Origin of the sequence: Thermoanaerobacter wiegelii Rt8.B1, assembly GCF_000147695.2 — a bacterium.
GTDB lineage: Bacteria > Bacillota > Thermoanaerobacteria > Thermoanaerobacterales > Thermoanaerobacteraceae > Thermoanaerobacter > Thermoanaerobacter ethanolicus.
In genome coordinates this window covers 794,558-852,228 of the sequence record NC_015958.1, presented here as the reverse complement: position 1 = coordinate 852,228, position 57,671 = coordinate 794,558, and the positions used below count along the sequence as shown (strand labels likewise).

The 57,671-nt window shown below is 32.1% G+C and carries 50 protein-coding genes and 5 pseudogenes (1 of these 55 cut by a window edge); 6 read left to right on the top strand and 49 right to left on the bottom strand.

Features of this window, described 5'->3' with window-relative positions:
* Positions 1 to 393: 393 nt before the first annotated feature.
* The 18 genes and pseudogenes from THEWI_RS04025 to THEWI_RS15425 form a co-directional block, all read right to left on the bottom strand.
* Positions 394 to 1,499 (bottom strand): annotated as a pseudogene (locus THEWI_RS04025) (IS110 family RNA-guided transposase).
* 609 nt (positions 1,500 to 2,108) lie between these two features.
* Positions 2,109 to 3,221: a hypothetical protein gene (locus THEWI_RS04020; protein ID WP_014062542.1), complete on the bottom strand. Its 1,113-nt coding sequence runs from the start codon at positions 3,219 to 3,221 to the stop codon at positions 2,109 to 2,111.
* Positions 3,222 to 3,406: 185 nt separating this feature from the next.
* Complete coding sequence (locus tag THEWI_RS04015) at positions 3,407 to 4,345, bottom strand: hypothetical protein (protein WP_014062541.1); 939 nt, start codon at positions 4,343 to 4,345, stop codon at positions 3,407 to 3,409.
* Positions 4,346 to 4,589: 244 nt separating this feature from the next.
* The gene (locus THEWI_RS15550; protein WP_483027927.1) at positions 4,590 to 4,748 is read right to left on the bottom strand and encodes an HTH-like domain-containing protein; all 159 of its coding nucleotides are present in this window, start codon (positions 4,746 to 4,748) and stop codon (positions 4,590 to 4,592) included.
* 378 nt (positions 4,749 to 5,126) lie between these two features.
* The gene (locus THEWI_RS14745; protein WP_244262320.1) at positions 5,127 to 5,693 is read right to left on the bottom strand and encodes a DEAD/DEAH box helicase; all 567 of its coding nucleotides are present in this window, start codon (positions 5,691 to 5,693) and stop codon (positions 5,127 to 5,129) included.
* Between the two features lie 149 nt (positions 5,694 to 5,842).
* Positions 5,843 to 7,921, bottom strand: coding sequence for a DEAD/DEAH box helicase (locus tag THEWI_RS04010; RefSeq protein WP_244262319.1), 2,079 nt, complete (start codon positions 7,919 to 7,921; stop codon positions 5,843 to 5,845).
* Complete coding sequence (locus THEWI_RS04005; protein WP_014062539.1) at positions 7,918 to 9,096, bottom strand: hypothetical protein; 1,179 nt, start codon at positions 9,094 to 9,096, stop codon at positions 7,918 to 7,920. Before THEWI_RS04005 ends, THEWI_RS04010 begins: the two co-directional genes overlap by 4 nt.
* Entirely contained in the window at positions 9,093 to 9,785 is a 693-nt protein-coding gene (locus THEWI_RS04000; protein ID WP_014062538.1) for an OmpA family protein, read from the bottom strand. The genes THEWI_RS04005 and THEWI_RS04000 overlap by 4 nt, the downstream gene beginning before the upstream one ends.
* Entirely contained in the window at positions 9,775 to 11,397 is a 1,623-nt protein-coding gene (locus THEWI_RS03995; RefSeq protein WP_014062537.1) for a MotA/TolQ/ExbB proton channel family protein, read from the bottom strand. Before THEWI_RS03995 ends, THEWI_RS04000 begins: the two co-directional genes overlap by 11 nt.
* Positions 11,398 to 11,705: 308 nt before the next feature.
* Positions 11,706 to 11,873: pseudogene (locus tag THEWI_RS15545) on the bottom strand (transposase); the annotation flags it as partial.
* An 83-nt stretch (positions 11,874 to 11,956) separates the two neighbouring features.
* A complete protein-coding gene (locus THEWI_RS13635) occupies positions 11,957 to 12,304 on the bottom strand; it encodes a TM2 domain-containing protein (RefSeq protein WP_014062536.1) in 348 nt (115 codons plus the stop codon).
* A gap of 1,778 nt (positions 12,305 to 14,082) precedes the next feature.
* Positions 14,083 to 15,939: a flagellin gene (locus THEWI_RS15230; RefSeq protein ID WP_014062535.1), complete on the bottom strand. Its 1,857-nt coding sequence runs from the start codon at positions 15,937 to 15,939 to the stop codon at positions 14,083 to 14,085.
* A 292-nt stretch (positions 15,940 to 16,231) separates the two neighbouring features.
* On the bottom strand, positions 16,232 to 17,092 hold the full coding sequence (locus THEWI_RS03980) for a Swt1 family HEPN domain-containing protein (RefSeq protein WP_014062534.1): 861 nt from the start codon (positions 17,090 to 17,092) through the stop codon (positions 16,232 to 16,234).
* A 292-nt stretch (positions 17,093 to 17,384) separates the two neighbouring features.
* Positions 17,385 to 18,614, bottom strand: coding sequence for a UPF0236 family transposase-like protein (locus THEWI_RS03975; protein ID WP_014062533.1), 1,230 nt, complete (start codon positions 18,612 to 18,614; stop codon positions 17,385 to 17,387).
* Positions 18,615 to 18,799: 185 nt separating this feature from the next.
* Positions 18,800 to 19,093 (bottom strand): WYL domain-containing protein, encoded by a 294-nt coding sequence (locus THEWI_RS03970; protein ID WP_014062532.1) that lies wholly within the window; start codon positions 19,091 to 19,093, stop codon positions 18,800 to 18,802.
* A 194-nt stretch (positions 19,094 to 19,287) separates the two neighbouring features.
* The gene (locus THEWI_RS03965; protein WP_483027930.1) at positions 19,288 to 20,523 is read right to left on the bottom strand and encodes an ATP-dependent nuclease; all 1,236 of its coding nucleotides are present in this window, start codon (positions 20,521 to 20,523) and stop codon (positions 19,288 to 19,290) included.
* Between the two features lie 140 nt (positions 20,524 to 20,663).
* On the bottom strand, positions 20,664 to 21,032 hold the full coding sequence (locus THEWI_RS03960; RefSeq protein WP_041589197.1) for an AAA family ATPase: 369 nt from the start codon (positions 21,030 to 21,032) through the stop codon (positions 20,664 to 20,666).
* Between the two features lie 221 nt (positions 21,033 to 21,253).
* Positions 21,254 to 21,559, bottom strand: a pseudogene (locus tag THEWI_RS15425) (mannose-1-phosphate guanylyltransferase); the annotation flags it as partial.
* A gap of 24 nt (positions 21,560 to 21,583) precedes the next feature.
* On the opposite strand from THEWI_RS15425, the gene THEWI_RS13845 reads away from it, so the two are divergent.
* Together THEWI_RS13845 and THEWI_RS03955 are read left to right on the top strand one after the other, a co-directional pair.
* A complete protein-coding gene (locus THEWI_RS13845; RefSeq protein ID WP_083820891.1) occupies positions 21,584 to 21,805 on the top strand; it encodes a transposase in 222 nt (73 codons plus the stop codon).
* 206 nt (positions 21,806 to 22,011) lie between these two features.
* Positions 22,012 to 22,323: a hypothetical protein gene (locus THEWI_RS03955; protein ID WP_014062530.1), complete on the top strand. Its 312-nt coding sequence runs from the start codon at positions 22,012 to 22,014 to the stop codon at positions 22,321 to 22,323.
* 634 nt (positions 22,324 to 22,957) lie between these two features.
* On the opposite strand, the gene THEWI_RS03950 is transcribed toward THEWI_RS03955, so the two are convergent.
* From THEWI_RS03950 to THEWI_RS03810, 30 genes and pseudogenes are all read right to left on the bottom strand, one after another.
* Entirely contained in the window at positions 22,958 to 24,109 is a 1,152-nt protein-coding gene (locus THEWI_RS03950) for a plasmid pRiA4b ORF-3 family protein (protein WP_014062529.1), read from the bottom strand.
* Between the two features lie 122 nt (positions 24,110 to 24,231).
* A complete protein-coding gene (locus THEWI_RS03945; protein ID WP_014062528.1) occupies positions 24,232 to 24,894 on the bottom strand; it encodes an SdpI family protein in 663 nt (220 codons plus the stop codon).
* Between the two features lie 366 nt (positions 24,895 to 25,260).
* Positions 25,261 to 25,824 (bottom strand): annotated as a pseudogene (locus tag THEWI_RS03940) (DUF4351 domain-containing protein); the annotation flags it as partial.
* A 53-nt stretch (positions 25,825 to 25,877) separates the two neighbouring features.
* On the bottom strand, positions 25,878 to 26,567 hold the full coding sequence (locus tag THEWI_RS03935; RefSeq protein ID WP_014062527.1) for a hypothetical protein: 690 nt from the start codon (positions 26,565 to 26,567) through the stop codon (positions 25,878 to 25,880).
* Between the two features lie 11 nt (positions 26,568 to 26,578).
* Complete coding sequence (locus THEWI_RS03930) at positions 26,579 to 26,989, bottom strand: protein-export chaperone SecB (RefSeq protein WP_014062526.1); 411 nt, start codon at positions 26,987 to 26,989, stop codon at positions 26,579 to 26,581.
* Positions 26,990 to 27,002: 13 nt separating this feature from the next.
* Positions 27,003 to 27,650 carry a hypothetical protein gene (locus THEWI_RS03925; RefSeq protein WP_014062525.1) on the bottom strand — a complete coding sequence of 216 codons (648 nt, stop codon included), beginning with the start codon at positions 27,648 to 27,650 and terminating at the stop codon, positions 27,003 to 27,005.
* A gap of 189 nt (positions 27,651 to 27,839) precedes the next feature.
* Positions 27,840 to 28,913: a mannose-1-phosphate guanylyltransferase gene (locus THEWI_RS03920; protein WP_014062524.1), complete on the bottom strand. Its 1,074-nt coding sequence runs from the start codon at positions 28,911 to 28,913 to the stop codon at positions 27,840 to 27,842.
* A gap of 36 nt (positions 28,914 to 28,949) precedes the next feature.
* A complete protein-coding gene (rfbC, locus tag THEWI_RS03915) occupies positions 28,950 to 29,507 on the bottom strand; it encodes a dTDP-4-dehydrorhamnose 3,5-epimerase (RefSeq protein WP_014062523.1) in 558 nt (185 codons plus the stop codon).
* Between the two features lies 1 nt (position 29,508).
* Positions 29,509 to 30,405, bottom strand: a complete 897-nt coding sequence (gene rfbD / locus THEWI_RS03910) for a dTDP-4-dehydrorhamnose reductase (protein ID WP_014062522.1) — start codon at positions 30,403 to 30,405, stop codon at positions 29,509 to 29,511.
* Between the two features lie 19 nt (positions 30,406 to 30,424).
* Positions 30,425 to 31,342, bottom strand: a complete 918-nt coding sequence (rfbA, locus tag THEWI_RS03905; protein ID WP_014062521.1) for a glucose-1-phosphate thymidylyltransferase RfbA — start codon at positions 31,340 to 31,342, stop codon at positions 30,425 to 30,427.
* A gap of 13 nt (positions 31,343 to 31,355) precedes the next feature.
* Positions 31,356 to 32,408, bottom strand: coding sequence for a dTDP-glucose 4,6-dehydratase (rfbB, locus tag THEWI_RS03900; RefSeq protein WP_014062520.1), 1,053 nt, complete (start codon positions 32,406 to 32,408; stop codon positions 31,356 to 31,358).
* Positions 32,409 to 32,450: 42 nt separating this feature from the next.
* On the bottom strand, positions 32,451 to 33,386 hold the full coding sequence (locus THEWI_RS03895) for an SDR family oxidoreductase (RefSeq protein WP_014062519.1): 936 nt from the start codon (positions 33,384 to 33,386) through the stop codon (positions 32,451 to 32,453).
* Positions 33,387 to 33,399: 13 nt separating this feature from the next.
* Positions 33,400 to 34,212, bottom strand: coding sequence for a sugar transferase (locus tag THEWI_RS15765; RefSeq protein WP_341853093.1), 813 nt, complete (start codon positions 34,210 to 34,212; stop codon positions 33,400 to 33,402).
* Positions 34,181 to 34,660 carry a hypothetical protein gene (locus THEWI_RS15760; protein ID WP_341853092.1) on the bottom strand — a complete coding sequence of 160 codons (480 nt, stop codon included), beginning with the start codon at positions 34,658 to 34,660 and terminating at the stop codon, positions 34,181 to 34,183. Before THEWI_RS15760 ends, THEWI_RS15765 begins: the two co-directional genes overlap by 32 nt.
* 174 nt (positions 34,661 to 34,834) lie before the next feature.
* Positions 34,835 to 35,092, bottom strand: coding sequence for a glycosyltransferase (locus tag THEWI_RS03885; RefSeq protein WP_341853100.1), 258 nt, complete (start codon positions 35,090 to 35,092; stop codon positions 34,835 to 34,837).
* Between the two features lie 411 nt (positions 35,093 to 35,503).
* Entirely contained in the window at positions 35,504 to 36,787 is a 1,284-nt protein-coding gene (locus THEWI_RS03880; RefSeq protein ID WP_014062518.1) for an IS110 family RNA-guided transposase, read from the bottom strand.
* A gap of 265 nt (positions 36,788 to 37,052) precedes the next feature.
* Positions 37,053 to 38,234, bottom strand: a complete 1,182-nt coding sequence (locus tag THEWI_RS03875) for an ISL3 family transposase (protein ID WP_014062517.1) — start codon at positions 38,232 to 38,234, stop codon at positions 37,053 to 37,055.
* Positions 38,235 to 38,479: 245 nt separating this feature from the next.
* On the bottom strand, positions 38,480 to 38,713 hold the full coding sequence (locus THEWI_RS15225; protein WP_483027929.1) for a sugar phosphate nucleotidyltransferase: 234 nt from the start codon (positions 38,711 to 38,713) through the stop codon (positions 38,480 to 38,482).
* 124 nt (positions 38,714 to 38,837) lie between these two features.
* Positions 38,838 to 39,680, bottom strand: a complete 843-nt coding sequence (locus THEWI_RS03870; protein ID WP_014062516.1) for a glycosyltransferase family 2 protein — start codon at positions 39,678 to 39,680, stop codon at positions 38,838 to 38,840.
* Positions 39,667 to 40,551 (bottom strand): glycosyltransferase family 2 protein, encoded by an 885-nt coding sequence (locus THEWI_RS03865; protein ID WP_014062515.1) that lies wholly within the window; start codon positions 40,549 to 40,551, stop codon positions 39,667 to 39,669. Before THEWI_RS03865 ends, THEWI_RS03870 begins: the two co-directional genes overlap by 14 nt.
* Before the next feature lie 22 nt (positions 40,552 to 40,573).
* Positions 40,574 to 41,602, bottom strand: a complete 1,029-nt coding sequence (locus THEWI_RS03860) for an EpsG family protein (protein ID WP_014062514.1) — start codon at positions 41,600 to 41,602, stop codon at positions 40,574 to 40,576.
* Between the two features lie 735 nt (positions 41,603 to 42,337).
* The gene (locus tag THEWI_RS13630) at positions 42,338 to 42,532 is read right to left on the bottom strand and encodes a hypothetical protein (protein WP_052877852.1); all 195 of its coding nucleotides are present in this window, start codon (positions 42,530 to 42,532) and stop codon (positions 42,338 to 42,340) included.
* A gap of 534 nt (positions 42,533 to 43,066) precedes the next feature.
* Positions 43,067 to 44,293, bottom strand: a complete 1,227-nt coding sequence (locus tag THEWI_RS03845; RefSeq protein ID WP_014062513.1) for a glycosyltransferase — start codon at positions 44,291 to 44,293, stop codon at positions 43,067 to 43,069.
* Between the two features lie 41 nt (positions 44,294 to 44,334).
* Complete coding sequence (locus tag THEWI_RS03840; protein WP_014062512.1) at positions 44,335 to 44,955, bottom strand: class I SAM-dependent methyltransferase; 621 nt, start codon at positions 44,953 to 44,955, stop codon at positions 44,335 to 44,337.
* Positions 44,956 to 45,137: 182 nt separating this feature from the next.
* Positions 45,138 to 45,497: a GDP-mannose 4,6-dehydratase gene (locus tag THEWI_RS03835; protein WP_014062511.1), complete on the bottom strand. Its 360-nt coding sequence runs from the start codon at positions 45,495 to 45,497 to the stop codon at positions 45,138 to 45,140.
* Complete coding sequence (locus THEWI_RS03830) at positions 45,494 to 46,879, bottom strand: UDP-glucose dehydrogenase family protein (RefSeq protein WP_014062510.1); 1,386 nt, start codon at positions 46,877 to 46,879, stop codon at positions 45,494 to 45,496. Before THEWI_RS03830 ends, THEWI_RS03835 begins: the two co-directional genes overlap by 4 nt.
* 142 nt (positions 46,880 to 47,021) lie before the next feature.
* Positions 47,022 to 48,074 carry an Rpn family recombination-promoting nuclease/putative transposase gene (locus tag THEWI_RS03825; protein WP_014062509.1) on the bottom strand — a complete coding sequence of 351 codons (1,053 nt, stop codon included), beginning with the start codon at positions 48,072 to 48,074 and terminating at the stop codon, positions 47,022 to 47,024.
* 340 nt (positions 48,075 to 48,414) lie between these two features.
* Complete coding sequence (locus THEWI_RS03820; RefSeq protein WP_014062508.1) at positions 48,415 to 50,118, bottom strand: ATP-binding protein; 1,704 nt, start codon at positions 50,116 to 50,118, stop codon at positions 48,415 to 48,417.
* Positions 50,119 to 50,380: 262 nt separating this feature from the next.
* Positions 50,381 to 50,620 (bottom strand): type II toxin-antitoxin system MqsA family antitoxin, encoded by a 240-nt coding sequence (locus THEWI_RS03815; RefSeq protein ID WP_041589194.1) that lies wholly within the window; start codon positions 50,618 to 50,620, stop codon positions 50,381 to 50,383.
* Positions 50,607 to 50,930: a DUF4258 domain-containing protein gene (locus THEWI_RS03810; RefSeq protein WP_014062506.1), complete on the bottom strand. Its 324-nt coding sequence runs from the start codon at positions 50,928 to 50,930 to the stop codon at positions 50,607 to 50,609. The genes THEWI_RS03815 and THEWI_RS03810 overlap by 14 nt, the downstream gene beginning before the upstream one ends.
* A 380-nt stretch (positions 50,931 to 51,310) precedes the next feature.
* On the opposite strand from THEWI_RS03810, the gene THEWI_RS03805 reads away from it, so the two are divergent.
* The 3 genes from THEWI_RS03805 to THEWI_RS03795 all read left to right on the top strand — a co-directional run bounded on the left by THEWI_RS03805 (position 51,311) and on the right by THEWI_RS03795 (position 54,160).
* Positions 51,311 to 51,892 carry a DUF6431 domain-containing protein gene (locus tag THEWI_RS03805; RefSeq protein ID WP_014062373.1) on the top strand — a complete coding sequence of 194 codons (582 nt, stop codon included), beginning with the start codon at positions 51,311 to 51,313 and terminating at the stop codon, positions 51,890 to 51,892.
* Positions 51,893 to 52,028: 136 nt separating this feature from the next.
* Positions 52,029 to 53,342, top strand: coding sequence for a DDE-type integrase/transposase/recombinase (locus THEWI_RS03800; protein WP_014062505.1), 1,314 nt, complete (start codon positions 52,029 to 52,031; stop codon positions 53,340 to 53,342).
* Positions 53,343 to 53,359: 17 nt separating this feature from the next.
* Positions 53,360 to 54,160 carry an ExeA family protein gene (locus tag THEWI_RS03795; RefSeq protein WP_014062504.1) on the top strand — a complete coding sequence of 267 codons (801 nt, stop codon included), beginning with the start codon at positions 53,360 to 53,362 and terminating at the stop codon, positions 54,158 to 54,160.
* 194 nt (positions 54,161 to 54,354) lie between these two features.
* Here the strand turns inward: THEWI_RS03795 and THEWI_RS03790 are convergent, their stop codons facing one another.
* On the bottom strand, positions 54,355 to 56,043 hold the full coding sequence (locus tag THEWI_RS03790) for an ATP-binding protein (protein ID WP_014062503.1): 1,689 nt from the start codon (positions 56,041 to 56,043) through the stop codon (positions 54,355 to 54,357).
* A 451-nt stretch (positions 56,044 to 56,494) separates the two neighbouring features.
* Between THEWI_RS03790 and THEWI_RS03785 the strand changes: the two are divergent.
* A pseudogene (locus THEWI_RS03785) lies at positions 56,495 to 57,671 on the top strand (IS110 family RNA-guided transposase); it runs 64 nt beyond the window's last position.

Sequence of the window (57,671 nt, the reverse complement as noted above, 5' to 3'; positions counted from 1 at the left end):
TTCAAAAACATATTCTACAAATTTATTAAAAATCCTCTTTTAAATTTGTCTCCCGTCTATAATTCCAGGAGAAGTAAGACGAATTAAAAGTTCCTAAAATTTTAAATGAATACTCATTGTCGATAATCTTCCATAAAAAATAAAGGCACCAGCTCAGGCAAGGATTCATAGTGCCATAGTTATATTTCACCTTAAAGAATATTACCAAAAAGTTATGAGGGAACCGCCAAAAATAGGTAGTAAACTTTAATATATAATAAATTGAAGATATAATACTATCCTGAAAATAATGATCCTCAAAAAGGCAATAAAAAACTAAGCCCATACTTAATGTAAAAATATGGGATAAATATGAAGCTATATAAATATAACTATATAAATAAATATAAAAAGTTACGACGCTACTTCTTCAACCGTGACCTTTAGTCCTAAAGACTCCAGCTTTTTCAAAGACTGCCGGATGACCATGTTGCGCCTTTTCTCTTCATAATAAGTAGGGCCTAGTTCAATATAAGGTTGCTTTCGCTTGAGAATATGATAAACTATAGTTAAGATGCTGTGTGCCACTGCAACTGCTGCTCGGTTTGCTCCTCTTCGAGCAGCGATGCGGTGGTATTGACTTGAAAGATAGGTGTCTTTTGCTCTAGAGGCGGCCCGGGCAGCTTCTACAAGAGAGCTTCGCAATTTTTGGTTACCTTTTCGAGTCCTGGCAGACTTTTTCTTACCAGCACTTTGGTTTTGACCTGGACACAGTCCTGCCCAAGAACACAAATGAGCAGCAGATGGGAACTGCTCCATATTCGTGCCGATTTCGGCAATTATCTGTTCTGCAGTTCTTCTACCTACTCCGGGAATTGTATCCAACAGTGCCAGGTCTTTTTCAAAAGGGAGCATACGATTTTTAATTTCTTCATCCAATTTTGCTATTTCTTCATCGAGGTAATCAATATGTCTGAGCTGTATTTCCAGGAGCATCCTCTGGTGATCATTGATCAACCCTTTTAAAGCACGCTTTAGTTCTTCCTTTTTACTTTTTAACTTACCCTGAGAAAGTTCTGCGAGGGACTCAGGATTGTCTTCACCATTTATCATAGCCTTAAGTATGGAACGACTGGATGAACCGTTTATGTCAGAGACAACAGAAGACAGTTTGATATTAGCTCCTTCTAAAACCTTTTGTATGCGGTTAAGCTCTCTTGATTTTTCTTCAATGAGGCTTTTTCTATAACGAACAAGTTCGCGAAGCTCCCTTTGTTCACGGTCGGGCCTTGTAAGAGGCCGTATTGCAAAAGACTTGCTATCCATTCAGCATCTTTAACATCGGTTTTTCTACCTGGTACATTCTTAATATGCTTTGCATTGACAAGTAGAATCTTCAGATTCTCAAGCTCCAGCAGGTTGTAGATAGGTTTCCAGTAAGAACCGGTGCTTTCCATAGCAACAACAGTACAACCTTTGGTTTTAATAAACTCTTTTAATGCAATAAGGTCATCGGTCATGGTTGAAAAAGTGCGGATTTCTTTACCTTATGGTGTTATTATACACGCCACGACGGTCTTTTTATGGACATCTAATCCGCAAACGTGAGAATAAACTAAATCCATAAAAGAACCAACTCCTTTTTAATATTTGTACGATAGCGACTTTAATATTGAAGGGCTGGTGCAACAACCATAAAGGGTTATTCTATCCTGCGTGCTTCCCGCAAAGGGAGCAACAATCTGTGGTGCACCTGGTCGTTGGGGTCTGTCTATGAGTCGGGCTCGAAGCACCAAGGTAAAAACGACCTCCCTTCGCCAGCCGCTATACTGATTATATCATAAAAGCGCATTTTCATCCTCTGCTGGTGCCGCATTTGCGGCATGGGAGTCTATGATAAAAAAATGAATTAGCAAGTTTTTATTCAAAATTAAGGGGTTAATTCAAAAATATTTTTCATTCCATCTTAATCTTTTCATGATTTTTATCAAATATTTATAAACTACATATAATTATATCCAAATATAAAACATTCCCTCTTTTTATATATGTAAAAAGTGGTAGTCTTCAATCTGAAGCATGATATTAGATGCTGATTTTTTGTCAAAATAAAAAAATCCATAGAATTATTATACATCCCAACATTCTTCTTTATCTGAGATAAATTCAAATCCATCTTTACATTGATCTCTTATTATGGCAGAATAAAGCATAACGTTCTTCTCTCTTGATGCTTTAGTCCCGCTCAAGAACTCAGCAGTCACATAAGTATAGAGATCATCATTAGCTTGATTTAGATCTTTATAATACCCATCATATATTTTCTTAAGATATTTTGCACAAAGAGATATATTGAATTCTGTATTAACTAACTTTTTTACAAATTTAAACGGACTTTGTCTGAGAACATCCTTAGCCGTTGAAATTTTTATTTGAGCTAATCCTGCTGAGATATCTTTTCTTATAGCAATGCTTGGAAAATATTTGCACAATATAGTTTCCATCAAACGATTATACCACTGACCTCGGTTAATATATTCTAGCGTCAATATAGTTGTTAATAAATCTACATTTATGTTATTCTCCTTTGCAGCTTCACTAATCTCATAATAATAAGCATTAATAGTAGGATATTCTAACTCTAATTGATATTTTACTATTTTCAAATCTTCATGAAACGTATCGATATCCTTATAAATAGACGTAACAATGTTTTTTGAAACTAACCCTTCAAAAGTAACTGGAAATGCATATGACATTAAAGTATATAGAATTGCAATTCCATCATTTGATACTAATACGAATTCTTCTCCATCAAAAATCATGGGGCATAGATATCTAATAGTCATATGTGCTATTATAACCGAAAATATAATAAAAACAAGATATCCCGCTAAATATGCAGTTTTAAGACGATTTTTATAAAACGAAAGCAATTTATATTGAACTAAAGCAGGCCAGACAATTAAAAAACTTCCAATAAAAATTCCTGTTTTAATCTGTTTTTCACTGTAACCCAAAACATGATAAAAAACTATACTTAAAACCACTATTATAAGAATTCTTGTTGCCGAGCTATTTACTGTTTTCTTAACGTCACCCTCATATATAAGCTCTTGAATAGAAAAATACTTGCGAGGTATTAAAACTCTATGAAATTTTATAAAAACTATATATATTAAAGCAACTATTAGAATATAGTTCCAATCTGATCGATATATAGTGGGCAATATAGTGGACACTACTAACACCATCCTTTGAGAGTTAATATTCCTTATTTAAACAAAGCCTTAGGCCAACTTAACTAGAGCTAATATGATAGCAGCTATTATGTATTTTTACACAAGGAAAAACAAATTAAATCATTTTCAGGCTAAATAAAGAATTGATAAATCTATGACCGTGATTAGTGCAACAACACCATCTACTAAATAAAATACAATAAGGGAGATAGCGCTTGGCCTACAATTTGAAAAAAAGATTTTCTCTTTGATGAAATTAAACAATCAAATTTTTTACGTTTTCTATATCTAAAAGTTTTTAAAAAGGTTTTTAATTCCTTTTTATTATCTAAGCATGTCAAGTTCGTTATATTTTTAGTTACAAATTTCCTCAAATCATATAGTTTAAAGTTAAATTTACAAAATAGCTTTTTCATAATATATGTTCTAAGTTCTTTGTCGATATATTTTTTCATCTTTAGCCTACTATATACCTGTTCATATACTAAATACAGTACGAAAAGATAAACAAAAGGCAAATACAAGACTGTCAAAATGACCGGCAATAAAAAGGATTTTAAAGTTTCTATACATACAAAGGACTTTAAATCCTTAATTACCAGGCATGTTGCATTCAATAATATAAAGATGCCAGATACACCTAATATAAATGATGTTACTTTTTCAACGGAACTGTACTTTTCTTCTCTACTAGCTATTACTAGAACCATTCCTAACAATGCTATTATGGGAACAATTATTAATTCACATATTAAACTAAATGTATATCTATTTATAATAAATTCTAAAACCATGTTAAAACTAAAATTTTCTTTAATTTTCTTTTTAAAATATTCTTCTTTCATTGCTTTGTCAGTTGAATCAAACAACATTGGAACAGGAATAAAAATAATCCAAATAATAGTATCTTTGATTAAACTAAATTCCCAAAATCCGACTTTGTATAAGATGTAGATAATAAATGATATCCATATGAACATTGAAAAAAATAATACTATAAAAGTTTTTGAAGCGAAAGTTCTAAGTACATCTAAAAAACTGTTACGAACTTTTTTGTCCTTCAGCATAAAAATAAGAAAACCCGCAGACCATAACAAAATAGCAATTTCTCTATTATTAAGCAATTAATCCCTCCCAAAAAGGTCTTATTCACTGTATTTATAAGCATAAAATTCAAATATAAAAGGGTCTTATTCACAGAAAGAATATAAAAAATTCCTTTTATATAAAGACTTTGATAATAATGTAAAAAACTCCATTTAAACGAAATTCACAAGGAACTTAAACCAGTAAACTCACTTTGAAAAGTGCCTTAATTCTGTTTTCTTTTAGTTCGGTATAACATATCTAGACAGCTTAATACCTTTGCTAACTTCTGTTGCATATTATTGATTTATATTGATTTAACCCAGAAGCGCGAATAATATCCATCACCTTAAAATCATTTTCAGTTATAATTGATGCATATTTGATTCCAAACAAATGAATATTTGCCACTTTATAACCGGCGGGTGCATTGTCATACATTGATCATAATATTGAACCTAATTCGTTTTCAGTCATTTCCTTCGCCCCTATCCATAGTTTAAGTTATGTCAGATAAGCCCCTAATTTTAAGGGTTATCAAATCTTACAATCGTTGATACAAAAAGATTTGAGAAAAAAGAAGGTTTTTTATTAAATTTTTGCTTAAAAATTTTTCTTTTTGCTTCAAAGCATTTTAAAGTCGATATTAAACCTTATACTGATAAGCCTTCAGGTTATAAAACTTTGTCTCTTCTCAAAGACCCTATATCCGTGCCATCGAGAAAAGAGGGATTATAACCAGTAAGAAACATAGAAGCTAAACTACTCCGAATTTCAATGTACTTCCCATACCTATTTTTGATATTTTGTACACTTTTTTCATGCGGACCAATCGGAAAAATCCTGCAATAAATAGTCATAATTTTCTTCTGTTATGCTCAAACATCTCGATGGTACAATCACTTCGTTAAGAAGCTGAAGCTTTTTCTGTAATACCTCATTTAAACGCTCTTCCACTGTTTTTCCTCTGCTGCTTATGCATATAGGGTAATATATATTTACTTCGCGGGTCTGTCCTATTCGATAAACCCTATCTGTAGCCTGCTTTTCAACAGCTGGATTCCAATCCCTTGTATAATGAATCACATTATTGGCTTCAGTTATGGTAACACCCACGCCAGCAGCTCTTGTAGAGAGAATAATAACGCCAAAGCCGGAAGATTCTTTGAACCTGTCAATAATGCTCATCCTGTCGCCTTTAATGTTGCCATTTATCACAGGACAATTTATGCCAAAAACATCCATGATGACTTTTCTCAATATCGCCTGCATTTTTATATAATGGGTAAATATAACCGCCTTTTCACCTCTACGCTTTATCTCATTTAAAAGTTCTATAAGGCGTTGAAGTTTCCCTGACTCACTTAAAAGTTGAAAGGTATTCACTTCACCTTCATCTCGTACAAGGCGTGGATGGGCGCACAATTCCATCAACTTTTGCAATACACCAAGGGGTGATTCACTTTTCCCCTTATTTTTATAATCTTCTATCAATTGACAATAGACTTTTTCTTGCAATGCTGTAAGTTCTACTTCTAAAAAAACTCGTTCTTTGCAGGAAGTGATAAAATGCCATCTTTTACTCTCCTCAGGTACACAGGTCTTATCGTGTTCAATAGTTTGTTCTTTACTTCTACGTATGCTTCACTTCTATTGCTTATAGCATCCTCTATAGGTATTTGATACGTCTTTCTAAACTCATGATAACTAGATAAAAGACCAGGTTGCACATAATCTATTATACACCATAGCTCACCTAGATTGTTTTCCACAGGAGTCCCGGTCATAGCTATCTTGATTCTGGCTTTTAAGGCCTTAACAGCCGATGTAGTCAAAGTTGTGCTGTTTTTTATTTTCTGTGCCTCATCGCAAACAACTGCCTGCCAATCTATTTGCCCTAACAGCAATTGATCTCTAACAAGCGTCTCGTAAGTGGTCAACGTGATTTCATAATTTTTAAGAAGCTCGGGTGTTTTATACCTTTTGTAACCTGTATGCCTATATACAGAAGTAATTTCAGAGAACTTACGTATTTCGCTCTCCCATACATCTAACAAAGTATATGGAGCTATGATTAGCGTAGGTTTAATTTCATTACATTCTTTTAGATAACACAAGAAACTAATTATCTGTAAAGTTTTTCCCAAACCCATATCATCAGCGAGCAGCCCACCCATGTGATTTTCGTACAGGCCCTTAAACCATAAAAATCCTTCCTTTTGATGCTCGTACAGCTGGCAATTTTTTAAATACATAGGATATCTAAAGTCGCTTATGCTAAAATTACCTGTAAGCTGTTTTTTCAAGCTTAACGCCGTTTCGTTATACTCCAGATTCTCTATGTTTTCATATATTTTCAAAACATAAGGCAATCGTGTAATATCTATCCTCTGTGTTTTCCTGAATTGCTCATTATCAACTATATTTAAAAATCTGCTAGCCTGCTCTCTATCAATTTTTATCCAGTTGCCTTTATAATTTACATAATCTTCTCCGCTCTCAACAGCTTTTTGAACCAGGTGCCTATACTCCTCCACATCGATCTTAGCATTATCTTTCAGTTCGTTTTTCCGTGTATAATCACCATCTTCATCAAGACCAAAACCGGTATCTTCATGTATGATCCCACCTATCTCAAAATCAAACCACCCGGAATTTTTATCTCTTTTTATATTAATATACGGATTAGCCCTATAGACCTTAAGTCCGAGTTCTTTTACCCTTTTACTGAAATTAGACAAATCTATATTTTCAGGTAAAATAGAATATGGGTCGGTCAAAAACCTGGGTATCTGAGTCCCTTTAAGATGCCCCTGTCTAAGAATTTTATTATAATTTTGTACGACTCTATCTTCCAAAAAAATTCTTTTCCTCTTTATACCTTCACCATACAAAGTATTATGCTGTTTTAAGACCTTATCTTTGCTATCTTTTAATAAACTATCAATTTCATTGCCTAAAACCGGTACAATTTGGATATGATCGTCGCTGTGCTTAACTATATCCACATCCAGTTTTTCAGAATAGTACACTTCTTCGCTTTCCAAAAATTTATCAAAAGTCACATTAGCCGACTTAGCTTTATATTTAACTTTTGCGATAATCTTCGCCTGCAATAGAGGGTCAGCAGTGGGCTTATACGCATCTATTTCATTTAAAAGGCTGTAAAGATTTAATGGTATTAAATAAAGGCTGCCGTTGTGGGACACTACATTTTTAATTCTTCTATCCAGAGGCCCCATCTTCTCATCTTTTATGTATATGTCAGGTATCAACGCAAAATCACTACTGCCAAGGATTCCTTTCGCTTTTATATGGACTTTTATCGAATTATCTTCAACAGGAAGGCAAAGTATACACCTCTGATCTTCAGCGATATTGTATAAAAATTCATAAGGTATCACATAAAAATTGTTTTCTTCCTGCAAAATACCTTCCTGCCACAAGCCTTCAAGTACATTTAATGCCTCCATTTCATCAGGCAAGATATCCTTTAGCCATTCTACTGGGTTTAAAAAAAGCGGTATTTTTATTTCAACAGGCTTTCTCTTTTTTAAAACATGACAAGCAATTTTAATACCCCTATCTGATAAGTCTTTTGAAATCTTTATCAATTCCAATCACCCTTCAGCAGCTGTCGTACAGTATTATAAGCTCTGAATTCCCATCTTCCTCCGTGTATTATCCTAGTAATAGCAATGCTCTCATCTTTAAAAAAGCTATCACTTTTAGAACTGTCTTCACTGGCAAACGCGCCAAATCGGCGCTTAAATACGTCTGTTTTATATATATAGGCGGCACCAATGGGTTCGAATTCAACTACTACAAATTTATCGAAATATATAAAATAAATTATTTGATTGCGGTTATTCTTTTTAACCACAACAAAGTTCTTAATATAATCAATATATTTTGTCCAGAAATTATACCTTCGCCTATCAAGATGCTTTTTCATCAAATTATCTAAAAACCATTTTCTGCACTTGCTCCATACCGGCTCAGAGACATCTTTCCAGAAGAAGTCTTTTTCCCTACTTTCAGGTATGTTTTTGCTTTCTAATATATATTCCATTATATCATAGTTAAGCTCAGAAAATGGTATATTACCCACATAATTTTCAATAAACCTCAACAATTCATTCTGATTGTACATTTTTACCGCATTTAAAATTACTTTCGGATCGCTGCTCATATAAGTTTCTTTATCGCAATAAAGATAAAAATATTTTTTTATGTTCATTCCCAATTTTGATTTTTCACTAATTTTTAAGGTATTAAAAAATTTATCTATATTTAGTTTAGTTTTACTTATGTGAACACAAATAGACTTAATTACGTCATCATTAACTATCATTACTTTAATAAACTGCAATATTTTTTCATCTTTAAACAGCTCTACAAAAACTTCTTTAAATTCATTGCAAAATTTCGTAAAATAATACACATACATCTTATTGTAATAATTATTCTGATACTGTTCCCAGAGCAAAGCGGCGAATTTCTTTTTAAACCTCAATCTTATAATTTCATAAATCTTGTTGGGATCGATGTTAAAATCAGCAGCAGCAAAATAATGAATCAACAGGTACAATTCACTATTTTTTAGCGAAAACGCCAGATCGCGAATATCTTTAAATGGCGTCTTAACTATTTTTTGCAGCAACATGAGCCTTTCTTCTTCATCATTATTTTTTTCAAAAGTTATTGCCTTATTTGAACTATTCGATATTATACGATTTTTAATTTCAAGCAATTTATGAGGAATATATACGAATTCACGTGTGCTCACTTTACAGATCCCTTCCTGAGGATTTTTTGCATCTCCATTATCATTTCCTCTTCTTTTAAGCGAAATTTAAATTCTACCCTTCTGGATTTCTGCCTGTTTACTTTCCCGTTTTCAATGATCAGCTGGCTGTACGAACGGCCATTGGCCGTTATATATGACATCAAATCTGCTTTTGTTTTAGAATCAATGCCTTTTATATTAGATTGCAATATATATCTGACAACCTCAAACGCCCTCTTCTGAGAGAGCTCCAGATTGTACATATAATCACCAGTATCATCGGTATGGCCCTCTACAATTATCTGTGATATGTACTTTTTAAACCGAGGATCCATGAGTATCGATAAGTACCTGGGGATAAATTCATTTAAATACCTTTTGCCTTCCTCTTTTAACTCAAACTTATCCTTATCAAAGAATACACCTTCGCTAAAGCTTATAGCTCCCGTTTGAGGATCTATGTTAAGCGTCATATCTGAATTGCTAAACTCCTTTAAAAGCTGATCTATTATACGAGCCCTCACGCCAATTAAGTCATCAACCTTTGCCTTCTGCAAACTGAGTTCAGCAGCAATGGCGGCATATTTATAAATCATAATGACAATTAAAAGGGCAAACATCAAAAGCAATGCAGCCATCAAATCTGAATAAGACTGCCAGTAATCGTGTACTTTGTTCTCATCCTTCAATGGTCTGCATCTCCTTCTCTTCGCTTCTCAAGGTATTCTTAAATTCAATAATCACCTTCGGTAATTCATCTACAGCTTCTTCAATTTCGCTTAATGTCGAATTTAGATAGCTTGTTATGCTGGCAAGCTCTTCATCAAATAAAGATAAGCTCCGCTTAAGCCCTTCATGAGTTTTATTAGCAAACTCTTCCATAGATTGTTTGAGGCTGTTGTTTAAGATATCAATATCCTTACTTATATTGGCATAACTCTTTTCAAGCAAGCTGAATTTTTCGTTGATCTCCAATATGTATCTAGATATTATTTGAATATGTTCTGTCTTATCTTTTAACAATAAATCCTTTTGCTCGTTGATATCTTTTATCATTTTTGACATGTCTTCAATAAGTCCATTTATGTTTAAAGAGACGGATTCTAACTTTGATATATTCTCAACCAGATGGTTATTAGCCGCATTGACATTATCAAAGTAATCAGAGAAATTTATAATTGTGTTTTCAATAGCTTTATTAACATCCTGTAAATTCAGTATGTTATTCGACAATTTTTCTATAAGTTCATTCATACCTTCTTTAACCATTTGCTGCCACTTTATCATCTCGCCAATGGACTCGCCCAAATCCGCAAATTTCCCTTTTAATGACAGATCCATACTTTCTATAAACTTATTAACAATTCTTTGAACTCCTTCTAACTGGTTATCGTATGCCAGATTAGCAAATCTCTCAATCATCTGTTTTGAGCTCTCAGTGGACTGCCTAATCTCTCCAATCGTATTGTCAAAGGATTCCACGATCTTAGATGTAACCTGTTGATTTATAATATTGGCGAACTCAGGGAATATCCTTTGTTCCAGTATATTCGACAACATATTGCTAAGCTCCAGGGATAAATCGGATACAAATTTTTGCATATATGTCTTTTGCTCTTCCTGAATCTCTCTTATGTCTTTGAGATAATCGTCTATTTCCTCTTGTGCAAACACTTTTTTGTACGAGGAATGAAAAGAATGGATCTTTTCTCTATAATTATGAAGCCGTTTCCTGTCAAAATAAGACCATCCCAAAGAAGAAACAAGGCCTGCTATTGATGTAAGAAAAGCCAGATACATTCCTGATATTAAGTTGTTTATCCCTTGCTCCAATGCCTGAGTACTACCCGAAAAGTTAAGATCACTTAAACCCAAAACAAGTCCAGCAAAAGTACCTAAAATACCAAGACCTGTAAATACACCTGGCATCATGTCAAATACCTTTCGCTTACCAGGAATTTCAACCAAAGCCGTATAATCCAAAACATCCACAGCATTTTTTATATTGCCACTATAGCACCTGTTTTTAAACTTTTCAAGTAATCCAGTTATGTATTTGTCATTTTTCTCTTTTTCTATTATTTCATCTGTCAGCTCAATCAGTTCCCTTAGTAAGATATCTTTATCTGGTATGTTGTGGATTTTTTCTATATATAAATCGACAAGTCTAGTATATTGTTTAGGTTTTCGGTGGGCTAAAAAGAAAACAAATACAGCTAAGAGAATAATACCGAAGCAAAAAATATCATTAAAATCTGGGATTAATCTTATTATAAAAAGTGTAATTTCTTTAAAAATCAAAAAATTACACCCCTTTCATATTTTGATTTGGATTTATGTCAATATAGTAGACACAAAAACTCGAAATTTTTATGCTGACTTTTTAATTAAATCCTCAAATTGTTGCGGAGTCATATATCCTATACTACATGAAGATACTTATAATAGGAGCTCCTTGAAACTTTTAAAACTTTACACATTAATTTAATTTTTATTTTCCTCAATAAGCTCAAATATAGAGCTTACTCCTTTGCGAATATGGCCATGGCTTTTTTTAATATTTCATTCTCCTCTTCAAGCCTTGCCATCTTCTTTAACATAGCTTGATATTATGCTGCTGTAATTGTTGTGCCTTTGTTGTCTATATTTATTGGTTTTGCTTTCTTCAACCAGCCTGATATTGTGGATTTTGAGATGCCATATTCGCTTGAAAGCTCTGCTAGACTTTTGCAAGAGTTATACAACTCTACTATAGTATTCTTGAATTCATCATTGTATTTTCTTTGTCCTCTTGGCTTTTATAGGCACTTCCTCTCTTTTATTTTTATTTTATCCTGTTCGAGTTAAAGTGTCTATAATATTATACTAACACCAGTGGAAAGATATTTCGATAACCGGTCTGTAATAAAACTGATTTTTCAGATTCGACTTTTTTGGGTTCAGTTTTCTCCACTCGTGAGGTGATTGATTGAAGTGGATTTTCCTGCAAAGATTCTGAAGAGATCTCTTGACTTTCTAGATATTGCTGATGCCATTTATGAATGAAGAACATGTCTATCCATCCCAATAATATAGGAATACCTGTCCAACTAAACGCTAAATAAAGGATGCCTCTTAAATACTTACCGTAATAAAAAAGATGAGCACCTAAACCACCAAAAAAGAGCGCTAAAATATAACCAACTGTTTTTGATTTGCCACGTTTCACAAAATTGTTCCTCCTTTTTAACGAGTACTATCTTATTTTATTTAGATGTAAACTAAAACTAAAACACACTCCCTCGAAGTAAGCTATTGATTTTTATGAATTGTTAAAAAACTTTTATATTAGTTAACTAAAATTTTTCATCCTGCTTTCATTTTACCATTTCATTTCCTAAAAATCCAACATAAACATTAAAAATATTTCGACATATATCGACAAAAATAAAAACAAGAATAATCCTGTTTGCTAAAATACCTTTAAAACCTTACAAATACTCACTCTTTTTCTCTTTCAATTTCTTTCACTTTTACTGTAATACAATTTTCTTATATACTTAATCTGACTCATTGTTAACATTCCTTTCTATCCCAATAGTCTTTGTAGCTAAAGAGTAATATATTTTTGGTATTTTTTCAGGATTTTTAACTTCCGAAATCTCTCCATTTTATTTTACCACTTACAGCATAGAAACAAAGTCACAAAAACCAGAAATATAACCAATGTAAAACAAGGACAATAAACACGTTGGTTATGTGCAATAACGTGGTTTGAATCAACTCCTTGGATCAATTTTTGATAGATGGCATGAATGTCCGTAAGCATTATCCCGCAAGATTTGAGCTTTTGAAACATGAATCGCAAAACCATTAGCACCAAAAACCAAAAAATTAAGAAAGCAACCTACACCAGCTATTAAAAGTTGTATGTTTCTAAGGTTGAACCAGACTAATAAAAAGAAAGTCATATAATATCATGTAAGCATATAAGGTAAAATTACCTTATAAAAAAATAGATTTGTTTTAGAAAATTCTAAAACAAAATTTGGAATGAGAGCAATATAAATCAGCCAAAGCTTGCGGAGCTCTAGAATTCCATCATACTCTTGCTAACACTTTTTAATTATCTACAAAGTGAATCATAAGGTTCCTTATCTTTGTTTTTAATCGCATCCAACGCTAAATTTACAATTCTTTAAGCATTAGATACAAAATCGTGATGATACAACATCGTGTTTAGATTTTGAAGATGTGAATCAGCATCAGCAAATTTTTGAATCTCTATCATTGTTTCAGGTGAATCAAAAGGTATATTTAGTTTTTCCCCAAGATCGTATACTTGATCTTCGGAATTCCAAGTAAGATTCGAGAAATTTCCTAAGAAAATTAAGAACAAGTAAAATGACCATAGTAATAAACAGAGATTTCGCATCTAATTTTCAGTAAAAATTTTATTTTCATTAAAAATTATTATTTTTTGCGCTTACTGTAAGGTCTAGTATAATCGAAGTTTTAAGAAATGAAATGCTCTTAATTCACAATTGGATGAATCTCATCTTTGAAAACACTTAAATTTTCAAGATTAAATGGAAATCCATTTTTCAAATTCATTGGGGAGGTGGGATTATAATTATTTTTCTATTGGAGTATCCGTTTCTTCCTAAATCCTCTAATGCACCTAAAAAAGTATTAATTTCATTAGATTGAATGCTATTAACACAAAGATAGATTTATAAACTTAATTTTCATTCCTGATTATGCTTTGTTAAGCATGGACGGTTAACACAAAAAATAGACTATTTAAAAAGAAAATTTTGAACATTGGCAATAACATATACTTAACCTTCCAGCCAGAAAAAAGCAATAAAAACTATACAAGTGCTATCTGTCCCTATTTCAGCAATTATCACAGCAACTGCTGTTATATTTATATATATATGTATATCAGATATGCTATCCGGTGTCTAAGAAATTATAGCAAAATAGGCACCTTATCACAAACACCTATTTCAATAATTGAATAACTGTTTCTGGAGTTTGATTTGCTTGTGCTAAAACCACCTGTGATGTATGATGTAATATATTACCCTTTACAAAATTCATTATTTCTTTTGCTATATCAGCATCTCTAATTCTACTTTCCGATGCCATAAGATTTTCTTCGTAGTTTAGTAGGTTATTGTATACATGTTCTAAAGCATTCTGATATGCTCCAAGTTTTGAACGTTCTGATGTAACTTTTTCTATGGCCGAATCAATTGCTAAAATAGCATTTTCTATATCTCTAGTTGTTACATTAATTTCTTTTATTCCTAACCCACGAGTACTACAATTTTCAATAGTTATGTTCAAATTTTCGTTCGAATTTGGACCTATTTGAAGAAAAATACCATTCTTTGTGATTGGATTCTCAGGCGCAAACTTTATTATGCTATAATCATTTTCTACTACGACAAACCCACCATCATCTATTTGAGCAATCCCCTTGATTTCAGGCATTGATATAGGTAAATTCAAGCTCCATATTTCGTCTCCATTATTGTTAATTTTGTATACTTTAGAGTTTGAACATACAACATAATTGTTATTATCTAATTTTAAAAATATATTATTTGCGTTTTTAATACCAGTGTTAGTATTCCAATACTTTATCATATCATTAAGTATATTAATGTTTCCCCATGAATCTATCTTATACAAACCATTTTCACCTAAGACTAGATAATTTTCATTATCTAATTGCACTACTGAAGATAATTCCTCATCCTGAATTTTTTGTTCCCATTCCATATTTAAATTAATATCGAACTTTGCTATGAATCCCCTTCGTCCACCATCTTCTAATGCTTCCAATCCTACTATTACAAATCCACCATCTTTTGTTGGCTTTATGTCATAACCTCCTTTAAAGTGACAATCAGCTGGGTTAGGAAACTGCCAAAATCTATTTTCGATAAAGTTTAAATTTTGATCAAATTTCATAATTAGTAATTCGTTAGCTGAACCTGTTGCAATTATGTTACCATTAATTGTTTGTGTAATAGCTAATAAATATGAATTTGTTCCTGCAAATGTATATTGTTTTATTATATTCCCAGATGAATCAAATTTAAATACAATGGGCTGGTTTTCTCCATATTCACCATTTATATATTTATTACTTCGAGCAGTTGCAACGAAATTTCCATCACTGATTTTTTCTATATCATAAATATAGTTATAATTATTTTGTTTAGGCAGTTCTATTTCCCATTCAATATTACCTTCTGAGTCAATTTTAGAAATCCAAAATCGGCTTTCCTCAGGTTCCCATTTATGACTAGCACCACCAACTATGAAACCACCATCATTAGTAGCAATAATTGAATTTATTAGTTTATCGGTAGAGAAAGATTTTTCCCACTCTATCGATAATGGTATTTGGGGTATTACTGATCTTAAATTACCATTAAGCAATTTTATGCCATTAAATTCAGTATTATTTGCAATATCATCAATAGCACTTTTCATCTGCTCTATTTCAAGCTGAATTTTTTGGCGATCTTCATCTGTTAATGTGTCGTTCATTGCTTGTATTGCTAATTCCCTCATCCTTTGAAGTGGTGGTTCCAATATACTACTAAGACCTGCATCTGCTGTTTGTATTAAAGAAATACCGTCTTGTACGTTTCTTTCTGCCTGTCTTAGCCCTCTAATTTGAGCTCTCATTTTTTCAGAAATACTTAAGCCAGCTGCATCATCGGCAGCTTTATTTATTCTAAGACCGGATGAAAGTTTTTCTATAGATTTTAAAGTAATTTTGTTATTTTTTCTGATATTCTCTAATGTATTTAATACCATCAAATTATGAGAAACCCTCATTAATATTGCACCCCTGTTAGAATAGTTACCATATTTATTATCGTCATTTATTTAATTTTTTTAATGCTATTTTAAAAAATTCATGGTATTGCAATATTGATCAAGTATGTGTTTCTTTAAACAGCGAATATAACATATCATAATCAATAATACCTAGCTGGCTGAAAAATTAAGATCAATTTACACACACTCACATCTAAGGTTCATTTAAAAAAGCAAACTTCATTTCTGGATATGAACATGGCTACAGGTTTTTACAATAATTAACAAATCGGTAACATCCACAAAGTATCTACAGTTGACCTATCTGTTCAAGTATCATTTCATAATATAACTTAAGCATAGTACGTTCTTTACTGCCTATATAACTATTATGAGCTATAAGATTTCTTACGTCAGCAATTTCCTTGATCTTAGGAAGAATAAAATCTTGATTTGGAAAATGAGATTTAAAATCATCCCAGTTTTCTCTTATAATATCTCCTAATTCCTTAAAATCCAAATAAAATATGTCTGAATTCTCATTAAAGCTTAACCATTTCTTTGATTCTATATCTTTTTTACGTTGCTCCACCTTATCAATGATAGCTTTTGTTTTTTTGATGAAGTTAAAAAAGTTCTCCCCATATTTATCAATACATATTTTTTCAATAAAAAGTCGTAAGGTGTTTTCTATAACGTACATATAAATATAAGCCTCGGACATCTCTAATGCCTTATTTATAAGTTCCGGAGGAAGTATTTCTATTATTCCTTTTGCTAAACTCTTTGAAGTCTTAACTAAGTCTTCTACTAAATCTTCTTTTAACTCATGCTCTATTGAATAATCTGGATAAAAACTAACATCCTTAATATCATAACCAACGTTAGCTGGAATAACATAATCACATATAGATTTTATTTCATTTTTTATTGTTTCTTTATTTAAAATTTCAATGTTATCAGGACTTACATAGATTTGTATATAAGCAGCAAGTGCATTCCATCTCCCACCACCAATATAATATGAAAAAGTACCAGGAACTTTAACAAAAACTTTGGCATTTTTTAGAAAACGGGCGATCTCATGCTTTCCTCTACGTTTTAGCTCATTAATTATTCTTTTTAGAAATTCACTTTCACTAAATGGCAATTCATATGTTAAATCCCTCATTTGTACCTACCCCCCTTTAATCCAATATCATTTATGTTTTAAAACAATTTATATTTGCCAGAATTCTATATTCAAAGCTATCGTTAAAAACTTCTCGTCCGTGTCAAGTTTTCGTAGGTAAATTTTTTAAAAATTTTTTTGCCTAACTTACCTCACCACCAACACGTAATTCACTTTACTAAATATGAAACATGTTCTATTTATGTTAAATTATTACTCCGGAAGAAAACAACAAACATCTTAATTTTTTATTACTTTTTAAATGATAAATACTGGCTATTAATTTTCTGCTTTAAACACTTACTGCTAAACCATTAGCTCGTGTTATCTCTTTTAAAACATATTTTATCCATGGTCTTCCTGCAAATGGACCTTCTAAAATCGGCAGAGACACCTTTAACCATTTCTCTATGTCTTCAGCTTTATAATCCTTCCCTGTTTTTGATTGTACTACTTCTTTTAATTTCTCCTGCTTTAAAGGCCAACGCATTGTATAGTTTTCTAATTCTCCATTTGCCTTTTCCGCTAATACGCGAGACATTCTGTCTCCACCTTCTATTGTCCATCTACAACCAAGCCGCTTCATTCTTCTAGCTATATTGTGCTGTATTTGCCCTTCTATGGCTCCTAATCGTTCTGTTCCAGGAGAATTTACTATACCTCCCCAGTTATCCAGCAAATACTTTAAAAGCTTAGTAAGTTTTTTCTTACGTTCTCCTTTGGCTCTCTTTATCGCCTCCCTTAATGTTCCCTCAGTTTTTTGTAAGTCGCCTTGATAAATAGCTTCACGTACTTTGTCATAAGTTTCTTCGTCATACCAAAGTGCTTCTGTTAATTGTCTATTAAGATGATATGGATCTAGTCTATACTCTGCAGCAGGAAAATATTCTAAACCCTCTTTTGGCCATTCTGCTCCGTCTCCCCCTATGTATACTTTCTCTACACCTTCTATATACAGTCTCTTTGTAACCTTCTCTCCTTTAGGAACCTCTCCATATTCAAAAACTTCTTTCCTTCTTTCTTCACTATCTTGTTTTAAAATTTCCCCTAATTCCTGTACTGCTTTCCAAATTGTCATTGGGCTAATGCCAGGAAAAAGATAACTTAATATCTCTGCTGCGCGCCTAAACGGCATTTCTGTACTTAGTTTTACAGCTATCTCTCTTAACCTTGGCGTTATTTGGGAATGGGATGGCCAACCCAATAACTCATCTAGCAAAAACTTTGTCTCTCCTGTCTGTTTATTTCTGTAAAGACGCCTCCTGTATATAAATTCTCCAAATGTACTAACAACCTGTTTCGCCCTAAATCCTACTACTTCCCATATGTTACGATCACGTTCCTTCATAAGACGAGTATCTATTTCTTCTAAAGCCCATGCAAAAATTTGATTGGAAATTCTCTGCGTAAGCTCGTGTATACCTTCTTCAAGTTCATAAAAGTCTTTGCTTTCTTTTATTATTTTTATTAAACCATTAGCAAAAAGCAGGATTGCACCCACTATGTGTCGAATATCTAACATATCAGACCTCACCTTCCTTTTCATTTTTGTTTTTGATTGTGTTTTGGTGGTGAGGTCTTTTTTCTACATTTGACCCCCTTTTTCCTGCTTCATTTCACCTACTTAAATTTTACACTGCCAAACTTCTCGCGCTTATTTTATTCACATATCCAAAAACATATTTAAGGGAAAAGGACAAGTTAAATTTAAACATTACATATTATTCTAACCATACCTCTATCATTAGGATTATAATCAGGTCTTAAGCCACTAAATTTACGGCCGGTTAAAGAAATATTATGCATGTTATCTACTATGAACAACTTCCAACCTATAGGATTTCCAGATGAACTATAACCATCTACTTGATATCCTCTTAAGACAAGATTTCCCTTTGTGCTCTCTCCATAGCAAAATGGTTCTACTATTCTTATTCCGCCTTCATAATAAAATTGAATAACTTCTCTATTTTTAATGGCACTACAAATGTCAAAACTCATTTTGAAACCTCCTTATATTTTTGCCCTTTTCCCTTTTTATGTAAAACCATATTTTATAGTTTTAAAAATCTGTTGTAGTTTGTACTTATATCCTACATTTATATTTTATAAATCCAAATAAATTTAAAAACAATTCATATAACTTACATTCCCTCTTTTCATCAAATAGATCTGTTTATGTGTAATCCAACATATTAATTTTTTAATTTGTATAATAATTCTCTTAAATTTATATCTAACTCGTCTTCTTCACAATATTCTCCTAAAGCAATACCTAAACTAATCTTATTCAACCTAATTGTGCAACCTTTATTTAACTCTCTAATTTTTTTGCTAAATTTTTCTCCGTTTAAAATGCATTCATATTTTAATTTTTCTATATTTTTTTCATCCCACATATTTCCCGTCTTTTTATCTCTTTCTTCAACGTATTTTTTCCAACATCTATATATTGTACTGGCTTGAAAAGAATCCTCAAATTCCTTATTTCCAATTTTAAATATATGTTCCTCATCCAAGTCCAATTGCGTTATCAAGTTACTAGTTGTCTCTTGAATGTCATTATCAACTAACATATAAATATTATCTTTATTGATTAACTCTAAAAGTGCTCGTGCAAATCCTGGAACATTTTTTATACCAATTACATTAATTATTTTTATTAAATTACTATACAAGTTCGAATTAAATAATCTTTCAAATATAATTGGGATAAATTTTTCTTCAGTCTCACCCTCCACTATAAGAATTTTTTTTGCGAAAAAGAGATATGTATTTTCGATCCCAATATTTCTTAATAACCTGTCTATTTCTTTATCTTTTTTTATAAATTTTACAGTACTTGTATTATTTGTATTAGTTAATAACCTTATTTGTTGAGGTTTACAGGAATTTATTATAAATGGTGAATGAGTAGTAATTATTACTTGTTTACCTGTTTTACTAAATTTTTGAATTATGTTCATTAGATCTTTTTGAGCCCTAACATGTAAATGAGTATCTGGTTCATCGAATAAATATATGCTATTTCCCATCTCGTTCTCAGATTCTATCTCGTTTTTATAATCCAGTAGTGCCATTGTTATTCTACGTTTAGTACCATCTCCTTTTTTATCGACTAAAATCTCTTTATCATTTTCAAGGAATTTCACTTTTACATCAATATTAATATCTTGTAGCTTAAATTCAGAATTAATAACTATCTCTGTTAAAGAAGGGAGAAATTCTTTAATTTTTTTAGTTATATTACCTTCGTTTACGTTTTTATTTATTTCAATTTCATAAGCATTTAATTGCTTTTCTATAAGCGATTCAATTGTTTCATTTTCATTAAGAGGTTCATGCCAAATTTCTTTTTTCTTCTTTTCAAAAAATAGCTTTTTTATAAAAGAAGATATTTCTTGGAAATCTTTACCGTCGAGAGGATAGATATTTGAATCCGGATTACTCCTAGTATTTACTAAAATTGGATTATCCGCATTTGATAAATATTCATCTATTTTGTTAACTAAATTATTTTTGAGCGTATCAAAACGTGTATTAGATCTATATGCTACACCTAATAAATCAGCTATTTTTTTAATTCTTCAAAATAATTATCATCTAAAAATTCTTTTTCAATCTTTCCTTTATATTCGTTAAGTCTATCTTTAGAAAAAGACAAAAACCTTTCTGAACTTATTTGGTTATTTTCTTCTAATGTATGTTTTATAATATATTTAAAATCATCTATTTCCAGTTCTATTTCAATTTCATCAGTTCCATAGCTAAAATCCTCTGGTTCAACTTCCTTTTGCTGCAACGCTACTTTAATAGCATCAACTAATGAAGTTTTACCAGAATCATTTTCTCCTACTATTACAGTTAGATCTTCCTCGAATATTATTTCTAAATTATTTTGCAAACATCTAAAATTATTGATTTTTATTCTTTTTAACATTTTCATCCCCTCCTACCGTTGTTAATAAAACAGTCTTTTTAATTTCCCAAGTTTTTTACACATAATTTACTTCCTTATCTAACCATATATCTTGTTTTTTATCCATCTATATTCTACCATTTTATTTCCCAAAAACCAACACAAACATTAAAAATATTTCGACACATTTTGACAAAAATAAAAACAAGAATAATCCTGTTTGCTAAAATACCTTTAAAACCTTACAAATACTCACTCTTTTTCTCTTTCAATTCTTTCAATATCTCTTTCACATTCTGTGCCTTATCTTTTGAGCAAATTAGAAGTGCATTTTCGGTGTCAACTATAATTACATCTTCTATACCCAATATCGCAATAAGCCTTTCGTTACCGGTTATTATGCATTTCTTTGTATCTACACTTACTACATTGCCTTTTATGACGTTGCCATTATCATCTTTTTCATAAAGCCTCTTTATAGATGTCCAACTTACTACATCGTCCCAACGAAAATCTCCTGGAACAACATATACACTTTTTTGCTTTTTCCATTATGGTTTTAATTTTTCCACATTACATTAAAAATTCCAAGTCTTTGCAATGGCAAGCTCACTACTGCCATGCCGTTACCAGAAAAGCGAGCAGGCTTTTTACTCACATTAATAGAAATGGTGGTTAACGGCGTATCTACACGCAAAATTGAAGAAATCACTTATGAGCTTTGCAGTACAGAGTTTTCAAAATTTACAATTTCCGAGTTCTGTAAAAACCTTAACTCTATTGTTACAGCGTAGAATTCAAGGTCTGTTGAAGAAAAAAGCTTTCTTTTTATAGTGAACACTATAGTCATAATGGCTAAAGAAGAAGTCCGGGCCTGTCAGCGTAGTGCATTTACCTACTTTTATCCAGAGGTATTTTTACACAAAGATTTGGACTTGACCCATATGTGAAGCACATATTATATATTGATGCATAATATGTATATAGGGGGATATCTATAATGTGTTTTGGTAAATTAGCAAACATCATAAAAGGTATTTGGAAAAATAAAAATGAGGGCAGTGATAAAATAACACTGAGCCTTTATGGTCTTAATATAAGTGTAGAGAGAAAGACAAATATCAATATTCCACATGAAGTAACAGTAGTAGTCCCAAGGGTTGAATGTAGAAAAAAGATAAAAGATAATGAGGAAGAGATAGAGATAATAATGAATAGTATAACTGTTGTGCACTCTCCACACCATGAATTAGCAGGTTCCCCCTCTTCTCCGGTAATTCCTAAACAGTATTCCCAATACAACAAAAATTAATTAAAAATAATTGTTATAATATATTGGCTATTAAAAATGCTACAGCCCCTATAAAAAAGAAGCGTATACCGGATATAAGCTATTTGGGTCCATAAATTTTTAACAGTGTTTTTTGCGTTGACCTCTTTTTATAATTATTTACCAAAGTGGCAAAGCTCTTACATCCAAAAAATACCTAGAGTAAATTCTGCTTCAATATCTTTTTAAGGTATCTCATTTCCATTTTAACATTTATTACTCAAAAACCAACACAAACATTAAAAATATTTCGACATATATTGACAAAAATGAAAATGTGTAACGCAGCAAAGCCCTGCGGATAATATTAATAACTTAGCTTCACCTAACATCTTTACTAATTTTTTAAGCTTTAAGAATAATAAAAAAACCACACATTCTTATCTTTCTTATCCTGTCTTATTTCGCTTATTGTATAATTTTGGTTTTTATACTCCTCCTCAGATATATTTTCTCCTTTTAACGCCTCCACGCATAAGCAACATTTGCAATAAGATCTAAAAACTAAACAAGGAAGATGTATTCAACTATTGAAGTGATTCTTTTCTGGCACACTTTTTCTATAGAGCTTTAATAGTTCATTACTATCATAGAGTTAGTAATAACATTAAACCTTTCATAGTAAAAAAGAATCATACACAAATTTAATATTTTTGTTTACTTCGCTAATATTAAAATCCTTATATCCTTGATATTCGCCCCAAACCAGCGTACCCTCATATTCTGGATTATTTTTATCAGGAATTATCTCCAAAAATTTATCATAACCAAATTCCCCTCCTACATCTTCTGGCGGGGCATTCCCTTCTCCATCAATGCAAATAGCATAATTTTTATCATAATCATCTATGACCTTCTCAACTTCAATATAATGTTTCCAATTGTCTCCAAAGTCGTAAACATATAATAACCTTTTATACTTCGGAATATATTCTGATAACTTTATTCCCTTTTCAAATCTCATTTCTATACCAGTATCGTTTGGGTAATCAAATGCTTCTTCGTTGCTTACCAAATTTACAATTGGCTTATACCTAGCTTTAATATAAGAAGAATGGTTAATAAGCGATACATCCTGTAGTTCATCCCCGTAAATGAAAAATTCGTGAAGATGATAATCTAGCCAGCCAAAAGCAGCCTGAAGTACCATGTGAAGCTGTGTAAATGTACTATTTATGGGAACAACAAGCCTGCGCCAAATATTATGATTTTCCATCTCAAGTGTTACTTTTAACTCTACTGCCTTGCATTTAAAAATGGGTCTACCTGCAAAAGCCTCTAAATCTTTAAACATTTCTTTACTTGGAGATATATATCCTTCTTCCTGTTTGCCTACCCAATAACGGCTTGCCACTTTGCTTACAAAAGTTTGATAAACTGTATTATCCAAAAGCAAATCTTCATATAAGTACGCCACATTACAAGCCGCATTCATTTTCCCTACATAACTACTATTTTTTGTTTTACCATATAAAATTTCTCCCGATTGTCTTACATACTCTTCCACAATTTCTTCATCAATACATTCATCCAATAACGTCAGGCGAATAGCATTTAAAATAGCCTCATCAAGCCTTTTAAAGTCCTTTGCTTTAAGTCCATATAAAACAACCACATACCTGTTTTTGTCATTTACAAGGACTATCGTTTTCCTTCGATTTAAGGTAATCAAATTCGCATGCCAACAAAATAACAAATTTTCTTCTTCATATGAAACGGGTTTTCTCTCTATCACATCCAACAACTTCTTTGTACATTGTATTAACACAGCCTATCACACCTATCTACATAAAAATTTTATTTATCTCAACTTCTTAAGACAAGGCCCTGTGTCCCACTACACTTATAAACCATATCATAAAAAACTTTACTGTTAATCTCATCCATCCTCTACTTTCCTTTGTTTTTAAAAATTATATAAGAATATACAATCGGTACCATAACAGCAGTAATTAGCAGCACAAACATGAAAACAGTCACCCATGTACCTTTGAAAAAGAAAACGAATAGTCCAATGATACCCGCAGTAATCCAAACTTTTCCGCCAAACTTATGAGTCTTATCCCATACTTCCTCATCTGCCAGTGTCCAAGGCACCCTTATACCTACAAAATAATTATGATAAAACTTACCCATAACACTCCCAAAACCAATCAACATGAAAGGAATAACAAGATTGCCTACCATATTCATATCAATTTTATATCCTAATGCAGAATACGTAGAAGCAAAATATACTGCCATGAAAATAATTACCACAGCCGCTCTTATTATCCTATACGCTCCAGCAAATTTGCCGTAATTAGCCCTTTTAGGGTCAATAAGCGGTATAAACAGCATTATAAGGTATATTACTGTAATAATGACAGGCAAAATAAATATCTCAATTTTTGAACCAAACCTATCTACTTGACCATAAATATTCCAATGCATTGGAATTTTAGCCGGTAAACGTCCAAAAATGGCAAATGTAAAAATCCATATTAATATGATAATGCCAATTAGCCACCAATCCTTTTTTATTTCATATTTGACATTGTAATCTTTAACCATACAAAAACACTCTCCTCAATCCCCGACCAAACTACTTTTTCATTTTCTACTCTGAACATATTGATACTTACTGGGTAGTTCCGTCTGAAGAGCTTGTTCAACTTGCTTATAGAAATAGAACGGGGAAAAATGCGGGGCGGTACGCAATAAACTTTTGTAAAGTAAAAAAAGACGGTACAGTAATACCCGAACCAGAGTTTAATCGGTACAGAAATAATTTTAGTTTGCTTGAATAGGACAGAGACAACCCCAAAGATACAGGGATATAAAAACAAATTCTAAAATCGGTATTTTGTTTGACAATAGGTAGTCTTTCTTTTAAAAGCTCTACATCGTTTTTTATGTTCTTTTCTACCGTATAGTCTGTTATGAGTTGGTCAGAAACCTCTCCAAATCTTCTATTTTATCTATTTCAAATATTTTATCGACAATCTTAAGCAACGTTTCCTTACCTGCTCCCTCTATTTTCTTCACATATTCTTCAGGAACACTTCCAAACTTTTTCTCTAACAATTTAAGAACAGTCACCCCTATACCCTTCTCCATACCTTTCTCCATACCCTTCTCCATAACTTTTTTCATACCTTTCTTCATACCTATCTTTTCTCGTTCTTTCATCTCTTGCAATATAGTCTTCTCAAGATTTGATATCATCTCTTCCACCTCCTCATTTTCATCTATTATTCTTTCTATATTTTTTCTCTCTTCTTCTGGCATCCTTGCCATTAATATCTTTTTAAACCATGCTTTAAATAACAAAATCTCATCTTCATCCAATTTCTTTAACGTGTTTGACAATTCTCTAAGTCTTGTCATCATTTCTTCGAATTCTGCCTTCTGTTCTAATAAAAATACAGACGCTACTAAATTCTCCAGCCTCAATAACTCCTCTTTCGTATACCTATTTACATCTATCAAGATATATTTAAACTTATTTTATTTTTACAAAAAATATCAGAACAATAACACAAGTAATTCTCTCACTAAACTTTGTTTAATAGCTCCTTCCCACTAATTATTGATATAAATTCATAATTATTTTTCTTTAAAATATCTTCGTAAATAGCAACATTTTTTCTAAACGTAGCAATAAAAAACAAACATTTCGGATTTGCTTTAAGAGATTGATATACACTTTTAATAAAATTTAACTTTTTTTGACTTGTATGAGATAATTCTTCACTTATAAAAGTCCTAACATCCGTTTTACATTCAATAAATTCACCCTCATCTTCCTTTATATAAATGCAATCCTTATAATACTCCGCAGATTCTCTATTAAAAAATATCAAGTCAAAATCAGCATTTCCTATCTGTTTTTCATCATAAATGAAATTACTCCTGCACGAATAGTCACAGTTTCTCCCTTCTAAACCAAAAGGTCCTAATTTCTGAGCTATGTATTCCAGCAAATTCCCTTTCTCTTCATAATGCTGAAAATCAAAGTATAATTTTAAAAAAATATCAGCCTCTTCCTCTTTTATAACCTTTGCAATTACAAATCTATCGACTAAAATTTTTACATTTGTTTCCATTAAACTCTTTTTCTCATCGATTATAATCTTTATAAATAAATCGAAAAATTCCTTATTTTTTAATAAAAAATCACCAAGCTTTTTAATTATATGACCAGCTTGGTAATTTATCTTTCTCCTCTGGATCTTATATCCCATAATAACTTCACCTAAACTATCTTATATGTATTCAAAATAAGCGGCGGCAATCCCATCCTTATTGTCATAGAAGAAATCAATTCACGAGCATAAGGCCAAATATTCAAAGGCAAATTAACTTTAACGAATTTCTCTATTAATTCTTTATCAATTTCTAACGCAGCCTTTAACCCATATAGAACTCTAAATTCAGCATATATTTCTAATACATTTACATTTTCTGTGATACCAATTATCTTAAAAATTGCTTTACTATTAAAGCCTTTTTCTTTTATTTCCTCCACTTCAAAAGAATAATTAAAATTTATATTTATACCTTTTTGGAATTTAGTATTGTCATTGGAACGTTTACAATTCAACTCAGATAAATATATACTGAGTAATTCTACATTTTTTATAAATTCTTTATATTTATCTTCCATCAAAACACCCCTTTTACGCAGCAAAATTATACTCATCACTGTATCGCTGTATTTCCAATGCATCCTTTATTATATAAGCGTTTAAATAATCCTCAAATTGCTTAGTATACAAATTTTTAATAAACTTAATTAAATCTTCAGGTATATCTTCATACCAAGTTAACAAGTCGTTGTAAAAAACAATATCTTTTTGATAATTTTGGAAAAGTGAGTATTCCTCTTTATAACTAAAAAGTATTTTCCTTAATCTTTGTAATGAATCATAATTTAGCAAATTTAAATAATCATAGTTAACTATATAATCACACTTATCTTTCAATAATTTTTCTACTCTGTCATATCCCTCATACAAACATTCATAATTGTTTTCCTTTATTGTTTGCCTATCATTTTTCAAATTATTCAGTAGCCAATCAAAAAACTCTTTAATATCATCAACAAGACCTTGTTGTCCATATTCAATATAAAATCCACGAATCATTGATTTTAAACTTTCTCCACTAATATATTTTTTATTACCTGCATCAATACCAATATGATCGAGAGATTCATATCCCTTAAAATCACTAATAAACCCAAAAATAAAATTAACTGTTAACCCCTTATCAAACATGTTTTCACCTTCTTTTATAACAAAACATACTTGTCTCTTTATTAACATATTATCATACTTCCCTTCCTATGTCTATAACCTCCATGATAATTATTTCCCATATATCGTATTCACATACCTAAAAATTTATGAAAGGGAAGTATTTATAATTTTTTTTGCCTTTTTATTGTCTCTTTAAATTTATTTTTTTCAAATTCTCATTCTGTAACTGTTACCCTTAGAAGAGTCACAATAATATTACAAATACTCACTCTTTTTCTCTTTCAACTCCTTCAATATCTCCTTCACATTCTGTACCTTATCTTTTGAGCAAATTAAAAGTGCATCTTCTGTATCAACTATAACTACATCTTCTATACCTAAGGTTGCAATGAGTTTTTCACCACCTGTTATAATACATTTCTTTGTATCTACACTTACTACATTGCCTCTTATTACATTCCCATTTTCATCTTTTTCGTATAATCTCTCTATAGATGTCCAGCTCCCCACATCATCCCACCCAAAATCTCCTGGCACTACGTATACATTTTTGGCCTTTTCCATTACGCCGTAATCTATTGATATACTTTCAAGCTTTGAATATTCTTCGTATAATACCCTTTCTATATCCTCTGAATCAAGATTTTCCCTTATATTCTCCAACGCTTTATGTAACTCAGGCATGTACTTTTCTATAGCTCTTAATATTGAGGATGTCTTCCATATAAACATGCCGCTATTCCAAAGATAATCTCCGCTCTCTACATATTTTATTGCTAGCTCATAACCAGGTTTTTCTACAAATTTCTCTACCTTATGTACGGGATTCCCATTTACTATCTCTTTCGTCATCTTCCTAAATTTTATATAACCATATCCTGTTTCAGGACGCGTAGGTTTTATACCTATTGTCACAAGATTATCCCCTGCTTTTGCTTTTTCTATCGCTGTTTTTAATATTTCAATATATGTTTCTTCGTCTTTTATGACATGATCAGAAGGAACAACAACCATTATAGACTCTTTATCAAGCCTTTCTGTATGTAGTGCTGCAAGGCCTATACAAGCCGCAGTATTTTTAGCCATAGGCTCTATTAATATATTTTCTGTTGGTAAATCAGGAATTTGTTCACTAATTATTCCTGCATAATCCATATTAGTAACAACAAAAATATTTTCCACAGGCATAATTCTCCTTAGCCTGTCCACTGTTTGCTGAATCATAGTTTTGTCCCCGTAAAGATTCAAAAACTGCTTAGGCATTTTTATCCTGCTTTTGGGCCAAAACCTTTCGCCTTTTCCTCCTGCCATAATAACACCTGTTATCATTTGCATCATCCTTTACCTAATATTTTTTATACACTTCTATGTCCATTCCTCCAAATCTCTTAATCTTGGCCACTTTTTATCCTTTTCAGATAAAATTATTTCTTCAATACCCTCCAATGGCCACTGTATATTTATATCAGGGTCATTCCATATTATCCCGCCCTCATCATCAGGATAATAAAAATCGGTACATTTATAAAAAAACTCTGCTTCATCAGACAAAACTAAAAAACCATGGGCAAACCCCTCTGGAATATAAAACTGCCTTTTGTTTTTGTCAGACAAAATAACCCCTACCCATTTACCATAAGTTTTGGAGTTTTTTCTTAAATCAACTGCTACATCAAAAACTTCTCCCTTTAAAACTCTCACCAGTTTGCCCTGCGGATGTTTCTTCTGAAAATGCAATCCCCTTAAAACACCTTTTTTGGATTTCGATTGATTATCCTGTACAAACACTGCATCAATCCCTGCTGCTTTGAAATCTCTGCAATTGTACGATTCCATAAAATAACCTCTATTATCTTCAAAAATTCCCGTCTCTATTATGTACAATCCTTCTATCTCTGTTTCTATGAACTTAAACTTTCCCATATCAGCCCTCCTGTTCTGTATTTTTCAAATCATCAATAAAAGCTTTTAACGCATCTTTCCAGTTTCTCATTTTATCCCCAATAGTACATCTTAACATCATATTATCCAGAGAGGAATAAAAAGGCCTTTTGGCAGGTCTATCTATCTTATCAGAAGTGATAGGAACTACAGTGCAATCTATTCCCGCATATTCTACAATTTTACAGGCAAAATCATACCAACTGCACTCGCCATTTCCCGTACAATGATATATTCCATATTCTTCAGTAAGCACCAGTTTTAAAATGTGATGTGCTAAATCTTCCGCATTTGTTGGATTCCCTTTTTGATCATTCACCACTTCTAAATATCCTTTTTCTTTTGCTGCTTTCAGGATAGTGTATACAAAATTTCTCCCGTATTTCCCATAAAGCCATGCCGTCCTTACTATAAAATATCTATTACAAAATTCTCTTACATACTGTTCCCCAAGAAGCTTTGTCTTTCCATATACATTTATCGGCTCTGGAATATCATATTCCCTAAAAGGAACATTTCCTACACCATTAAAAACATAATCTGTAGATACATGTAATAATTTCGCTCCAACTCTCTGAGCTGCCATTGCCAGATTCCTTGGTCCTATAGCATTTACCTTGAAAGCAGTGCCAATATCACTTTCACATTTATCTACATTAGTATAAGCTGCACAATTTATTATAATATCTGGTCTATACTCATCCACGAATCTTAAAACACTTGTTAAATCAGTAATATCCAGTTCATCATGAGATGTATACTTTATTACAGCCTCTTTATATATGGGGTCTATTTCCCCAATCTCACTTCTGCCTTTTTCTATAATTGAGCGAAGTTGCAAAGCTAATTGCCCTCTAGCCCCTGTAATAAGTAGCCTCATTCTGCCAAATCAACTCCTTTTAATAAAAGATCTCACTTGTAGCCGCTACTTCTTTGATTGCATCATTTTCCTCTTCATTTATTAATTTCAAAAGATATTTCCCATATTCAACTTTTTTCAAAGGTTCAGCAAGTTTTAATAGCTGTTCCTTATCTATAAAGCCTTTCCTATAAGCAATTTCTTCAATGCAAGCAATATACAGTCCCTGTCTCGTTTGAATCGCTTCAACAAAATTAGCAGCATTTAAAAGACCACTCGGTGTACCTGTGTCAAACCATGCCATCCCTCTGCCCAATAATTCAACTTTGAGTTTTCCTCTTTTTAGATACTCATTATTAACCGAGGTAATCTCAAGTTCTCCTCTTGCAGAGGGCTTAATACTTTTAGCTATCTCAATCACTTCATTATCATAAAAATAAAGCCCAGGTACAGCATAATTGGACTTGGGATGTTTTGGTTTTTCTTCAATTGATATAACATTAAAGTTTTCATCAAATTCTACAACACCATAATCACTTGGATTGCTCACATAATAGCCAAATATAGTAGCTCCTTCTTTTCTGCTCGCAGCTCTTTCAAGTCTTTCAGTAAATCCATAGCCATAAAAAATGTTATCGCCCAATATAAGAGCAACGTTGTCTTTGCCAATAAAATCTTCTCCAATGATAAAGGCTTCAGCTATACCACGAGGTGCCTCCTGTACAGCATATTCAAAGTGCAATCCTAACTGACTTCCATCTCCTAAAAGCTCTTCAAAGGTGTTTATATCTCTAGGAGTGGAAATAATCAGTATTTCTCTAATTCCTGCAAGCATAAGAACAGATAAAGGATAATATATCATTGGCTTATCATAAATAGGTAAAATTTGCTTTGATATGGCTTTTGTTATAGGATAAAGCCTCGTGCCTGACCCACCCGCTAAAATTATACCTTTCATTTTGCATTTCCCCCTATCTATTGGAATACATTCTTTCGTAATATTTTTGATACTCTCCAGATGTAACATTTTTAAGCCATTCTCTGTTTTTAAGATACCATTCTATCGTTTTTTTAATTCCCTCCTCAAATTTAGTTTCAGGATACCATCCCAACTCTTCCTTAATTTTTGTCGCATCAATAGCATATCTTCTATCATGTCCCTTCCTATCTGCCACATATGTAATCAAGCTCTCATCTACAGTTGGATCTACATTGTCGTGAATATATGCTACAATTAACTTCACTATCTCTATATTTGTCTTTTCATTATTACCTCCAATATTGTATATTTCTCCTATTCTTCCTTTATGAAGAACCAAATCTATCGCTTTACAATGGTCTTCCACATAAAGCCAGTCTCTCACATTAAGCCCATCTCCATAAACAGGAAGAGGTTTTTTATTTAAACAATTATTTATCATTAAGGGTATCAGTTTTTCAGGAAATTGATATGGACCATAATTATTTGAACATCTTGTTATATTTACAGGCATTTTATATGTATCATAGTAAGCTTTGACTATTAAATCAGCCGCTGCTTTACTTGATGAATATGGGCTATGAGGGTCAAGTGGTGTAGTCTCTGTAAAATAGCCTGTCTCACCTAAAGAACCATAAACTTCATCTGTCGATACCTGTAAAAACTTTTTCCCCTCTTTAAAACTATCTCCCTCTTCCCATGCTTTTTTCGCAGCATTAAGCAAAGTTACTGTACCCAACACATTGGTTTTTACAAATATTTCAGGGTCCATAATGCTTCTGTCTACATGAGATTCTGCTGCAAAATTGACTACATAATCAATATCCTGTGAAAATATCTCTTCTACAAGCTCTTTATCACATATATCTCCCTTGATAAAAGTATAGTTAGGATTATCTTCTACATCTTTCAAATTCTCCAGATTTCCTGCATATGTAAGTTTATCAAGGTTTATAATTTTGTAATCTTTATATTTTGATAACATATACCTGATAAAATTACTTCCTATAAATCCGGCTCCACCTGTAACTAGTATTGTCTTCATATTTTCATCCTTTCTTTGTTATATTATTATCTTGTAACTATATTAAAGTAATTTCAAACCTACATATCTCCCTCTATAATACTCAATTGTTTCCCTTAATCCATCTTCCAAACTATACTCTGGTTTCCATCCAAGCACATCTAATGCCTTTTTATTATCAAGATAACTATGCATTATATCTCCTTTTCGTGGCTCTGTATAAATAGGCTCTAAAGAGGTATTCATGATTTTATTCATCATATCAACAAGCTCATTTATACTCGTGGGCTTGTTCGTGCTTACATTTACAACCTCATTATCTCCTCTCTCCAATGCCAGAAGATTAGCTTTAGCCACATCTTTTACATAAACAAAATCTCTCGTTTGGTTTCCATCTCCAAAAATAACAGGCCTTTCGCCTTTAAGCATTTTATCTGTAAAAATAGATATTACTCCGCCTTCTCCTTTTGGGTCCTGTCTTATCCCATACACATTTGCATAACGTAAAATCGTATATTTTAAGTCATACAATTGACTATATACTTCAAAATAATGTTCAGCAGTGTGTTTTGATATGCCATAGGAGGATATGGGATTTATTTTATGTCCTTCATCAATAGGAAGATACTCAGGATTTCCATATACTGCCGCCGATGAAGCATATATAATCTTCTTAACACCACTTTTTCTGCAGCATTCCAGTATATTTACTGTCCCTAGTACATTTACTTTCGCATCAAATACAGAATTATCAATTGATTTCTGTACATCTATTTGAGCTGCTTGATGTATCACATAATCAGGTTTTTCTTTTCTAAATATTTCATACAAGTCATCATCTGTGATGTCTTTTTTATAAAAAATGGCTTTTTTATTTATAAATTTTTCTTTTCCTGTTGAAAGATTATCCACTATCACAATTTCATAACCATTTTCAATCAGCAAATCTCCTATATGCGAGCCTATAAACCCTGCACCACCTGCGACTAAAACTTTCATCGTACATATCTCCTTACTTGTCTATTTTTGTAATCCCTAATTCACTGTAGACATTATAATTCAAAGACTTCAACAGCTCTTCTAATTCCATCTCCCTTCTTACACCAGAAGAAGCCTCTTTCATAAATATAGTTTTTAACGTCAATAATATTATCTTAATATCAAGCCACAAAGAATAATTTGTGATATATATAAGGTCCAATCTTAATTTGTCATCTACATCTGTCGTATACTTTCCAAATACCTGCGCAAGACCTGTTATCCCTGCCTTTACATTATGCCTGTACTTGTATGAAGGATACTGCTTTTCAAATTGTTCTACAAAATATGGCCTTTCAGGTCTGGGACCTACAAAGCTCATATCGCCTTTCAAAACATTAAATAATTGAGGTAGTTCATCAAGTCTAGTTGCCCTTAATATCTTACCTACTTTTGTAATCCTCGGATCGTCCTCTGTAGCTAAAACAGGTCCTGTCATCTTTTCAGCATCTTTGACCATCGTCCTAAACTTATACACATTAAACTTCTTGCCTTTTTCTGTTACTCTTAACTGCTTATAAATCACTGGACCGGGTGAAGTTGCCTTAATTAATACAGCAATTATAATCATTAGCGGCAAAGTAACCAATATGCCAATTAGTGAAAAGATAATATCAAAAAGTCTTTTAATCAATTTATCTTCATTGGTCAAGGAAGGGTAATTCACACTTATAGCAAGGACATCATCAAATTGCACAAATTGCGATTTTACTAAAAGAATATCTCTTAGATTTGGGACAATAAAAAGATGTTTCTTAATAAAAAAGACGGGTCTTAAGATTCTCATCAACGTCACTGCATATGTATATTGCGTCTACTTCGTTAATGTGGTTGATAATCTCATCATATCTTTGAGGACTTATTATGTACTTTATATCAAACCAACCTCTGGAACTTGAAATTAATTTCTTTGCTAATTTTTCTGCTACTTCTTTTTCACCTACAATCATTATTTTCTTCTCGCCATGTACATATTTTCTTACATTTTGTACTAAATATCTCCACAGGGACAACAATACAAGCTGAACTCCAAAAGCTATAAAAAATATACTTCGTGGAAATGCAAACTGCCTTATAAAAAATGTTGAGGCTACTGTTATAACCTGCAATAGCAATAAAGAAAGAATTAATGAAAATACTATATCCCCATAGCTTTTTCGTGAAATAGTATATAAACCAATAATAGCAGATAACGTAATTACAGGAATTAATTCATAATAAGGCTCAAGATTCACAATTGGTGGATTCATTCCAAATTTGATAATATAAGCAAGTATAAAACCTGCATGGATTAATAATAAGTCTACAATGAAGACAATAAATTTACTTAATTTAAAGAATTTATGAAAATGCTATGCATAACGACATATTAAAATTTATGCCCAATTGCTACTTAGAAAATTTCATTATTATAAATACAGACTGTATATCTCATCCATTTCTTTTAAAACTTTTTCAATAGCATAATTTTGTATAATTCTTTTACCTTCTTCTCCTATTTTGGTCCTCAATATTTTATTTTCGGCTAATTTTGTAATTGCTTTAGCTATTGCTTCTATATCATTTACAGGAACCAAGTATCCATTGATACCATCTCTAACTAAATCTCTATTCCCTCTTACATTTGTGGCAATAATAGGTTTACCTGTTGCCACTGTTTCCATTATAGCCCTTGGAAGATCTTTCTACAAAGATGTTAATATTAAAAATTATAAACCAAAAATAACCCCCACTATCTCAATATTTTGTAACTTAGCTCAATCAAGCTTGAAAAATCTCATTTTTTTACTAAATTTGAGCTCTTTTTACCTTTTTCAAATAAAGCCTTTTTAAAACAACACAACACCTCCCTTACGCAACTCTACTTTTAAAGTTGCCTTTTATTAGCATATTTTTATGTTTCTTTACTTAGCCCTCGACTACCCTATCATGTCTCTCAGGGTCATGCCCTTAATTACATTCCTTCCTCCTGCCTTTGAGGGCTTTTGGGGAGCTTCTTACTCGTATTCAGGGTCTTGCCCTTATAGGGGTACTACAGCTTCCCCAACCTTATTTGCTCTAAATTGATTTCATGCTCCCTAGGCTACTAATTCCTTTATTTGCTTCATACGATATTCTCCAAGTACTTTTTGTGAATCGTATTTTTCTTTCTTCTTAGCAAGCGTAAACATAACTCTTATGAGTTTTATTGAAATCGCAATTAATGCTTGTTTCTTCTCTAAAGGGTTTTCTCGCCTTCTCAAAAAGTAGTTGTAAAGTGCTTTAAATTCTTTGTTTTTGGCTACTAATGTCAGGCTTGCTTTGTATAGAAGATTTCTCAACTCAGGACGCCCTCTCTTGGATATCTTGGCCTTCCCCCTGTGTTTCCCTGATTGGTTATCCGTTATGTTTAATCCCCCAAGTTTCTGGATCTGTTTATAGTGTGTATAGTTCCCTATGTCCCCTACTTCTGCTAAAAATCCTGCTACTGTTATTACTCCTATGCCTGGAATGCTTAACAGATATTCTGCTATGTCTATTTTTTTGAGTAGTTCTTCCATGGCTTTTTCTATGGCTTCTAATTGTGTTTTTAAAAATTCTAATTCGTCAAGGTAAATGTTTAAACGTATTTGTGCCCCTTTTATCCCTTCTTTTACACCTATTGACCTTTTAGCTGCTTCAATGAGCTTTTCTGCCCTTTTCATGCCTACCCTGTTACTAGTGGCTTTCTTTAGCTTCCCTGCTATTTCTTCTTTGCTCAGTTTAAGTATCATGCTGGGAAATGGACAGTTCCTCAATACCCATAAGGCTGCTTTCCCCCACAAATTCTTGAATACTTCTTCAAATTCAGGAAAGTATTCGTCTAATATTGCAATGATTTTATTCTTTACACTGTTTAGTTTCTTTATTAACTGCTTCCTTGCAACTGAAAGGTTTCTTAAATCTGCATATGTGTTTTGAGGTAAAAGACAGTTTAGAAATTTCCCTTCTTTTATTAGTCTTGCAATTATTAACGCGTCCTTTCTATCGTTTTTTGATGGACTATTATCCTCCTCTTCTTTCCTTTGTTTTACATGATATGGGTTTACTATCACTACTGTATATCCCTTTTCTTTTAAAAACCATGCAAGTGGCTTCCAATAATGACCGCTTGGTTCGAAACCTATTAATATTTTTGTCGCTTTCGATTTTTCTTTGGCTTCAAGTATTTTGGATACTAGACGTTCATATCCATCTATGCTATTTTTAAATTTGAAGGGTTTTATTACTTCAAGTCCTATGTGATTTATTATTCTTGCATAATGGGTCTTTTTAGCTACATCGATCCCGACAAAAATTATATCGGAACTGTGGACTAAAAGTAGTTTCTGTACTTTGTTCATGTGTATCACCCTCCTGGTTATTGTTTTCCCTTTTCACTTTCTTTTTTACCAGGAGGGTTTTATTTTTTCAGGCTCTTTGTCAATAGTTGGGGTGGGTATTTTTTCTGAATGCCCACCTATAAATTTTATTACATGATACAGTAATATTTGTAAATTATTGATTATGATAAGAGATATAACTAGAAATATGGGTAGGTATTTATCTATGCCTTTTTATCAAAGCTATATAATATCCTTGAATATCATTCACCACTAAAAATAGTATTCAAGCATTGCAATACAATATCCTTTTTCTGAATCGATAAAAATTTCTGTAACCATATGCTATCCTTTTGAGTACCTTAATCTTATTGTTATAACCTTCTATCACAGAATTAGTGTAAGGTATGTCAAAGGCATTTGCTATTTCTTCAAACCAACGGTTAAATACTTGTACACATCTTTTGAATTCATCAATTTTGCTTTCTTTAGCTAACTGTATCCATCTTTTTAATTCTATTTTTGCTTCCTTTGAATTCTTGCATTTTAATACTTTATCATTAAATTCTTCTTTTAGAAGATATGCTATCCTTAAGTCGTCACTGCACCAGAACATTACTTCCAATTCTTCTTTTTGTTCTGGTGTTAAATTATCATACTTTGCAAGAAGTAGCTTACGGCTTCTTTTAAAATATTTTCTTTTATTGTCTGGTAATTCTTTTTGTATTCTTTTTCTTACATTTTCTATTGCCCAATATATGTATCTTGTAAAATGAAATTTGTCTATTGCTATTTTAGCTCTTTTGAAATATTTTTTTACTGTATCTGAAAACGGCTTCCACATGTCTATAATAACCCACTTTACTTTATCCCTGTCTCTAAATCTTTTGAAATATTCACTTAAATTTTCCTCTTTCCTGTCTTTTAAAATATCTAATATTTTTCTTTCTTTTGGATCTACAATAATGCAATGATATTTTCTGCCTCCGGAGTTCCCTTTGAATTCGTCTATACTGATAACTTCCGGTAATGTTTTATAATCGGGTTCTACTCCTACTCTGTCTAAAAGTCTCATCACAGTCGTAATTGATACTCCTGTAATTTCAGATATATCTTTCATGCTTTGCTGTTTTTTTAGTTGTTGTAGTATGTAAAAAGATAATCTGTTGGTCATTCTGTGATAGCGTGGCAAAAAGTCTATATGTTCATAGAACTTCTTGCCACAATGGCTGCAAACGTATCTCCTCTTTTTTAGTACTATCACTGTTGGTTTCCCGAATAGCGGTACATCTTTTATCCTTTGTACTCTGTAATCATGAATCTTAGATGTTACCTCCCCACATCTTGGACAAATATGTGGCTTCTGTTTCATCTTAATATGCAGCTCTATTCTACTGTCATTTTCTATGACACCTTCCCAAATTACCTCTTCAGATTTTAAGAATTTTGTGATATAATTACCTTGCACTTATTCTGATGCCTCCTTTTTAGATTGTTTTTCCACTTCTATTATAGCAGGCATTCAGAATAAGTGCTCTGTTTTTTAGATCCTTTTTATTCACCCCAACATTTATTATAGAACCGTAATTTTATTTTCCAATTTTAAGGTATTGACATATTACCGTGAGTCTTATTTTTCATAAAATTAGGCTTTTTACTTTAAAATTAATTATTACACCAAAAACTCCTCCATTTAAAGCTCTCTCTAGTTTCTCATTCAAATATTTTCTCTGTAAAAATATAACCAATCCTAAACCGGCTTTCACTACCTGAAAGTTTCTTGAAATTCGATAAACCATATGAAGTAATTATCAGGATATCTCTTATTCCAGCAAGCATAAGTGTAGATAATGGGCAGTAAATCATCGGCTTGCCATATGCTAGCAATAACTGTTTGCTGGTCATTATCGCTAACAAGTACAATCTTGTCCCCGAATCTTCTGCCAGTATTATCCCTTTATCATGAATTCATCCCCCTTGAGTCAATTAACTTATACGTACCAAATTAAAAAGAGCAATTGATGTTCAACCATTTAAATTCTCATTTTAAAAATTCTAACTTTAAACTACTTTACTTTTTAACATGTATCCTAATTTTTTGAAACGTAAGTCTATTTATAATGTCTCTTTCTTTATCAAAAAACCAGCCCCATTTATTGAAGTATTTTATAGCACTATCAATGTGATAATAAAGAAGCTTAAAATTTTTGTATGAACCTTTTCCATATTCGTGATATATATGAACGTAAGGGAAGTAAATAGTCTTAGCAACTTTATGAATGCGTCTTGTTAAATCCGTATCTTCTAAATACATAAAAAATCTTTCATCAAATAAACCAACCTTTTTTAATATGTTTGTTCTCAAGAACATACAGCATCCTGATAAATATGGAACTTCCACAATTTTATCATAGCCAGTAAATCTTAACTCATAGATTTCATTCCACTTTTCTATGAATTTTCTAAATGGGCCAAAATTTAAAAATCTTCTTCCAAATAAATCTATTGGTGTCGGCAGTAACTTGCATAAATACTGCAATTTACCATCTGGATATAAAACTTTTGGCATTATAAGTCCTACATCCGGGTTATTTTCCATAAAATTGTAAAGTTCTTCTAAAACTCCTTTTTCAAAATATACATCTGGATTCAAAACGAGATGATATGGTATATCTTCTTCAATTGATTTCCTAAGTGCTATATTGTGAGCTTTTCCAAAGCCAATGTTAGTGTTATTAAAAATATAGATAATTCTATGGTCTAACTTAGACAATTCGCTTAATTCATCTGTTGGTGAATTGTCTATTAGGTAAAGATTATGAATTAATTTTGATAACAGACAGCTATTAATTGCTTTTTTAACTGCATCTGGATTGTTTTTGAATAGTACTATAGATACATTAAGATTTTTCATTTAGTTTACCTAACCTCCCAATTATTCCATGATAAAAGCCTTTGAGAGTGTATTTTAAGTTTTTAGTGTGTGGTTTCATAAATATTGAAAAGCCTAATATATATCTGAAAGATTTCAAAAATAATGTAACTCTGAGAATAACACCCAAACTATTACATCTAAAAGCTAAGTAAACAGCATTTCTTGTAATATAGTAATGTCGTAGAGGGCTCCTTTGAGTCAGTATTTTAAATCCAATATTCTTAACATTATCTCCTAATCTATGATTAATTATCACATCAGCGTTTCCAATTATCTTATACCCTCTTATTATGGCTCGCCAGCACCATTCAAAATCAACCCAATCAATAAATAAATCATTATTAAACAATCCAATATCATCTAAACATTTAGCTTTTATTATAGTTCCAGAAGCGATTAATTGTAAGACTTCGTGCTTCCCTGATTTAGGATATACTTTTTTAAAACCAAACAAGCCTTTTTTAACAAAAGGTTGAATTTTTCCAGTAATTCTATCTAAATAAAGTGGGCCAGCCGCAGCTACTTTTTCATCTTTAAAACACTCCAGCATCTTTTCTACAAAATCATGTGGATAAACTGTATCCTGATCAGAAAGTAATATGTAATCTGCTTTTTCTTCTAAGGCTCTTTTTATTCCTACATTTTGAGCATAAGCTATTCCATAGTTATCAGCTAAGTATATAACTTCAATATTAGGGAATGTTTTAAGATTTTCAAGCATTTCACACTTACCGGGAGTATTATCTACTATAATGATTTTTGCCAATTGATTTTTTAGACTATGGATGCACTTTTCTAAAACCGCCATATCTGGTTTATAAGTTACTATCACTCCAAATATTTTGACCATTAATTTTACCTCCAGTATGTTTTTACATATTTAAATTTAATAATCTAATTGTTTTGGAGAAATAATAAACAAAATGTGAGATTATCAAAAGTAAAAGAATTTCCTTTTGTTTAAAGTACAGCACCAAGTTTGGTAACAAAATTATTGAAATAACACCAAAAAATTCCGAAATTCTAAATGCAAAAACAGGTAAAGGAGAAAAGAAATAAAACATAAATAACATTATACCTAATATTTTTATAAAAAGTATGTCGTAGGTAAATTTAATCTTATTCATTACATAGCAAAACAAGCCGAAATATAAAACTACTAATAAAGAAGAATAATAGAAATTTAAAATATTTATTTTCGAATGTTCTCCTAACTTCAATAATGATAAATATGTGCGTATTTTGTAAGCTAAAAATTCTGGAAGTACACCAACAAAATTTGTAAGAAGCATTTCTGATAAATTGAAATACGCAAAAAGCAAACCAGTTATCGGCAATAGAAGATATATTATGCTTATTTTCCTGGGATTTAGGAAATATAAAGGAACCATTATTATTGCACTATAATGAAACAACGAAGCAAGTAAAGCCTTTATAATGAACCTTTTAAAATTTCTGTTGTAAATATCAGGAATTGATAATAGAAAAATTCCAGCTGCGACACCAACTCTTATTTGAGTCATTTCATGAAGAATAAAATAAATGGATAAATAAGCAATAACACTCAACCAAGGTAATTTTGATAACCTTTTTATAGCTAAAAATTTAATAGAGACACCTAATGCAGCAAAAATCAAAAAGAATGTGTGAATGTTGCCGTGGAATAGAACATCATTAAACCATTTAATTAGCCAAAAAGCAGGTTCTTTATCTAAAAAATTAACTTCAGTAACTGATTGAATAAATGTCGCGTATGCAGTAGAATCTCTATCTAATCCTACTGGTCTTAGACCTGCAATTAAGATAAGAATTAATGCTGTACTCCAGAATAGAAATTCTGATAAAAACTTTCTAATCGCAGAAGACTTCGAATTAATAGGCTCTGGATAGGTTACATTCATTTTTCCCACCATTCCTTGATTAATTTACCTACGTAGTTTAGTAGAATGATGTAGATTTTAGGATAGCTCATTTTTCTCCCCTCACAAAAATTTTCTTCAAATCTTCTACAAACTTTTGCGATTCATTTTTTATAACTTGTCTAATAATAATCAAAGTCTTTGTATCTTTTTACAAAGCAATCCTTTATTTTTTCTATAGATTTTAGGTATGTTTTCCTCTCTGCCTTCAAATTTATACTCATCTGGTGTAGGAACATATTCAGAAAATGTGGCATAATAAAACTTATTCTCCGTATAAAATCCTTTTAGACTTCTTATTATCAAATTTTCCTTTCAATCCATCAAAATAAGCACTTAAGACAAATTTTATATGCTTATACTTAATGGTCATCATATATAGTGATTCCAAATATAGGTCTAACTACCCTCTTTATCATTTGAATATAAAACAGCAATTTATTGTGTGAATACTGCTTTCCTAACCAAACAAGATTTCTCATGCTATAGTATAACAGCCAAAATTTATTAAATTCTATTCTCTTGCTTCTTCTACCTAAAAAACTTTTTTCACTCCTCCTTTTGCAGCTTCTTTATAAACTACAACACTTTTAGCTACGAGTAGAATTTTCCCAATAGTACAAAGGTGTATACAATATTCTACATTATTATGGTGAATAAAAAACTCCTTCTTTGGAAAACCTATATTCCCAACGGCCTTTCTTTTTACTAATAAACCTACAAATGATGCCATATCAATTTCAACAACTTGTTTCTGCTTTCTACTTCAGAATTATTATCAACAGCGATTATCTTATATACTCCCTCGATCTTCTCAAAGATTAGTGCACGTTCGTTAACAAGGGCAATGTTTACATTCCTGAAGATATTTTCAACCATTTTAACAGTTTTGGCAGCCCTGCAATCTTTCACTGGTACAACCTTTTCAATGATACTGCCATATAATAATGATGCAGGCTCTGTAAACTCAGGAATTAAGCCACAAACAACCTTTGGAGTGTTCTCAATTTTGTATTTTTTATTCCCAGGATCTACCCTCTCAGGAGAATAGCTACCATAAAATCCCAGATGACTTTCAAATTACTTTCCTCTTCCAGGATGGAGATTAAAACCTCTTCTGTAGTCCCGGGGTAGGTGGTACTTTCCAAGATAACAAACTGCCCATCTTCAAAATTTTCCAACCGTCCTAGCGGCGTCTTTCACATATAAATCCGGAGTCTTATTCTCAGGGAGGGGCATGGGCACTGTAATAATGACAAAATCACATTTTTGAGTTCGTCAGGGGTATTAGTCGGATGAAGTCTATTCTAAATTAATGTCATCTCCTTTAATATCCTTAATATAGAATTCTCTCTTTTTGAGTAGGTTTATCTTTTCGGAACTTACGCCGTATCCAAAATTTAGGATTATTGTTGATACTATTGGATTCCTAATTTTCATAGCATATCACCTTATTATTTCATTATATATTTCTAGGTATTGTTTAGCAATTTTATCAGTAGAAAACACCCTACATGCTACTTCCCTACATCTCAATGAAAGTTCATCTTTATTACTCGCAATATTCTCTATTTTTCTTAAATCAATGTTCTCAAGATCATCTATTACCAATCCAACATTATATTGTTCTATAATCTCCTTTGCACCAAGCACTTTTGAATTAGTAATAATTGGTAATCCAATAGCCAAGTATTCTACTGTTTTTATGCTAACTCTAATATCCTCTTTTTCCATTAAATTTAACCCTAAATCAGCCATTGCCAAATATTTGGGAACATCAGGTAAATCTGCAGAAATGGCAAAATATTCATCTGATTTAATCCCATACTGGTTAAACACATACTTTAATTCTTTTATATCTGGCGTTATGAACAAAAAACAATGTTTTATATTAAGTGTTCTAAGTTTAATTATAAATTCCGCGTAAACTTTCGGATTATTCCAATGATTACCTAAACTTCCAGAATAAGTAAATACTATTTCATCATCACTTATCCCTATTTTTGACCTAAAATTCGCACGAATTCTGTTATCTGGTATAAACTTTGCCACATCCACATTATTTGGTACAATTACAAAACTTGATTGAGAGGATATTTTTCTAAAATGTTTAACATAAGTATTAGCAATTGCTATTGTAACATTCGATTCTTCTAAATATCGCTTTTCTAAGTACTTCCACATTTTATATGTAAAGGATTGCTCTGTCCATCGACCCGCAGTTATATTCTCTTCAGGGAAAGGAGATCTAGGATCAAAAATGATTTTTAAGTTTTTGTTAATTTTTTTTATAGTTATTGCGGCTAACATTATAGGGTATGAACGGCAGTGTAGGATGTCAATTTTTTTAATAAATGTTAATAATAATAGAATTGGAAAACTTTGCAAAAATATTATTGGAATCATATACCATTTAGCATTGAACCAGTCAAATTTAGGCGGCACTAAAGAGGGAATCGTTATTAAAATTATATTATTATCTTTCAACTCCTCACTAAGAATACAATATTCTCGATAGCGTAATATGACCCTATGGAGTGGTTGAAACGCAAACAGATAGAATTTATCATCTGGACATCTTCTACCCATCTTTTTTAAAACTTCGATCACTTGCCCCCTTAAAATTGGGGAATTCAGCCATTCAAGCCATATGGCGTACGCGATTTTTTTCATATATATGCCCACCTTATATTTTTTATCCTATAACATATATTTCATTTTTTCAATGCAAAGAATCTATGGTAAGGATACTCAAACACTCTATATGTTTTTACAATATTAAATCCTACACTTTCAATATCTTTCGTTATTTTATTCAATGGATAACCTGCCTTTCCTATTTCCCAATAATGTTCTCCGTCGAATTTGTGAACGGGCGGTCGTAATCGCGGCAAAGGAATCAATTTCTTTATTATTCCAACTCTTGGAATATGAACATACAAACGATAAACTCTGCTCGCATCAGGTAATGATAAAATTGCATAAGATTTGGAAACTCGAAATATTTCAGAAAGGGCTTTCTTAAAATTTTCGTAAGGTAAGTGTTCTAAAACTTCATAACACGCAACTACATCAAAGGAACTTTCGGAAAATGGAATATCTAAAACACTTCCCACTGCATCTGGCTTTAATCTTTCATCAATATCTAATGTTACCACATTCACTCCTCTCTCTTTGAGGTACTTGGAAACAAAGCCATTCCCAACCCCGATTTCAAGTACTTTCTTTGGATTTAATTCCATAATTTCATTAATTTGATGCCAATAACTAATAAAACGCTCTTTTGTATCATAAGACTTATTGAAATAATGACCTGGATCAACTTGTGGTTTCATTTCTAAACACCTCTAACTTTTGACAAATACTCTTTTATGAGTGGTTGAAGCTCATAACCTAAAAATTTATCCATTACACAAATTGTACCAATATATGATAAAATACCTGCTGTTGTACATAATAATAGTCCAAATTCCGGGCAATCCAATATTAATTTTTTAAAGAGGCAAAGATAAAGTGTTTAATCCCTCTCTGCCGTGCAAATTCTAGAAGATTTTGCGCTCCTTTCACATTTACTTCTTAAATATCCAATAGGATCTTTAATTGAAGGACAAACTCCTGCTTTTGCAGCTAAATGAACTATTACATCATAATCATCAGTTAATTTTTCTTGAAGTGCTTCCATATCTCGTATATCTATTTCAAATAGCCGATATGTCTTAGAATCAAAATGAGCAGAAATGTTTTTTCTTTTAATAGCTGGGTCATAAAATGGGTCAAAATTGTCAACCACAGTGACTTGCCATCCTTCTTTTAATAACCTGTCCACCAAATAACTTCCTATAAACCCTGCTCCTCCTGTAACTAAAGCGTGTTTCATCTGCCCACCCCCATGTATGTAAATCCTGCTTCTCTTGCTTCTTTAGGCAAGTAAATATTTCTCCCATCAAGTAATATAGGGGTGCACATCACACTGGCTAAGCGTTTTAAATCAAGCTGACGATAAAGCTGCCATTCCGTAGCAACAAGTACAGCATCTGCCCCTTCTGCTACCAGATAAGGGTCATTTACAAATGTTATTTTTTGAAGTTCTTCAGTAGTGAAAGCTTTACGCGCATTTTCTATGGCAACAGGGTCATGGGCACGGATATAAGCTCCCCTTTCAATGAGTAGCCTAATAATATCAATTGCCGGAGATTCTCTTACATCATCAGTACCTGGTTTAAAAGATAAACCTAAAATTGCAATTGTACGTCCTCGTACACCTTTTAACACTGACTGTAATTTTTCAACTGTACGCTCTCTCTGAATCTGATTGACTCTCCGTGCTGCTTCCACAATAGGCATCTCATAGTTGTATTCTCTACCTACAGCAATTAGGGCAGCAGTGTCTTTTGGAAAACAGTTGCCTCCCCATCCTATACCTGCATTTAAAAAACGGAGTCCAATGCGTGTATCTAACCCGATACCACGAGCAACTTCTGTAACATCAGCACCTACTTTTTCACAAAGCCCAGCAATTTCATTTATAAAACTTATCTTTAGCGCTAGAAAAGCGTTGGCAGCATATTTTATCATTTCAGCACTTACAGGATCAGTTGTGATGAGGGGCGGAAGGCTGTACCCATCACGTCTAGGAATAGCTTGAGGTGGGTCAAAAGTTTGTTCTAAAATTGGTCTATACATTCTTCTGAGCATCTCAATAGCTTCTGGATCTTCTGAACCAATAACAATTCTATCTGGATAAAAGCTATCATAAAGCGCCATTCCTTCACGTAAGAATTCAGGATTTGAAGCAATATATACAGTAGATTTAACATTTCTTTCTTCTAGTGTTTTTTTAATTACATGAGCAACACGCCTATTAGTACCAATTGGCACAGTTGACTTTACAACAACAGTATATGTATGCCCATTTATTAGCCCTTCTGCAACAGTACGAGCAACTTCTTCTACGTAATGTGTATCTGCTTCTCCATTAACTTTCGCTGGAGTACCAACGGCAATCATAATAATATCTGCTTCGCCAACATTAGGCTTTAAATCAGTAGTAAAAGTAATATTATTTTTTAAACTAGCTAATAGCTCTTCTACACCAGCCTCATGTATTGGACTTTTCCCTTTTTTGAGCAGTTCTATCTTTTTTTCATCAATATCTACCCCAACAACGTTATGTCCAATATAAGCAAGCATGACCGCTGTCGTTAAACCAACGTAACCCGTCCCAACAATTACTATTTTCATTCCCTTGTTTGTGCTCAATTTCTTTCGCTCCTTTATTAAATTTTTAAAATTTATTCCTACAAAAATAAAAAAATCCCCCTGCCCATCCCAATTATACGAAATTATGATTTCGTATAATTACTTTTCTTTTCATAAAAGAAAAATAATTGGTACAACCCTACTAATTCAAATATTTCTTTAAATCATCTATTTTTTCTATTTTTAAGATATCTTTAGCTACAAGAAGTAAGGTATTATCATCTAATTTTTTAAGCGCTTCTATATATTCAGATGGTACATTCGTAAATTTTTCTTTTAGTTGTTCTATTAAAACCGCAAGTATTCCTTCTATTTTACCTTCTATTTTACCTTCCTTTCTGCCTCTTCTTAACCCTTCTTTTATTCCTTCTTTCCTACTCTTTTTAATAAATTCTTCTTTAAGAGTACGTTCTAAATTGGAAATCATAAATTCCACCCCCTTACTACCTTCTAATATTTCTCTAACCTCTCTTTTCCTTTCTTCAGGTAAGAATCTAGACACAATTGATAAAAACCAGTTTTTCAACAATATGAACTCATCTTCTGATATATCTTTCAGCACATCCGTTAATTTTTTTAATCGTTCTATTAACTCTTCTCTGCCTACCCTTCTATCCAGTAGAAATACACTACCTATAAGATTAGATAATTGCAAAAGCTCTTCCTCACTATACCTATTTACGTCGATAAGAATATATTTAAAATCTACTATATTTTCTCCAAACAATTCGTAGGAATCTATCGTTTCTTTAAAGCTCAAGCAAGCAGTCCATCTATTAATTCCATTATACAACACAATAGGAATAATTGCTGGTAATTTGTAATCCTTTCTTTTTTGTCTATTTAACGACGTATCTTTAAGAATTTCTCTCCACACTTCAATTATATACAATAACAATCTGTATGGCATTTGAAAATCAACTTTTGATTGTAATTCCAACAATATATAAAAGAAAACTTCTTTATTCTCCAATTTTACTTGATAAACCAAATCAGCCTCTTTATTTTTAAAATCTTGTAATATGAAGGATTTGTTTATTCGTATTACTTTAGATTCGTCTATTTCATTTACCCAATCTTTTTTGACAAAACTTCTTAAAAGCTCAATAAATACTTTTTTATGAGAAAGTAGGTATTTATAGCCTTTATCATGAGGGGCATTTAAATTCTTTTTATTTTTATCAGTTTCCATCATATCTCACCTATATTATATCATTTATTACCTACTTACTTATAGAATAAAGCACGAAAAAGATAAAACCTCACACTCAGGACGCAAGTACTTAAAAAGCACTACCTCCCTTTTTTAGGCTTTATTACCACCAATAAAACTTATGGGCGCCGAAACAGCCTTATAAGTTTTATTGGATCATGTCAAAATTTAACGTGAACAATAATATATATTCGACGTAAATTTACATTTTCCTTCTTTTCCAAAGGAATTTTTTATAATTTTATAGAATGATATTCCATAAAAAGATTGTAGTAAACCTTTGAAGTCTGATATTATTCCTTCTTTATGCTGGATAACTTTCTCATTGATCTTCAAATATTTTGTAATCTCCTTTTCCTATAAATACCACTAATGCTTTCTTTAAGTTTTGTTTATCTTTAAATTGCATACTTTCACGATACCTCTTTAATTGTTCTTTCCCTTTTTCTATTACCTCATCAATATATTTTTCGTCACTTTTCTTTACATACTTTAGCTCTAGCAGCCATTCGTATTTTACATCTGGTATTCTTATGTCTTTTTCTAAATAAATATCTATATAACCTCCCTCTGTTTCTTTCTCACTTATAGGCTTGTATATGTTACTCATTGTCAAGTATGAAAAGAGTATTATTTTTATATACTTTTCATCAAATTTTATTGTATCTCTATTGGATAATACTTTTAGAACTTTTTCACTTATAAATTTTATAAAATTCTTTATTTTTCCTTCAAATGCCATTTCCCATATGGCTTTTGCTATTTCCAGCATTTCGTATTTTATATTGTTTTCTTCCTTTAATTTTCTACCGAAGTACTCCCAATACATTGTTTTTATTACGTAATTAGGTATGCCAAGTTCTAAGATATTGTACCTGTAATCTTTTATTGTTAATAAGCCCATATAAAATAGAAGAGAAATAAAGTATTCTTCATCGTACATCCTGTCAAATGAAAATTTTGTTACTATCTCCGCTACTATCCCTTCCTCTTTTATGATCCTCTCTAGCAATGCCTTGTTCTCTTCATTCATTGTAAGCCTGTTTAGCCTGCCATAGTCTGTCTTTACATTGTCGTCTATTAAATTTCTAGGCGGTTTTTTGTATCTTACTATGCTGTCAAGATAATACAATACCATGTCGGGATTGTATATCCTCTTCTCCGCTTCTGCACTAAATAAATAACCATCGTATAATTCTTTTAATTCTTCTAATGATTTTTCTCTTTCTTTTTCCTCTATCCCTACTTCTTCTAATATCTTCACCACTTCTTCTTCTGTAAATCCCAGCATCTCATTTAAGCTTAAATCCATTGTGACGTTTAACGCTATGTTAAATCCACTCGTTAAATCGTCTAACATTATTGGCGATATCCCTGTTATGAATATCCTGTCTATTACACTCTCTGTCCCTATCTTCAATGTCTCATAAAAGTCTCTTACAAAGCCTGATGCCCTCACTATCTCTCTGTAAAATTCATTATCCCCCATCGCTATTATGTCATTGGCAAAATGGTCGTATTCGTCTATTATTAGATAAATCTTTTTACCTACTTTTTTTACTTCATTTATAATCGTCATTATAACTGCATTTATATCCGTTATTTGGTCAATTTTTTTCCTTATTTCTTCCGTATTTTCTAATATACCCTCGTATCTGCCTAATAAAGCATTTATTGAATTTTTCATACTTAACAAAAAGGACTCTTTTAGTTTGTCTTTGTTTTCTGTGTTTAGGCCTGAAAAATTCAGCTTGAATATCATATAACTGTTCTTCAGTTTTGTTGGGTTCTTCCCTATATATAAGTCGCCAAATAATTTTTCAAAGTCTTTTTCATTGTTTATGTCATAGTAGTTCTCTAATGTGGAAAGAAATAGACTTTTCCCAAATCTCCTCGGCCTTATGAAAAATAGGTATTTGCTATTTAGATTCTCTATCTTCTCTATATACATCGTTTTATCTACATACAGGTATCCTTCTTCTCTCATCGCTCTGAAATTGGACATCCCATAGGGTATTTTCTTCATCTTTACCCCCTCCTAATTTTCTTTTTTCATGCTTTTTAACTGAAATTCTTCTTCGTGCTTCGCAGGCCCTTCGCTTCTTCCAGAGTTCGCTACACCACGCTTCAGAAAAACAAAATGATAAACTATATTTTACAAAAAAAGACACACTTTATAGTGTATCTCGATGTCTTAGGTTTGAGCCAGAGCAAACATTTCCTGTAAAAAATAAAACAGAACAAATTCTGTTGCTTCTATTAAAACAATTAATAAAATAATAAATACTCTATCCTTCCTTATATTCAAACACAGGAACTTCAATAATTTTCTCTGGTACTGATTCATAAAAATACTCATCAAGTTTTAACGTAGTTTCTGCATCAAAATATTTTTCTCCACATTCTTTGCAAACCCACGCCGGAACATTTTCCACAACAATGAGTTTTCCATTAATCCATTTTTCAAGTGTGACTTTTGTTTTTATTAACTTTTCACAGCCACACTTAACGCATTTATTCACAATCATTGCCTCCTCTCGTTCTCTCATCTATCCATTTAGGCGGTTCAGGAATATAAACCGTTATAATCACCAAATTATCCTTTATAAAACCACAAACAGTATGAATAAAAAGCTCATCTTTCCTACCTAAAACCAAACAACTGTAACCACGAGGGTCTTCTGGATATGTTTCTATGATTTCGCCGTTTAAAATTGAAACTAAAACGTCAGATATTCTTAAATTTCTTTCAATTAATCTATCTAAAGCATGTTCACTTAAAAACCACTGTCCCTTCAAGATTAACTTTTTTATAGTTTTTATATCTAATTCCTTCATTTGCTATACTCCTTTGTTTTATTATATCATAACAGAGATAGTTTTAATAATATTAAACAAGTTTTTATTTTCACACACATATTATTCCTTTCACAATTCATTCTGATTTTTTATTTTGCTTTTTCTGGCAGTTACAAAAAATAAAAAAACAACAATGACGCCTTATTCTAGCTATAATAAAAATTTATGTGGAATAAGGCATCGTCAATTTATTCAATTACTTGGTATTCATCTTTTTGTCATTTCTCAAATTAATTCAGCCCAAAACCGATAAAATTTTTCAGATTAAATAATCTTGTGATAAAATTAATGCTAAAGGAATGTGAAAAAAATTCATCACATTCTTTTAGCATTAATTTTTTAATTGGAGATGTTGTTTTATGCAAATAATTTTTCATGTTGATAACATTGAAGAATATTTGCAAAGAAGTAAAGATTACAATTTTCCTGACCCACCAGACAGATGCCCTCATTCTGACTGCAAGTGCAGAGTAAAACTAAAAAAGCACGGTTTTTACTACCGTTACTATTTAGATGGACCTAACTGTGTAAAAATAGCCATAAGAAGGTATATATGCCCTGTGTGCAAAAGGACTCTTTCCTACCTCCCTGATTTCTGTATTCCTCATTTTCAGTATTCTTTCAATATGATTGTAAAGTCTTTAAAAGAGACACTTACAAGAGAAAAAACTCTCAGTTCTTTCATAAATGACTTAAAAAGAAACTTCCCTACCATACTATTTTCAAGACAGCATATATATTTTTACACCAAAAGGATAATGAATAATTTAAGTTTTATCATATATGGATTAAGGCAAATAGACCCTTACATAAAGTTATTCGAGGTTAGTTCTCAAAGAGAGAGGGCCAGAGAGATTTTGGACATAATAAACATTGTACCACTCTTTTCCCAACGGTTTTATGCCCATTGCCAAAAATCATTTCTGGCCCCTCTCACATAATTTTAGCATTAAACATGAAAGATTTAAATAAAAATTTTGATTTTTTCTTAGCAACATAGCTTTTTCCTTTAATGTCCCCCAGATATGAGCTAAAATTACGATTAAGAAATCAAAAAAGTGAAGGGGGAACATATAAATGCTTGATGAAAAAGCGAGAGAAGCTATAGCATTAAAGAGATTTTCACTGATAAGTCCGGTGTTAAACGGACAGGTAAAAAATCAGAAAGAATATTTTGATGCTCTTTCCGATAAACCTATTGAGATACCTTATCTTGGAATGAGAAGATATACTCCTAAGACACTTAGAGGGTGGCTGTATCAGTATTTAAGAGGTGGTATAGAAGCGTTAAAGCCGGGTTATCGAAGTGACAGAGGCAAATACAGAAAGATAGACTTTGAACTTTCAGAGAGAATAAAGCAAAAGAAGCTTGAACATCCTGAAATGCCCAACAAACTTCTTTATGAGACATTGATAGGAGAAGGAATAATATCACCGGATAAAGTATTCCTTTCGACATTCTATAGGTTTTTGAAAAACATTCCTGTAAAATCTCTAGATAAAGAAAAAGAGGGTAAAACAAAGAGGTTTTCCCATGAATACATCAATGAACTGTGGCAAACTGATGTCATGTATGGGCCATATATTAAAGAAGGTAAAACAAAAAGACAAACGTACCTTATTGCATATATAGATGATGCTTCAAGGCTTTGTACCTATGCTCGCTTTTACTATACCCAGAATTTTTTAGCTTTAAGAGACTCATTTAAAGAGGCGGTGCAAAGAAGGGGGATACCCAAAATGCTTTACACTGACAACGGAAAGATATATAGAAGCAGTCAATTGGAATATATCTGTGCTTCACTAGGCACATCTCTTATTCACGCTGAGCCTTTTTCACCTCATTCAAAAGGAAAAATAGAAAGATTCTTTCATACGGTGAGAATGAGATTCTTAAGCACAATAGATCCTACCTCCGTAAAGAGTATAGATGAACTCAACATGATGTTTTTTAAATGGCTGGAGGAAGATTACAACAGAAAAGAACACAGCAGTATTGGCATGAGTCCTTTAGATTTTTTCATGTCACAAATATCAAGAATAAATATGTGTAACATAGATATGTTGAATGAATGTTTTCTCATAAGAGTAAATCGTAAGGTAAATAAGGATGCTACACTTAAAGTGGAAAATATACTTTATGAAACAGAAGAAAAGTTTAAAAATATGCACTTAGAAGTCAGATATGACCCTGAGTGGCTTAAGGATAATACACCGCTTCTACTTTATTATGAGGGCAAAAAAGTGGGGGAAGCGTATAAAGTGAATTTTCATGAGAATGCTAAAATTCCTGCTGCGTATATAAAAGGCAAAAATGACGTAAACGAAAATGAAGAAATAAGTGATTTTACCAAGCATAAAGTAATCTCTTTTAACGATATCATTGATTGAAAGAGAGGTGCCTTAAAGTGTTTACCCAATATTTTGGAATGAAATTTAATCCATTTTCTAAAGAGATAAGTGTAAACGACCTTTACATAAGTGAAGACATTGCCGAATTAAATGCCAGGTTAAAATATTTACAAGAAACAAGGGGTATAGGACTTATCGTTGGGGAGGCCGGTTCAGGTAAATCTACTGCATTAAGAAGATATGCTGAAAGCCTCAACCGTTCTACATTTAAACCATGTTATTTCGCTTTATCTACACTTACAGTGAGAGAATTCTATCAAGCATTGGCTATGATTTTAGGCGAAACACCCTCATACAAAAAAGTAACGCTCTTTTACCAGATACAAAGAGCGATAACAGAACTTTACTATAGCCAGAAAATAACTCCTGTCATAATATTAGATGAAATACAACTGGTTTCTAATGATGTTCTTGAAGATTTGAGAATAATATTTAACTTTAATATGGATTCTCAAAACCCGTATATATTGATACTTTCAGGACAACCACACATAAGAAACAAACTAGCTCTCAATGTAAACAGTGCACTAAGGCAAAGAATTTCTATAAAGTATGTGATGCAAGGGCTAAAAAAAGAAGAAATTCAAGATTATATAAAAACAAGAATGAAAATAGCCGGAATGATGGATGATATATTTACACCATCAGCATATGAAGCAATATATTCCCTAACAAAAGGGCTCCCAAGGATAATAAATAACCTGGTAACAGCTTCTTTACTCTATGCGTATTCTAAAAGGCTAAGAGAAATAGACGAAGAAGTAATATACCAGGCACAAAATGAAATCAGTTTATGAGAGTAGCACTTTTTGTGTTACTCTCAATTTTATTATATATTAATTAAATAAAATTTCAATAACAGATATTAACATATTTTGGCGGTAATGCTCTTGGAAAGTGAAAAAAATTTTTAATCAGGCTGTAATAATTTGAGAAAAAATACTTTTATGCACTTAAAAAATGCCATTATAATTTGAAAATCTTTGGAGATTTAATTTGAGAATTGACAATCTTTTCCTATGAATATAATGAGCGCTTGCTTTACATCTTTTCTCTCTTTTAGCCCTTTGCTTTCTCTATACCTCTTAAGCTGCTTTATTCCCTCTTCTTTTATCTTATCTACCTTGTCCTTCTCACTCTTCTTTATATACTTTAACTCTATTAACCACTCGTATTTTACATCCGGTATCCTTATATCCCTCTCTAAGTATATGTCTATATACCCTCCCTCTGTCTCTCTCTCACTTATCGGCCTATAGGCCTTACTGTTTACAAGGTACGTAATTAAAATCACCTTTATATATTTTTCGTCAAAGTTTATTATATCCCTGTTCGACAGCACCTTTAGCACATTCTGGCTTATATACTCTATATACGGTTTTATTCTCCCTTCATACGCCATCTCTTCTATGGTCTTCCTTAATTCATTTAGGTCAAGATTTATTTTGTATTCTTTCTTTAAATTCGTTTCTATATATTCCCACATTATTGTCTTGATTACGTAATTGGGTATTTTTAAAAATAATCTCGTTTTTTCTTGTCTCTCTATCGTGAGTAACCCCATATAGAATAACAACGATATAAAGTATTCTTCGTCGTACATTCTGTCAAATGAAAATTTTGTTACTATTTCCGCTACTATCCCTTCCTCTTTTATGATCCTCTCTAGCAATGCCTTGTTCTCTTCATTCATTGTAAGCCTGTTTAGCCTGCCATAGTCTGTCTTTACATTGTCGTCTATTAGATACTCTGGATATCCTCCTGTGTTTTTGTATTGTGCTAAAAAGTATAGTACCATGTCTGGATTGTATACCCTTGTCTTAGCATTTTTGTTGAATTTATAGCCATCGTATAATTCCCTTAAGTTATTTATTAAATTCTCTTTTTCCTCTATCCCTACTTCTTCTAATATCTTCACCACTTCTTCTTCTGTAAATCCCAGCATCTCATTTAAGCTTAAATCCATTGTGACGTTTAACGCTATGTTAAATCCACTCGTTAAGTCGTCCAACATTATTGGCGATATCCCTGTTATGAATATCCTGTCTATTACACTCTCTGTCCCTATCTTCAATGTCTCATAAAAGTCTCTTACAAAGCCTGATGCCCTTACTATCTCTCTGTAAAATTCATTATCCCCCATCGCTATTATGTCATTGGCAAAATGGTCGTATTCGTCTATTATTAGATAAATCTTTTTACCTACTTTTTTTACTTCATTTATAATCGTCATTATAACTGCATTTATATCCGTTATTTGGTCAATTTTTTTCCTTATTTCTTCCGTATTTTCTAATATACCCTCGTATCTGCCTAATAAAGCATTTATTGAATTTTTCATACTTAACAAAAAGGACTCTTTTAGTTTGTCTTTGTTTTCTGTGTTTAGGCCTGAAAAATTCAGCTTGAATATCATATAACTGTTCTTCAGTTTTGTTGGGTTCTTCCCTATATATAAGTCGCCAAATAATTTTTCAAAGTCTTTTTCATTGTTTATGTCATAGTAGTTCTCTAATGTGGAAAGAAATAGACTTTTCCCAAATCTCCTCGGCCTTATGAAAAACAGATATTTGCTATTTAGATTCTCTATCTTCTCTATATACATCGTCTTGTCTACGTAAAGGTATCCTTCTTCTCTCATCACTCTGAAATTGGACATCCCATAGGGTATTTTCTTCATCTTTACCACCTCTCGTATAATATGATTGTAAACCACATCAAAAATTTAATAATAAGCACACAAATTAAATCCTTAAAAACCATTTTTGCCCTGGTAAAACAATCTCATAATTAAATCTCTCATTTTTTATTTAAATGGTCCTTTGTCTCTGATAAACTTAAGAGTGGAAGGTCCCTTTTAAGTTTACTGAGGTAATTTTGAACTCACCTCTGTGGCATGCTGGTAAAGCAGCATTACCACTCGGTAAAGACTGAACCTCTGGAGTTATTTGAGTAATACATACTCGTTTGTTGTGCCTCTTTAGCTTATCTGGCCATCGCTTGAGCATCGATGGTCAGGCACCCTATAAGCTTAATCTGAGCACTAATCACGGCGAGGGTGTATTACAAATAACTCTCAGAGACAAAGGACCTTCAAAAAACTTTTTTCAAAAAGGAGCGTGAATTTATCCATGAGCTCTACACTTATTGTGGGCATTGATATCTCTAGCGAATTAAATGCTGCTTCCTTTATTGATGAGGCCGGTAACCGCTTAGTTAAAAAAGCTTTATTCTTCCCCAATGATTTAGATGGCGCTCAACAGCTTATAGATTTTACTGTATCTATTGCTCAACAGTTCAATATTTCATCCATTAAATTTGGCATGGAAGCTACTTCACACTATGCCTGGCATTTGCATACTTTCCTGGCTTCTTCTCCTGAACTTGCTCCCTTTAATCCTCTATTCTACGTCATCAATCCTTCTATCATTAAATCTTTTAAAGGCGCTTATATCCATCTTCCTAAAACAGACTCCATTGATGCAGCTGTTATCGCCGAATGTGTTAGATTTGGACAGGTCAAACCAACTCCTCTCCCAGACTTGAGATACGCTGCACTACAAAGGCTCACTCGCATGCGTTATCATATTGTCCGCAGTCTGGTCCGTGAAAAAAATCGTGCCCTAAGCCTTATTTCTTTCAAGTTCTCAACCTATCCTTCAGAGTGCCCTTTTAGCAATATATTTGGTAAGGTTTCCTTAGCTATCATTGAAAATTTTACTCCTGATGATATTGCTTCCATGCCTCTTGATGACCTCATAGACTTTATTGTGAAAAACGGCAATAACAGACTCTCAGATCCTACTCAAATCGCCAAAACTTTAAAAGCTGCTGCTAACAGAGCTTACAGGCTTCATCCTGATCTTGCTGAAGCAAACGACTTAGCTCTTTCTATGACTCTCGAAAATATCCGCTTCCTTGAATCCCAACTTAAAAAGCTTGACGGCAAGTTTAAAGACAGCTTAAAGCTTTTAATCAAACTTTAACTACTATCCCCGGTATTGGGGACGTCCTTGCTGCTGGTATCATCGCTGAAATTGGAGATATCAAAAGGTTTAATAATGAAGCTGCTCTTGCCAAGTATGCCGGCCTCATCTGGAATAAATATCAGTCTGGTAATTTCAATGCCCAGGATACTTCTTTGGTTAAGTGTGGTGATCAGTACCTGCGATACTATCTTGTTGAAGCCGCTAACTGTGTTAGGGTGCACACAGTGAGGTTTAAAGAGTACTACAACAAGAAGTATCGCGAGGTACCTAAACACCAACATAAACGTGCCCTCGTCTTAACTGCTAGAAGATTAATCCC

Bases quoted from the DNA above. Each gene is read 5' to 3' on its own strand.
- THEWI_RS03860 (WP_014062514.1), bottom strand. From the start codon at position 41,602: ATGAATGTAACCTATCCAGAGCCTATTAATTCGAAGTCTTCTGCGATT.
- THEWI_RS03840 (WP_014062512.1), bottom strand. From the start codon at position 44,955: ATGAAACCACAAGTTGATCCAGGTCATTATTTCAATAAGTCTTATGAT.
- rfbD (WP_014062522.1), bottom strand. From the start codon at position 30,405: ATGAGGCTACTTATTACAGGGGCTAGAGGGCAATTAGCTTTGCAACTT.
- THEWI_RS03810 (WP_014062506.1), bottom strand. From the start codon at position 50,930: ATGAAGGAATTAGATATAAAAACTATAAAAAAGTTAATCTTGAAGGGA.
- THEWI_RS03960 (WP_041589197.1), bottom strand. From the start codon at position 21,032: ATGTTAAAAAGAATAAAAATCAATAATTTTAGATGTTTGCAAAATAAT.
- THEWI_RS03800 (WP_014062505.1), top strand. From the start codon at position 52,029: ATGCTTGATGAAAAAGCGAGAGAAGCTATAGCATTAAAGAGATTTTCA.
- rfbC (WP_014062523.1), bottom strand. From the start codon at position 29,507: ATGGGAAAGTTTAAGTTCATAGAAACAGAGATAGAAGGATTGTACATA.
- THEWI_RS03920 (WP_014062524.1), bottom strand. From the start codon at position 28,913: ATGATAACAGGTGTTATTATGGCAGGAGGAAAAGGCGAAAGGTTTTGG.
- THEWI_RS03870 (WP_014062516.1), bottom strand. From the start codon at position 39,680: ATGAAAAATCTTAATGTATCTATAGTACTATTCAAAAACAATCCAGAT.
- THEWI_RS03970 (WP_014062532.1), bottom strand. From the start codon at position 19,093: ATGAGTTTTGACATTTGTAGTGCCATTAAAAATAGAGAAGTTATTCAA.
- THEWI_RS03805 (WP_014062373.1), top strand. From the start codon at position 51,311: ATGCAAATAATTTTTCATGTTGATAACATTGAAGAATATTTGCAAAGA.
- THEWI_RS03815 (WP_041589194.1), bottom strand. From the start codon at position 50,620: ATGATTGTGAATAAATGCGTTAAGTGTGGCTGTGAAAAGTTAATAAAA.
- THEWI_RS15550 (WP_483027927.1), bottom strand. From the start codon at position 4,748: ATGTATGACAATGCACCCGCCGGTTATAAAGTGGCAAATATTCATTTG.
- rfbA (WP_014062521.1), bottom strand. From the start codon at position 31,342: ATGAAAGGTATAATTTTAGCGGGTGGGTCAGGCACGAGGCTTTATCCT.
- THEWI_RS03865 (WP_014062515.1), bottom strand. From the start codon at position 40,551: ATGGTCAAAATATTTGGAGTGATAGTAACTTATAAACCAGATATGGCG.
- THEWI_RS03925 (WP_014062525.1), bottom strand. From the start codon at position 27,650: ATGTTAATAAAGAGACAAGTATGTTTTGTTATAAAAGAAGGTGAAAAC.
- THEWI_RS03790 (WP_014062503.1), bottom strand. From the start codon at position 56,043: ATGAAGAAAATACCCTATGGGATGTCCAATTTCAGAGTGATGAGAGAA.
- THEWI_RS03980 (WP_014062534.1), bottom strand. From the start codon at position 17,092: ATGAGGGATTTAACATATGAATTGCCATTTAGTGAAAGTGAATTTCTA.
- THEWI_RS03825 (WP_014062509.1), bottom strand. From the start codon at position 48,074: ATGATGGAAACTGATAAAAATAAAAAGAATTTAAATGCCCCTCATGAT.
- THEWI_RS03845 (WP_014062513.1), bottom strand. From the start codon at position 44,293: ATGAAAAAAATCGCGTACGCCATATGGCTTGAATGGCTGAATTCCCCA.
- THEWI_RS03930 (WP_014062526.1), bottom strand. From the start codon at position 26,989: ATGGAAGATAAATATAAAGAATTTATAAAAAATGTAGAATTACTCAGT.
- THEWI_RS15230 (WP_014062535.1), bottom strand. From the start codon at position 15,939: ATGAGGGTTTCTCATAATTTGATGGTATTAAATACATTAGAGAATATC.
- THEWI_RS03935 (WP_014062527.1), bottom strand. From the start codon at position 26,567: ATGGGATATAAGATCCAGAGGAGAAAGATAAATTACCAAGCTGGTCAT.
- THEWI_RS03835 (WP_014062511.1), bottom strand. From the start codon at position 45,497: ATGAAACACGCTTTAGTTACAGGAGGAGCAGGGTTTATAGGAAGTTAT.
- THEWI_RS03895 (WP_014062519.1), bottom strand. From the start codon at position 33,386: ATGAAAGTTTTAGTCGCAGGTGGTGCAGGGTTTATAGGCTCGCATATA.
- THEWI_RS03975 (WP_014062533.1), bottom strand. From the start codon at position 18,614: ATGTTAGATATTCGACACATAGTGGGTGCAATCCTGCTTTTTGCTAAT.
- THEWI_RS03945 (WP_014062528.1), bottom strand. From the start codon at position 24,894: ATGGTTAAAGATTACAATGTCAAATATGAAATAAAAAAGGATTGGTGG.
- THEWI_RS03880 (WP_014062518.1), bottom strand. From the start codon at position 36,787: ATGAACAAAGTACAGAAACTACTTTTAGTCCACAGTTCCGATATAATT.
- rfbB (WP_014062520.1), bottom strand. From the start codon at position 32,408: ATGAAGACAATACTAGTTACAGGTGGAGCCGGATTTATAGGAAGTAAT.
- THEWI_RS03820 (WP_014062508.1), bottom strand. From the start codon at position 50,118: ATGAAGAAAATACCCTATGGGATGTCCAATTTCAGAGCGATGAGAGAA.
- THEWI_RS15765 (WP_341853093.1), bottom strand. From the start codon at position 34,212: ATGAGAATCTTAAGACCCGTCTTTTTTATTAAGAAACATCTTTTTATT.
- THEWI_RS03955 (WP_014062530.1), top strand. From the start codon at position 22,012: ATGTGTTTTGGTAAATTAGCAAACATCATAAAAGGTATTTGGAAAAAT.